Origin of the sequence: Nocardia mangyaensis (assembly GCF_001886715.1) — a bacterium.
GTDB lineage: Bacteria > Actinomycetota > Actinomycetes > Mycobacteriales > Mycobacteriaceae > Nocardia > Nocardia mangyaensis.
This window is the reverse complement of record NZ_CP018082.1, coordinates 2,931,534-2,989,204: the sequence shown is the minus strand read 5'-3', so window position 1 is coordinate 2,989,204 and position 57,671 is coordinate 2,931,534. Positions and strand designations below refer to the sequence as shown.

The window sequence follows — 57,671 nt, the reverse complement described above, 5'->3', positions numbered from 1 at the left end:
GATGCCGCCGAGGGAATCGAAGCCGAGCTCGTCGAAGCCCTGGTCGGCGCGAACGTCGTCGGGCGAGGCATAGCCGAGCACCGCCGCCGCCTGCTCGCGCACGACGTCGAGCACCACCGCTTCCCGACGCGCCTCGGGCGCGGCGGCGAGCCGAGCGCTCAACGTGGCGGTCGCCGACGCGCTCGTCCGCGCTCGGCGGCCCACGAACGCGCGCAATACCGCGGGCGTGGTCGTGCTGTGCGCGGCCAGCCGGAGCTCGTTCACGTCGAAGTTCAGCGGCACCGACACCGCGGTGTTCGCGGCGACCGCCGTGTCGAACATCCGCCAGCCCGCGGTCTGCTCGATCGGGACTAGTCCGAGGCGCGTCAGCCGGGTCAGGTCGGTGGCCGCCAGTCCGCCCGCCATGCCGCCGCCTTCCCACGGACCCCACGCCAGCGCGGTCGCGGGCAGACCGGCGGCGTGTCGACGCTGGGCCAGCGCGTCCAGGAATGCGTTGGCGGCGGCGTAGTTCGCCTGCCCGGCCGTGCCGATGACGCCGGCGATCGAGGAGAACAGCACGAACGCCGACAGTGGCTGATCCGCGGTCAGCTCGTGCAGATGCCAGGCCCCGTCGACCTTCGGAGCCATGACCCGAGCCAGTTGCTCGGGCGTCAAGGTCGCGAACGCGGCGTCGTCGAGCACGCCGGCCGCGTGCACGACCGCGGTGAGCGGCTGATCGGCCGGAATCGATGCGAGTAGCGCGGCTGTGGCGTCGCGGTCGGCGACATCGCAGGCCACGACGCGCACGGCTGCGCCGAGTTCGGCGAGCTCGTTCACCAGTTCCGCGGTGCCCGGCGCCGCAGCACCGCGACGCGAGGTCAGCAAGAGCTTGCGGACGCCGAGCCGACGCACGAGGTGACGTGCCAGGTCGGCACCGAGGCCGCCGACGCCGCCGGTGATCAACACCGTGCCCGCGCCGAATTTCGGCGCCGGGCCCACTCGGTCTGCCACCGTCAACCGCGGCGCCACGAGCCGGTCGCCGCGCACCGCCAGCTGCGGCTCCTCGGCTGCCAGGGCGGCACGCACCGTGTCGGCGTGCGGGGGCGCGCCGGACCAGTCGAGCTGGACGATCCGGTCCGGGTATTCGGTCTGCGCGACGCGAACCAGTCCGCGAATCGCCGCGGCCGCGAGGTCGGGCGTCTCGCCGGGCAGTCCGGCGCCGTCGCGGGTGAGCACTACGAGCGTGCGGTCAGCGAACCGGTCCTCGCGCAGCCACCGTTGCAGGGTCGCCGATGCCGCCGTAGTCCGCGCGGATACCTCGGTGGCGGTCGTGGCCGCTGCCGCGGGCGCCCACGCCACCACGGTCGGCAGGTCGGTGGCAGCCGCGAGTGCGTCGATGTCGGAATACTGTTGTGCGACATCGACCAGCGAGATCTCGCCGAGCGAGGCGAGCCGTTCGGTCCCGGCGGCGATGTCGGTCACCGGCACCCAGTCCAGTTCATAGATCTCGTGCTTGCCCGCGCCGAGCGAACTCCGGAACTGCTCGACGTCGTAGGCACGCATCACGGCCTCGTCGATCGAGACGACGGGGCGTCCGGCCGGATCGATCGCAGCGACCGAGATGGTCTCGGCACCGTCGGCGATGGCGAGCACGCGCAGCGTCGTCGCCTTTCGCACGTCATGGAATCGGGTCCCGCCCCACCGGAACAGCAGTCGGCCCTCGGTCGGGTCGCCGTCGCGTTCAGGCCAGATCAAGCAGGCCAGACCAGCGTGCATGATCATGTCGAACAGCGCCGGATGCAGGTCGAAGCCGCCGGGCTCGCCATCGAGCACGATCTCGGAGAACACCTCGTCGCCGCGCTGCCATGCGGCCCGCACGCCGATGAACGACGGACCGTACTCAAGCCCGGCAGCGCGCGCCACCTGCGCCGGAATCCATTCCGGTGCGACAGGTGTCGCCCCGACGGGCGGCCACGCCTCGGCGCGCAACCGCTCCATGAGCGATTCGGTCGCCGGCCGATCCGGGGTCAGCACGCCGCTGGCGTTGCGCACCCAGTCCCCCTCGCCGACCCGATAGGAGAACACGAAGGGGCGCCTGCCCTGCTCATCCGGTGCCTCGACCAGCACCTGGAGCCGCACCTCGCCGACATCGGGCGGTAGCACGGGCGCCTCGAGCGTGAGCTCCTCGACGCCGGCGCAGCCGACCTCGGCGGCGGCCGCCAGCAGCATTTCCATGAGCGCGGCACTCGGCATGAGCACGACGCCGTAGGTGGCGTGGTCGGCGAGCCACGGATGGGTCTGCTGTGACACTCGCCCGGTGAACAGGTACTCGTCACGGCCCGCGACCGGAACGACCTCGGTGAGCATCGGATGCCCTTGGTCGCTGTCCGCCGGAACGCCATCGGCGTGCGGGCGGGGCGGCAGCCAGAAGCGCTCATGCTGGAACGCGTAGGCGGGCAACGATACTCGCCGCACGTCGCGGCCGGCGAACAGCGGCGCCCAGTCGATGGCCAGGCCGGCACAGTGTGCGTCCGCGAGCGCCATCGTGACCTGCTCGACCTCGTCGACCGTGCGACGGGCCGCCGCGATCACCGCCGAGCGGGCCGCGACCGGCTCGGGCAAGGTCTGCCGCGTCATCGCCGTCAACACCGCATCCGGACCCAGCTCGACAAACCGCCGCACACCCGAATCCACCAACGAACCCACCGCAGGCGCGAAACGAACCGCCGCACGCACCTGCTCCACCCAATACCCCGCAGTCAGCAACTCCTCACCAGCCAATACACCAGACACCGTGGAACACAACCGAATACGCGGCGCTTGGTACACCACCGACCGCGCAACCTGCTCGTATTCGGCCAACATCGGTTCCATCAACACCGAATGGAACGCATGACTCACCGACAACCGGCTCGTCTTCACCCCATCAGCCCTCAGCTGAGCCTCGAGCACCGAAATCGCCGCAACCGCACCGGAGAACACCACCGCATCCGGAGCATTCACCGCCGCCAAAGACACCGAACCCGGCGCCGAAACAGCCTCTGCCTCAACACCTTCAACGACCCAGATCCCGGCCGCCAGCAACTCCAGCGCCCGCTCCTCGGTCACCGCAGCCGCCAACATCGCCCCACCCGAAGGCAGAGCACCCATCAAACGACCACGCGCAGCAACCAAACGACACGCATCCGACAGACTCCACACACCAGCCACATACGCCGCAGCCAACTCGCCGATCGAATGACCAGCCACCACATCCGCAGTGACACCGAACGACTCGATCAACCGGAACAACGCCACCTCGAACGCGAACAACGCAGGCTGCGTGAACTCCGTCCGATCCAACACACCCGCAGCGTCATCGGCGACGACCCGGTCGACCCCAGCCCCACCTTCTCGCGAGCCATCCTCGCCGAACATCACCGCACGCAGCGAAACACCCAACGACGCATCGAACTCCGCACAGACCTCGTCCAAAGCCGCAGCGAACACCGGGAACGCCGCAGACAACCCGGCACCCATCCCGACCCGCTGCGCACCCTGACCCGTGAACAGGAACGCTGTGTCGCCAGCGGCTGCCGTACTGACCGAGACATCGACATCCCCGGCCGCGAGGCGGGCCAGACCGGCCAGCAACTCGCCACGGTCGCGGCCGACGACGGACGCGCGGAATTCCAGCTGCGCCCGCGTCCGCAGCAGCGCGGCGGCCACGTCGACGGCATCGACATCGGCACTGCCGTCGATGGACTCGGTTGACGTACTGCCCGGCTGTGTCCGCAGCCAGGTGTGCAGGCGCTGTGCCTGCGCAGCCAACGCCGCCTCCGACGACGCGGTCACCACCCAGGGAACAAACTCCGAATGCGTCTGCGGTGCTGACGCGTCGACGGTCGGCCACGGTTCCGGTGCCTCTTCGAGAATGGCGTGCACATTGGTGCCGCTGACGCCGAACGACGAGACTCCGGCCCGACGCGGGCGGTCGCCCGCGGGCCACGGCTCGGCCTCGGTGAGAACTCGAACCGCGCCCGTCGACCAGTCGACATACGGCGACGGCGCATCCACGTGCAAGGTCGCGGGCAATGTCTCGTGCCGCAGCGCCTGCACCATCTTGATCACGCCACCGACGCCTGCCGCGGCGACGGTGTGACCCACATTCGATTTGAACGATCCGATGCGCAGCGGCTCCGTTCGACCCTGCCCGTAGGCGTTGATCAACGCCTGCGCCTCGATCGGGTCCCCGAGCGTGGTGCCTGTGCCGTGCGCTTCGACGGCGTCGACGTCGAGCGGCGTCAGTCCGGCGTTCGCGAGGGCCTGCGCGATCACGCGCTCCTGCGACGGACCGTTCGGCGCCGTGAGGCCGTTACTTGCGCCGTCCTGGTTCACCGCGGTGCCACGCACCACCGCGAGCACCCGGTGGCCGAGCCGCTGCGCATCCGACAACCGCATCAGGACGAGCACACCGACGCCCTCGGAAAACGCGACGCCGTCGGCAGCGGCGGAGAACGCCTTGGACCGCCCGTCCGGCGACAGGCCGCGCTGGCGCGCGAAGTCCTGGTACAGGTAGGGGCTGGCGGCCACCGTAACGCCACCGGCCAGCGCCAGCGACGTCTCGCCCTGCCGCAGCGCCTGGCACGCCAAGTGCAGCGTCACCAGCGATGACGAGCAGGCGGTATCCACTGTCACCGCCGGACCCTCGAGTCCGAACACGTAGGACACCCGCCCCGAGATCACGCTGTGCGTGGTGCCGGTGAGTCGGAATCCTTCGAGATCGCCGGTGACTCGCGTGTTGTAGTCCGAGGTGCAGGCGCCGGTGTAGACGCCCGCATCGGTGCCGCGCAACGTCGACGGGTCGATGCCCGCGTCGGCGAGCGCATCCCAGCTGGTCTCGAGCAGCAGCCGCTGCTGCGGGTCCATGGCCAGCGCCTCGCGGGGGCTGATGCCGAAGAAGGCGGGATCGAATTCGCCTGCGTTGTACAGGAATCCGCCGTGCCGGGTGTACACGGTGCCCGGCTGGTCGGGATCCGGGTCGAACAGCCGGTCCAGGTCCCAGCCGCGATCGGTCGGAAACGGTCCGATCGCGTCGGTTTCCGAAGCCACCAGTTCCCAGAGCTGTTCGGGTGTTTCGACCCCGCCCGGGTAACGGCAGCTCATGCCGACGATCGCGATCGGCTCGTCGGCACGGACCCGGCGGGGTGCGGGCCGTGCCTGCAGGGCGGCGGCACCGTCGACTTTCGACAGCAGCATCGCCGCGACCGCCGCGGCGGTCGGATAGTCGAACACCAGAGTGGACGGCAGCGCCACTCCTGTGGCCTTGGCAAGGCGGTTGCGGAATTCGACGCCGCCGAGGGAGTCGAAACCGAGCTCGTCGAAACCCTGGTCGGGACGAATGTCGTTGGCCGAGGCGTGCCCCAGCACCGTCGCCGCCTCCGCGCGCACCAGATCCAGCACCACGGCGGCATGTCGCTCGACCGGGGCCTGCGCAAGCCGGGCGCCGAGCGAGCCGGTGTCGGCGGCCGCAGTCGGGGTCGCGCGGCGAACGAAGCCGTGCAGCACCGCAGGCACCGCGTCGACGTCGGTAGTCCGGCGCAGGGCGCCGGCGTCGAATCGCACCGGCGCCAGGTGCGCGGCCCCACCTGCCACGGCAGCATCGAACAGGCGCATGCCGTCGACGGCATGCAGCTGATGCAGCCCCCACCGCTCCCAACGGGCCAGTCCGGCCCCGTCCAAGCCGGCGGTCATGCCGCTGCTCTGCTCCCACGGGCCCCAGGCCAGCGCGGTCGCGGGCAGCCCCGCCGCGCGTCGATGCTGCGCCAGCGCGTCGAGGTAGGCATTGGCGGCGGCGTAGTTCGCCTGGCCCGCTGAGCCCAGCAGTGCGGCGGCGGAGGAGAACAGGACGAAAGCCGACAGGTCGAGCTCGCGGGTGAGCTGATGCAGCTGCCAAGCCGCCGCGGCCTTCGGTGCGAAGACGCGCTCGAGCTGACGAGGAGTGAGAGTGTGCACGGCGGCGTCGTCGAGCACACCAGCCGTGTGCACGACGCCGGTCAGTTCGCCGCCGACGGCATTCAGCAATGCGGCCAACGCGTCGGGGTCGGCGACGTCGCAGGCTTGCACCCGAACATCGGCGCCCAGTTCGGCGAGCTCGACGGTCAGCGCGTCGGCGCCGGGTGCGGCCGGGCCGCGCCGGGAGACCAGCAACAGACCGCGCACGCCGTGCGCCCGGACCAGGTGACGGGCGACGATCGCGCCGAGTCCGCCGGTGCCGCCGGTGACGAGCACGGTGCCGGTGCCGAAGTCGGGCCGGTCGGTGTTCGTGGGAGCGCCGACGAGGCGCGGCGCCAGTAGCACCGCATTCCGCAGCGCCAGTTGGGGTTCCGCGGTGGCGATGACTGCCGCGGCAGCGGCGCCGTCCAGGGGCTCCGCGCACGCCTTCGGGTCGAGGTCGAGCAGCGTGAAACGTCCGGGATGTTCGGACTGCGCACTGCGCACCACACCCCAGATCGCGGCGGTCGCCGGATCCGGTGAAACCGAGCCCGCCGCCACGGCGCCACGGGTGACCAGCACCAGTCGGGCAGCGGAGTAACGAGGTTCGGCGAGCCACTCGCGCAGCAGCGTGTGCGCCGTCTGTACCAGTTCGAGCGCCGTTTCCGCGTCCGCCGCGTCGATGACGGGGGCGTGCCACACCACGACATCCGGGATGTTCTCCGCTGCGACGAGTTCCGCGGTAGTCGGATACCGCGCGTCGATGTTGGCGACCGCCGCGCCAAGGGCGGCAAGAGTCGGAGCCGGGCCTGCGGTGGCCGGAATCTGTACCCAGTCGAGCTCGAGCAGAGTCGCGACAGCGCCGGGCAGTTCGGCACGGAACGCGTTCACATCGTAGGGCCGCATGACGACTGCGTCGACGGACACCACCGGGTTTCCGGCCGCGTCGACCGCGGCGACCGAGATGGTCTCCGCCCCGGTCGATACGGCGAGCACCCGGAGCGAGGTCGCGGCGGGTGCGGCGGCGTGCATGCGGGCCCCACCCCAGCGGAACAGCAATCGTCCGGCGGACGGGTCGCCGTCGGCGTCGCGCCAGATCAAGCCGGCGAGGCCGGCATGCATCACCAGGTCCAGCAGCGCCGGATGCAGGCCGAAGCGGCGCGTGTCGGGGGCGGCGGCTGTATCGAGGGTGATCTCGGAGTACACGGCACCGCCGCGCTGCCACGCGGCATCGACGCCGAGAAACGCCGGCCCGTACTCCAGTCCGGAGCCGAGTGCGATCTGCTCGGGAACCCAGGCGGGTGCCAGGATTTCGGCGTCGGCGGGTGGCCACGGTTCGGTGCGCAGCTGTTCGAGCAGTGCGTCACTCCCGGACCAGACGGGCGCCAGCATGCCGCTGGCGTTGCGCACCCACTCGCCGTCGCCCGCGCCGTCGACGAGGCGGAACGAGAACACGAAGGACCGACGACCGCTGCCGTCGGGGTCCTGCACCGCGACCTGCAGTTCGATCTCGCTGTCCTCGGTGGGCAGCATCGGGGCATGCAACGTCAGCTCGTCGACGACGCCACAGCCGATCCGGTCGCCTGCCGTCATCAGGAACTGCACCAGGGTGGCGCTCGGGACGACGATGACACCGTAGGTCATGTGGTCGGCTACCCACGGCTGAGCCCGCATCGAGATGCGGCCGGTGAACATCCATTCGTCCGTACCCGCGATCGGAACGACCCCGGTGAGCAGCGGATGCGCGGTGGAGTCGGTGTCCCTCGGCGCCGCGGCCAACCAGTAGCGCCGATGTTGGAAAGCGTAGGCGGGCAGTTCGAGCCGGGTGGCGGGACGGTTCGCGAACAGCGGCGCCCAGTCCACCGCGGTACCGGCGCAGTGCAGTGCCGCGAGCGCCGAGGTGAGCTGTGTCGCCTCGTCGGCGGTCCGGCGCGCGCAGGCGACGGCGAGCACCTCGGCGTCGAGTTCGGCGGGCAGCGTCTGACGGGTCATCGCTGTCAGCACCGCGTCGGGGCCGAGCTCGAGAAAGCGCTTGACACCGGCGTCGAGCAAGGACTGCACGCCGGGCGCGAACCGCACAGTGGCCCGCACCTGCGCCGCCCAGTACTGCGGGGTGAGTAGCTCGTCGCCGGCGGCGACACCGGACACGTTCGAGACCACCGGAATTCGCGGCGGGTGATAGTCGACCTCGGCGGCGATCTGTTCGAATTCGGCGAGCATCGGCTGCATGAGTTCGGAGTGGAACGCATGACTCACCCGCAGCCGACTCGACTTCACGCCCTCGGCCGTCAGCGACTCCCGAAGCGCGGAAACAGCCTCGACCGCACCGGAGAACACCACCGCGTTCGGAGCATTCACCGCCGCCAGAGACACAACACCGACCCACGAGGCAGCCCCGCCTTCGGGACCGGTTCCGGACGCCAGCACCTCCAGCGCCCGCTCCTCGGTCACCGCGGCCGCCAACATCGCCCCACCCTCAGGCAAGCCACCCATCAAACGACCACGCGCTGCAACAAGTCGACACGCATCCGACAGACTCCACACACCAGCCACATACGCAGCCACCAGCTCACCGATCGAATGACCCGCCACGACATCTGGCACCACACCGAACGACTCGACCAGCCGGAACAACGCCACCTCGAACGCGAACAACGCGGGCTGAGTGAACTCCGTCCGATCCAACAAGCCCGGGTGCTCGGCGTCATCGCCGACACCACCGGGACGATCGGAGGCATCACCGGGCACGACCCGCTCGACGTCGGCACCGCTCCCCAAGCCATCGCCGAACATCACCGCCCGCAGCGAAACACCCAGCAACGCATCGAACTCCGCACACACCTCATCCAACGCGGCAGCGAACACCGGGAACCCGGCATATAAGCCAGCACCCATCCCCACTCGCTGCGCACCCTGACCCGTGAACAGGAACGCAGACTTCCCCGTTCCCACCACCCCGTCAACAACACCGGAACCACTCACACCAGAAGCCAACCCCGCAAGCGCGGCCGATAGCTCCTCACGATCACGCCCGAACACCGCCCCCCGATGATCCAACTGCGCACGCGAATTCCACTGCGCCGCCGCGACATCCGACAGCTCCGCGTCGCGGTTCTCCTGTAGCCAGTCGTGCAGCCGCAGCGCCTGCGCCCGCAACGCCGACTCCGACTTCGCCGACACCAACAGCGGGGCAGCAACACTCACCGCACCGCTCTCGTCCGCGCCACCCGATACCGCTGCGGCGCCGCCCGACGAAGCCGGCCGCGAACCACCGAGCGCTGGCACAGGGGGCGGCGCTTCTTCGAGGATCACATGCGCGTTCGTGCCACTGATCCCGAACGACGACACACCCGCCCGACGCACCCGATCACCCTTAGGCCACGACTCCGAGTCCGTCAGCAGGCGTACCGCACCCGCAGACCAATCCACATGCGGCGTCGGCGCATCCACATGCAGGGTCGCGGGCAACGTTTCGTGCCGCAGTGCCTGCACCATCTTGATCACACCGCCGACACCGGCGACCGCGACCGCATGCCCGATATTCGACTTCAACGATCCGATCCGCAACGGCTCCGCGCGATCCTGCCCATAGGCGGCAATCAGCGCCTGCGCCTCGATGGGATCACCGAGGGCGGTGCCCGTGCCGTGCGCTTCGACCGCGTCGACATCGGCTGCGGCCAGCCCCGCATTGGCCAGCGCCTGCGCGATCACCCGCTCCTGCGACGGACCGTTCGGCGCGGTCAACCCGTTACTCGCACCATCCTGATTGACCGCACTCCCGCGCACCACCGCCAGAACGTGATGTCCGAGCCGCTGTGCGTCCGAGAGCCGCATCAACGCGACCACACCGACCCCTTCGGACCACACGACGCCGTCGGCGGCGGCAGCGAAGGCCTTGCTGCGCGCATCCGGCGACAGCCCGCGCTGTCGCGCGAAGTCCACGTAGAGATTCGGGCTCGCGGCCACGGTGACGCCACCGGCCAGCGCCAGCGACGCCTCACCACTGCGCAGCGACTGGCAGGCCAGGTGCAAGGCGACCAGCGACGACGAACACGCCGTGTCGACGGTCACCGCCGGCCCCTCCAGGCCCAGCGTGTAGGCGACTCGACCCGAGACGACGCTGTGCGAGGTTCCGGTGAGCCGGTAGCCCTCCAGGTCACCGACCACGCGCTGTGAGTAGCCGGAGGAGCAAGCACCGACGAAGACGCCTGCGTCCGTACCGTGTAGCGTCTGCGGGTCGACACCCGCGTCCTCCACCGCCTCCCAGGCAGCTTCGAGCATGAGTCGCTGCTGGGGATCCATCGCCGACGCCTCGCGCGGGCTGATGCCGAAGAACTCGGCGTCGAATCCTGCGGCGTCGGCGAGGAATCCGCCCTCGCGGGTGTACACCGTGCCTGGGTTGTCGGGGTCGGGATCGAACAGCCGCTCCAGATCCCAGCCGCGGTCAGTCGGGAATGGGCCGATGGCGTCTCGGCCCTGCGAGACCAGCTCCCACAGCTCCTTCGCCGAGCGAACGCCACCCGGAAAACGGCAGCTCATCCCGACGATCGCGATCGGCTCGGAGGTCTGTGCGCGATGGGTCATCCGCACGGCGGCACCGGCGACGCCGTCGAGCGAACGACGCAGCAGCCCCGCGACAGCGGTGGCGGTGGGATGGTCGAATACCAACGTGCGCGGGAGCCTCGCCCCGGTCGCGCGGACCAGACGGTCGCGCAGTTCGACGCCGCTGACGGAGTCGAACCCGAGCTTGGTGAACGGCAACTGCGGGTCGATCGCGTCGGCGTCGGCATGGCCGAGCACCGCGGCAGCGTGCTCGCGGACCGCGGCGAGCACCACGGCGTCGCGGTCGCGCTCAGGAGTCCGCGCGAGCCGCTGCGCGAACTCGCTGGTCACGGCGGGTCGTGCGGAGGCAGTCGCCTTCGGCGTGGAAATGACAGACGGCGTCACGACACCATCGCCCTGCTGCCAGACGGTGTGGCGGGCGAAGACATAGGAGGGCAAGTCGATGCTGGCGGCGATGGGTGCGAGCACCGTCGGATCGACGGTGACGCCGAGGCAGTGCGCGGCGGCGAGGGCGGTAGCGAACTGCTCCGGCCCGCCCCGTCCTCGCTGTAGCGTTCCGAGTACTGCCGTCTGCTCACCCCGGCCGATCGACTGCACGGTGAGCTCTACGCCCATGGTGAGCACCGGATGCGGGCTCATCTCGAGAAAGGCGTCGATACCGGAATCCGCCAACGTCTGTACGGCGTCGGCGAACCGAACCGGTTCGCGCAGCGACCGATACCAGTAGGCGGCGCCGAGGGTCGTGGTATCCAACGGCGCGGCGGTGACGGTGGAGACGAACTCGGTCGTGGCGGCGCGCGGCTCGATCGGCGCCAATTCGTCGAGTAGCCGCTCCCGCAGGCGCTCAACGGCCCGCGAATGAGACGGGTAGTCCACCGGAATTGCCCTGGCCCACACACTATCTCGGTCACAGTCGGCCAGGAATTCGGCGAGGGCGGCGGTGTCGCCCGCGATCACCGTCTGCGCGGGCCCGTTGACCGCTGCCAGCGACAGCCGTTCACCGTAGGCCGCGAGCCGCGTCCGGGCAGCCTCGGCGCCGAGACCGATCGATGCCATCCCGCCGTGCCCGGCCAGACCTTCGGCGACCGCGCGCGACCGCAGCGCGACGACGCGCGCCGCGTCGTCCAGCGACAGCGCGCCCGCGAGGTACGCGGCCGCGATCTCGCCCTGCGAATGTCCGACCACCGCGGCCGGTTCCACCCCCGCGGCCCGCCAGTGCCGGGCCAGCGACACCATCACCGAGAACAGCGCAGGCTGCACGACGTCCACCCGCTCCAGCGACGGCGCACCGGGTACTGCGCGCAGCACATCGGTGAGCGACCAGTCGACGAACGGCGCGAGCGCCGCCTCGCAATCCGCGATCGCGGCGGCGAATTCGCCGCCGTCGGCGAGCAGTTCGGCGGCCATACCCTCCCATTGACTGCCCTGGCCCGGGAATACGAAGGCGACCCGGCGCGGCACCGCGCGCCCCGGTGGCACCGCCGCGGCGTCCGCGGCGTCGGGGTCGGTCAGGGCGCTGAGCCCGGCGAGCAGGGTGGCGCGGTCGCGGCCGACGACGGCGGCCCGCCATGGCAGCTGGGAGCGGGTGCGCAGCAGGGAGTGCGCGATGTCGGCGGGGTCGGCGTCGGGCCGTGCGGCCACCCAGTCACCGAGCCGGGCGGCCTGATCGGTGATCGCGGTGTCGCTGTGCGCCGATAGCACCCAGGTCACGGCGGATTCCGCGGTGATCCCGTGCTCCGCGGTGGCCGTCGCGGGTGCGGCCTCGAGCAGGGCGTGGACGTTCGTGCCACCCATGCCGAAGGCGGAGACGCCCGCGCGGCGGATCGGCGCATCGGTCCACGACTCGACCTCGGTGACTACCCGAAGACGCAGCTCCGCCAGCGGGATCCGCGGATTCGGCGCCTGAAAGTGCAGGCTGGGAACGAGACTGCCGCGATGCAGACACAGCGCGGTCTTGATCAGCCCGGCGATGCCTGCCGCAGCCTCCAGGTGCCCGATGTTGGACTTCACCGAGCCGACGGCCAGCGCGTCCGTGCGGCCCGCGCCGTACACCGCGCCGAGCGCGGCGGCCTCGACCGGATCACCGGCCGGGGTGCCGGTGCCGTGCAGTTCGATGTACTGCACCGACCCGGCGTCCACCGCGGCACCGGCGAGCGCCGCCCGGATGGCGTCTTCCTGCGCGGCCTGGCTCGGCGCGCTGAGTACGCCGTGCTCGTTGCCGTTGTTGGCGGCCGTGCCGCGGATCACCGCGTACACCCGGTCGCGGTCTGCCAAGGCGCGGTCCAGCGGCTTCAGCACCACGACGCCGCCGCCCTCGCCCCGCACGAAACCATCGGCCGCGGCATCGAATACGCGGCACTTTCCGGTCGCGGACTGCGCGCCGAATTCGGCGATGCGATCGCCACTGCGCGCGGACAGAATCAGGTTCACGCCACCGGCCAGCGCCAGTTCGGTCTCACCGCTGCGCAGGCTCTCGACGGCCAGATGCACCGCGACCAGCGACGACGACTGCCCGCTGTCCACCACGAGGCTGGGACCGGTGAGGCCGAAGAAGTTGGACACGCGGTTGGCGATGATGCCGCGACTCGACCCCCACAGCGAGTGGCGGGTCACCCCCTCGCCACCCCGCAGCGCGGCGAGTTCGGTGAAATCACTACCCGTGCAGCCGAAGAACACCGCGCTGCGCAGCCCGGCGCGACGTTCCAGGGTCGCGCCCGCGTCTTCGAGTGCCGCCCAGCTCAATTCGAGGGCCAGCAGCTGCTGTGGGTCGAGTGCCCGTGCCTCATTCGGTGAAACGCCGAAGAAGTCCGGATCGTATTCGCCGGCCCCGTCCAGGAATCCGGCGCGTTCGGTGAGACCGGACCGGTCGTCGGGCGCTGCCCCGACCGCGTCATGTCCCTCGTGCAGCAACCGCCAGAAACTGTCGAGATCCGCCGCACCCGGCATTCTGCAGGCCATACCGACGATGGCGATGTCGTTCGACGATCCGGACACCGATTGATTCCTTTCACGGGGCAACGCGAACGACCAGCGGTCGCGTCGAAGAGAGCGTTCGGCTTGCAGCCGTGTTGAACTCGGTGGCGGGCGGCGGTTGAATGCCGCCCGCCACGCTCAGGCCGCGAGCGCCGGCACCTGTTCCCGGCGCTGGGTCGCCCGGGCTCGCCGGGCGCCGATCGCAGCGCGCACCAGCAGCTTCGGCGAGAACAGCACGGCCGGGGAGCTGTTGCGGGTCACTACCGACACATAGGACTGCGCGATTTTCGGGTCGTCCACGGCGGCGGCGAGGATCATCCGGATCACCGGCGGCAGCACCGTGCGCTTGCTGAGGTCGGCGATTGTGAAGTGGTGCAGGCCGAGTCGCTTGCGGTGCTGCTTCTGGTAACGGGCCAGCGCCTTGTCGATCGCGGCGCTGTCCTGCGACTTCAGTGCGTCTGTCACCGCGTCGGCGAGCCATTCGGCGGCCTGGAAGGCGAAGCCGCAGCCCACGCCACTGACCGGGTCGGCCACCATCGCGGCGTCCCCGACCAGCGCGAGACCGGGGGCAACGACGCGGCGACGACGGATATTCGGGTAGTCGCGGGTGCCGATCAGGTCCGTTACCCGCTCGACGTTCGACAAGTCGGGCGCGTCGGGCAGATTCTTGAACGACTCGAGCAGGAACTTCTCCCGGTCGAGGTCGAACTCGGGGAGGCTGCGCTTGTCCGGAGCGCAGGAGATCACGGCGGTGCCGTCACCGAATCCGGCCATCAGGAAGATGTCAGGCATCGCGAACCAGGCCCGCAACGTACGGTCGGCGGGCATGTCGACGTTGCGGTAGTGGGCGAAGTAGATGTAGCGGCGATTCTCCGTTTCGATGGCAGGCAGCCCCGCCCGGTCGGCGACGACGGAGCTGCGACCGTCGGCGCCGATCACGAGGCGACCGCTGAACAGGGTCTCCTCGCCCTTGATCTTCGCGACGACACCGTTGACGCGACCATGGGCATCGCGAGACAGGTCGGTGACCTTCGCGCCGAGGATCAGCTCCACGCCCGGAGTCTCGGCGGCGGTGCGGCGCACCAGCGGGTCGAGCAGGCGCCGCTGCAGGTTGTAGCCGTAGTCGCCCCGCTCGACGGCGGTCTCGTCGAGGACCCAGCCGTCGGCCGCGGAGTGGAAGGCGTCGTAGCAGGGCATCGAACCTGCCTCCGCGAGTTTGTCTGCCAAGCCGAGCCGCCGCAGCACCGGCTGCGTTCCGGCGCGGATCGTCGCGGTGCACAGCCGCTTGTAATGGTCCGGATCCTTGTGCGCTTCGAGGACCGCGACGCGCAGTCCGGCGCGACCGAGGAGCGCGGCGGTGGAGCAGCCGGCGAGGCTGCCGCCAACGATGACGACGTCGTACATGAAGACCTTATTTCTCTGAGGAACTACAGCGATTCGATCGGGTCAGACTTTTTCGGCAGCAGGACGGTGTGGGTCCGCCTGCTGCTGTGCGGCGAGCCGGATCCGCTCCTGCGCGGCGAGGCGAGCCAAGCGAGCCGGGTCGCGCCCGTCCCAGGTGCCGGCGGAGGAATGGATACGGAACCGCGCCGAGAAGTTGTCGAACTGCCATTGCGTCAGCGACGGTTTGATCACCTTCTTGTGCGCTTCGGAACTGCGATAGGCGAAGTCGATGAGGTCGTGCTGACTGCGCCAGATCGAGAACGTGCTGGTGGAGGTGAGGTCGTCGGCGACGCCGAGTTGCGCGATCAGTCCGGCGTCGGTGCGCTGCTCGTCGACCACCCGCTTGTTGTTCAGCAGGAATGTCGGCACGTATCGCGAGCGCACATGGCTGTAGGTGAACGAGACGACCGGCTCGTCGTCGGTGTGCGGGACGGGATCGACCTCAGGACGCCAGCCACGCCACTCGCCGCGCCCGATCCGGGTGGGCGCCATCGCGACCTGCCATAGCTCGCGGGAACGGTCGGTGAAGATGTCGACGGCGCATGAATTCTCGAAATCGTCTCGGGCGGAGTCGGATTCGAACATCGTGAACAACGCCCAACGCCGGAAGATCGGCGCACCGCCGATCGGCGGCTGCAGATTCCCGGTACCGAATACCCGGCCCGCGACCAGGCCGGGGGTCGCACACAGTTCCTGGTTGATCCGCGGCAGGTTGGCCAGTAGCCCGGTCCAGCCGCGGGCGGGGTAGCTGGCGAGACGGAACGACACGGTCATCTCAGGCGCCCCGTTCGGTCGACTCGGCGGGCGGAGTGACCGGGGTCGCTTCGGCCAGCTGCTTGAACGTGCGGAATTGCTTGTGCACCATGACCAGTTCGCCCCACGGGAACAAGTACTTACGCAGCGCGTACAGCCCCGTGTAGCGCGCGAAGGCGCCGGTGCGGTCGTGCACCGTCATGATCATCAGCAGTCGGCAGTCGCCGCCCTCCGGGCGTTCCACCACCCGGAACGTGCAACAGGTGTCGCCCCAGAACCAGCGCAGCCACGGGTGGATACGCATCGTGATGTGCTGGTCGCGTTCGAAGCTCGACACCTGGAAGATCATCAGGATCTTCTGTCCCGCGGCCAGTTCATCGGCGCCGGGCGTCCACTGACGGGGGCTGCGTCGGCCGAAATTGTCGATCCAGTCGTAGCTGTACGGCGCAACCCGCATCTGGCACAGCCACCGCCACGTCACTGCCGATGTCGCCCGCACGGTGATGCCGCGATAGTAGGTGTCCCACGGCGGCGCGACATGATTCATGCACTCCTCGAATTCGGGGCGCTCCTGCTCGGTGGTGCCCCAATAGCGCCGTACCGCATGGGCGTTGTCGAGCGCTCGTCGCAGGCGCCCGAACGGACCGCGCGGTCGGTCGAGGCGGTCAAAGGTCGTCATCAGTTCTCGTTCCTCGAATCTGTCGGATCGGATGTCAACGGCCGCTGAGGGAGTCGAGCCAGCGACGGATGGACGTGGCGGTCTCGGTTGCCTGCTCCTCGATGATCGAGAAGTGGTGCGCGTCGATGCGCTCTGTCGGTCCGCGGTGCTGCCAGTCCGGCACCGGATCGGTGTCACCGAAGCTGCTCAGCGTCATGGACGCCCGCAGATTCAACGTCGGCGCGGCGATCGAGCGTGCTTCGCGCTCGGGGTAGAACCGCACATAGCCGCCCATGGCGACCAAACCGTGGTCGTCGACCGGGGTCAGCTCGTTGTCCCGGGACAGGATCTGTGCCAGTGCGTCGGTGAGTACGAGGCGATTGAGCTCCAGATCGTCCGGTGAGTATGTGTCGATCATCGCCACGCCGACGAGCCGTGTGCCGCGATCCTCGAGCCGCCGCGCGACCGCGTGCGCGATCGCGCCACCGACCGAATAGCCGATGAGCGCCACCGGATTTCGCTCGAGCTCCGGCTCGACGGCGGCGGCGAGGGCGTCGATCGCCGCCGACCAGGTCGCGGGCAACAGATCTCCTGGCGTCATGCCGGGCAACCGCAGTCCGAACACCTGCCGCTCGCCGCCCAGATTGCGGGCCAGGCGCGCGAACTGGTGCGGACCGGAACCCGCGAGGAACGACGGAATGCAGATCAGCGTCGGCGATCCGGCACCGCGCGCCAGCAGTTGTGGCGTCGGGGGCGCGATTTCGGCCTGGTCGGCGCCGGCCGCGGCCGCCAAGGCTGAGCTCGCGGTCAGCAGTGGCATCGCTGCCGCGAGGTCGCCGCGGCGATGCGCGGCCGTCACCAACTCGGTGAGCGTGCCGCGCACCCCGGTCGGCGCCGAGGCGATCCGGCCGCCGGCTTCGGTCTCCTCGATCCGGGACCGCACCAGCTTCGCCACCTCGGCGGCGGTCGGATGGTCGAAGATCAGGGTCGACGGCAACGTCAGCCCGGTCTGCTGCACCAGCCGATTCCGCAACTCGACAGCGCCGAGAGAGTCGAAGCCGAGTTCGGTGAACGGCGCGTCCGGGTCGATCGCGTCGCCGGACAGGTGGCCGAGCGCCGCCGCCGCGGCCTCCCGCACCGCCTGCACGATCGCGCTGTCACGCTCCGCGTCCGGCAGGGTGGCCAGCCGCCGCGCCAGGCTGACACCGCTGTTCGCCGTGGCCGTCGGCACCCTGATCATGCCCCGCAGTACCGCAGGCAGCGTGCCGCCGCGGGCCATGGCGGCAAGCGCCGTCTTGTCCAGCAGAGCCGTCGCCAGCGTCGCCCGGCCGGTCGCGAGTGCGCTGTCGAACAGCGTCATCCCGGACTCCGCGTCGATCGGGATCAGTCCGAGACGGGCGCGGATCTGCCGCGTGTACTGCTCGGCGCCGACTGTCCCGAGCATGCCCGCCATCCCGACGGTCCACAGCCCCCAGGCCAGTGAATGCGCAGGCATACCCGCGCTGCGCCGCACCCGAGCCAGCGCGTCGAGCACGCTGTTGGCCGCGGCGTAGTTGCCCTGGCCCTGTCCGCCGAGCAGCGGCGCCGCTGACGAGAACAGGACGAACGCGGACAGACTCAGCTCGCTGGTCAGCTCGTGCAGGTGCAGTGCCCCATCGACTTTCGGCGCCAGCACCCGGGTCGTCTGCTCATCGGTGAGCGTGTCGAGAGTGGCGTCGTCCAGCACGCCCGCCGCATGGATCACAGCGGTCAGCGGAGCATCGGCGTCGACCTCGGCCAGCAGCGAGCGGACCGCATCCCGGTCGGCGATGTCGCACGCAGCGACCCGCACGTGGGCGCCGAGCGCAGTGAGTTCGGCGACCAGTTCGGCGGCGCCGTCCGCGGCGGTGCCGCGACGCGAAGCCAGCAGCAGTCGGCGCACGCCGTGCGCGACGACCAGATGCCGGGCGACGATCGCGCCGATGCCACCGACACCACCGGTGATGAGCACCGTGCCCTCGTCGAAGGAGAGCGGCACGCTCGGTTCGGTGGCGGGCAGTGGCGCCAATCGCGGCGCCAGCAGGCGGCCCTCGCGCACAGCCAGATGCGGTTCGTCCGCGGCGACGGCGTCGGCGAACCACTCGATCGGCAGTGCGTCACCGTCGTGGTCGAGCAGCAGGAACCGGCCGGGATGCTCGGACTGCGCACTGCGCACCAGCCCGGCGACAGCGGCGCCGACCAGATCGGGCCGCTCACCGGGCAATCCGGCAGCGGAGCGCGTGACAATCACGAGCACGCCGGGCCGTTCGGCGGCCAGCCAGTCGCGCAGCAGCGCGAGAGTCGTCAGGACACCGGCGTGGACGTCGGCCGCGCCGCCGCCGGTCTCCCGGGGCGCCGACCACACCACCGGGCCGGGAACATCCAGCAGGGCCAGGTCCGCGAGACCAGCGCACCGCGGAACCGACTCGACCGCGGCATCGGCAATCGGCTCCGACCCGCCGAGTACCACGATCTGCCCGCGGTCGGCGGCGGAGACGACCGGCACGGCGGCCCAGTCGAGGTCGTACAACGCCACGCCGCGCAGCTGGTCGAGCGCCCGCTGCTCGACCGGACGTGCCCGCACGGAATCGATCCCCAGCACCGTGGCGCCGTCGGCGTCCACCGCGTCGACACGCAGAGTGTCGGGCGCGGTACCCCTGATGCGGGCGCGCAGCGCGCTCACACCGGACTTGGCCAGCCGCACGCCGTCGAAGGCGAAGGGCAGCGGCGCCCGGCCATCGGGCGCGCCGTCGGCGAGGTGGTCGATCGCTGCGTGGAACACCGCGTCCAAGAGCGCCGGATGCAGTCCATATTCGGTGGCGCGCCCGGCGGTTTCGGAGTCGAGGGCGAGTTCGGCGAACACGTCGTCGCCGTCGGACCAGGCGGCACGCACGCACTGGAACACCGGGCCGTATCCGAAGCCGAGGTCACCGAGCGTGCGGTACAGCTGCTGTCCGTCGACCGGTTCGCCCGCGACGGGCGGCCAGACGTCGGCCCAGTCCGACGTGGCAGGCGGCAGCGCCGGGGCGAGCACACCGCTGGCATGCAGCACCCAGTCGTCGGTGGTGCGGGCGTGGATCGCGATCGCCCGTCGCCCGGTGGCGTCGGGTTCGTCGACCGAGAGCTGCACATCCACCGCTGCGTCGTCGGTCAGGATCAGCGGCGACGCCAGCACCAGCTCCGCGAGGTGCGGAACGTCGAGGCGCGCACCGGCGGCAAGAGCCAGTTCCACGAAACCCGTGCCGGGCATCAGGACCGATTCGAAGACGGCGTGGTCGGCGAGCCACGGCTGAGCGCGCAGCGAGAGCCGACCGGTGAACAGCCATTCGTCTTTGCCCGCGAGCGGCACCTGAGCGTGCAGCAGCGGATGGTCTGCGGAGTCGGCGCCGAGGAGGGCCGGCGTCGGCTCGTTCGGCAGCAACCAGAACCGCTCGTGCTGGAAGGGATAGGTGGGCAGCGTGATCCGCGGCTGCGGTCGCTCACCGAAGTACGACGCCCACCGCACGGGGAGTTCGGCGCAGTGCGCGTCCGCGAGCAGCTGTGCGAATTGCTCGACGTCGTCGACGGTGCGGCGTCCAGCGGCGGTGACGACGGTCCGCGATTCCAGCTCAGCGGGCAACGACTGGCGCGTCATCGCCGTCAACACCGCATCCGGACCCAGCTCGATAAACCGCCGCACACCCGAATCCACCAACGAACCCACCGCAGGCGCGAAACGAACCGCCGCACGCACCTGCCCGACCCAGTACCCCGCAGTCAGCAACTCCGCACCAGCCAACACACCAGAAACCGTGGAACACAACCGAATACGCGGTGGCTGATACGCCACACCCGCAGCCACTCGCTCGTACTCAGCGAGCATCGGCTCCATCAACACCGAATGGAACGCATGACTCACCGACAGACGGTTCGTCTTCACACCGTCTGCCTTCAACTGAGCCTCGAGCACCGAAATCGCCGCAACCGCACCGGAGAACACCACCGCATTCGGCGCGTTCACCGCCGCCAACGACACAACATCAGCCCACGAATCGGGCCCGACACCACCGCCAGGCCCAGCACTGCCATCAGCGCCGACACCGGCCTCGACACCAGCACCGGCTGCCAGCAACTCCAATGCCCGTTCCTCGGTCACCGCAGCCGCCAACATCGCCCCACCCGAAGGCAGGCCACCCATCAAACGACCACGCGCAGCGACAAGGCGACACGCATCCGACAACGACCACACACCAGCCACATACGCCGCGGCCAACTCACCGATCGAATGACCAACCACCACATCCGGCACCACACCGAACGACTCGACCAGCCGGAACAACGCCACCTCGAACGCGAACAACGCAGGCTGCGTGAACTCCGTCCGATCCAACAAACCCGCAGCGACCTCGGCGTCCTCGCCGAACATCACCGCACGCAACGAAACACCCAACAGGGCATCGAACTCCGCACACACCTCATCCAAAGCCATAGCGAACAAAGGGAACCTGGCATATAAACCAGCACCCATACCGACCCGCTGCGCACCCTGACCCGTGAAAAGGAACGCTGTCTCACCCGCCCCGATCACACCGTCGACGGCGCGCGGTGTCGGCTCCGCGTCGGCCACGCGTGCCAGCGCGGCCATCAGAGTTTCGCGATTCGCGCCGACAACGGCGGTGCGCCGCTCGAGGTGCGCGCGGTGCAGCGCCAGCGTCACTGCGGCGTCGGTCAAGTCGAGGTCCGGACGGTCACGCAGGACGTCGTGCAGGCGACGGGCTTGAGTCCGTAGCGCGGCAGCAGTCCTCGCGGACAGCAGCAGCGGTGTGACCGTCGGTAGCGGCACGTCGACCGGCAGAAGAGCCACAGCCGGCGCTTCTTCGAGGATCACGTGCGCATTGGTGCCACTGATCCCGAACGACGAAACACCCGCCCGACGCACCCGAGAACCCGCCACCCAAGGCTCCGCCTCCGTGACCACCCGCACCGCACCCGAAGCCCAATCCACATGCGGCGAAGGCACATCCGCGTGCAGGCTCGCGGGCAACATCTCGTGCCGCAACGCCTGCACCATCTTGATCACACCACCCACACCAGCCGCAGCCTGGGTATGACCGATATTCGACTTCAACGACCCGATCCGCAACGGCTCATCTCGATCCTGGCCATAGGCATTCAGCAAAGCCTGCGCCTCGATCGGATCACCCAACGTCGTACCGGTCCCGTGCGCCTCGACAGCGTCTACATCCACCGCAGACAGACCCGACGCGGCCAACGCCTGCGCGATCACCCGTTCCTGCGAAGGACCGTTCGGCGCGGTCAACCCGTTACTCGCACCATCCTGATTGACCGCGCTACCACGAACCACCGCCAACACCCGATGACCCAAGCGCTGCGCATCCGAAAGCCGCTCGAGCGCAACCACACCCACGCCCTCGCCCCATGAGACACCGTCGGCGGACGCCGAAAACGCCTTGCACCGCCCGTCCGGCGACAATGCTCGCTGACGCGAGAACTCGACGAACAACAACGGTGTCGACATCACCGTCACACCACCGACCAACACCAGCGAGGACTCCCCCGACCGCAACGCCTGAGCCGCCAGATGCAACGCCACCAACGACGACGAACACGCCGTATCCACCGTCACCGCAGGCCCTTCCAGCCCCAACGCATACGACACCCGACCCGACACGACACTGCCCGCCGAGCCGGTCGCCAGATAGCCCTCCGCTGCTCCGTCCGCAGCGTCACGGGCGGAATAGCCGTAGTCCTGGTACATGACGCCGACGTACACACCGGTATCGCTGCCGCGCAACGACGTCGGATCGATCCCCGCGTCCTCGAGCGCCTCCCACGACGCCTCCAGCATCAAGCGCTGCTGCGGATCCATCGCCGCCGCCTCACGGGGTCCGATCCCGAAGAAACCGGGATCGAACTCGCCTGCGTTGTACAGGAATCCGCCCTCGCGGGTGTAGATCTTGCCTGCCTTGCCAGGGTCGGGGTCGTACAGGTTGTCGAGGTCCCAGCCACGGTCGGTCGGGATGGGGCTGATCGCGTCGACCCGCGCGGTCATCAATTCCCAGAGCTGATCCGGGTTCTCGACTCCGCCCGGGTAGCGGCAGCTCATGCCGACGATCGCGATCGGCTCGTCGACCCGAGTCCGGGTCGTCGTCGTTCGCGGCGGGGCCGCTCCGTCGATCCGGGTGCGCAGGAACCCCGCGACCGCGGTCGTGGTCGGATAGTCGAACACCAAGGTGGACGGCAGTTGCACGCCCGTCGCGGCGGCCAGCCGGTTGCGGAACTCGACACCGCCGAGGGAGTCGAAACCCAGCTCCGAGAACGGAATTTCCGGATCGACGGCGTCCGCCGACTCGTGGCCGAGTACCGCGGCGGCAATCGCCCGGACCTCGTGGCGCACCAGCGCCTCCCACTGCTCAGCGGGGGCGTCGGCGAGCCGCTGCCGCAACGGACTGTCAGCGACACTGCCACGACTCGGCACGCGAATCAGTCCGCGCAGCACCGCGGGCAGTGTGCCGAGGCGCCCCAGTGCGGTGAGCGCGGCGGTATCGAGCAGCGCGGTCAGCAGCATCGGTTCCCTGGTAGCCAGCGCGTCGTCGAAGAGCTGCATGCCGATGTCCGGCTCGATCGGAGCCAGCCCGAGGCGCGTGCGAATCTGGCGCACCAGATGCTCGGCGCCTGCGTCGTTGAGCGCCTCGGCCATGCCGCGGGTCCACAGGCCCCACGCCAACGAGTGCGCGGGCAGCCCGGCGCTGCGTCGCATCCGGGCCAGTGCGTCGAGGGCCGCGTTCGCCGCCGCGTAGTTGCCCTGCCCCTGCCCGCCGAGCAGCGGCGCGGCGGACGAGAACAGCACGAACGCGGACAGATCCAGATCGCGAGTGAGCTCATGCAGGTGCCAGGCGGCGTCGACCTTCGGGGCGAGTACCCGATCGACCTGCTCGGGGGTCAGCGTCGCGACGATGCCGTCGTCGAGCACGCCCGCGGTGTGCACCACGGCCGTGAGCGGGTGCTCCGCCGGAATCGCCGCCAGCAATGCCTCGACCGCGGCGCGGCTGCTGACATCGCAGGCGGAGACACCCACGTCGGCTCCCAGCGCGGTCAGCTCGGCCACCAGTTCGGCGACCCCCGGGGCAGCACTGCCCCGCCGCGACACCAGCAGCAGCCGGCGCGCACCGTGCGCGGTGATCAGGTGGCGGGCGGTGACGGCACCCAATCCGCCGGTGCCACCAGTGATCAGGACCGTGCCGGTGGCGAAGGTCGCGGCAAGCGGCTCGGCAGCGGTGGTGCGAACCAACCGCGGTGCCAGCGCGGCGCCCCCGCGGATCGCGAGCTGTGGTTCGCCTGCGGCCATAGCAGCGGCGACGCGCAGCGCCTCGTCGGCGTCATCGATGGCGGCACGGTCGACGTCGACCAGCACAATCCGCCCCGGATGCTCGGACTGCGCACTGCGCGCCAGACCCCAGACGGCCGCGGCCGCGAGGTCGGGCGTCTCGCCGGGCAGGCCGACGGCATCACGGGTCAGCACAACCAATGTCGACTCGGCGCAACTCGGCTCTGCGAGCCACTCTCGCAGGACGGCGAGAGCGGCGTGGACGGCGGCGCGGACGGCGGACGGCGTGTCGGCGGCGTTGTCCACAGCGGGGGGTGCAGGCGACCAGACGACAGTCACCGCGGCGCGGTCCGCCCGGGCCGCGAATGTCATCGCGTCCGGGTATGTCTCGGCGATTCCCGAGACGGGCTGTCCCAGCGCGACCAGCTCCTGCGCCGACACCGCTTGTGCGGGCAGCGGTGTCCATTCGAGGGCGTACAGGGAGGCCCGGCCGTTGCCGCGGGCGCTGTCGAGGGTGCGCGCGTCGACAGGGCGGGCGAGCACCGCGTCGATGGACAGCACCGGAGAGCCGGTGTCGTCGCAGGCGTCGATGCGCACCTTCTCGGGTCCCGAACGGGTGATCCTGGCGCGCACGGCGGCGGCGCCGCGTCGGAATACCCGAACGCCACCGAAGGAGAACGGCAGCGGCAAACGGCCGTCGGGCAGATCGTCGGCGAGTCCGTCGATGGCGGCGTGGAACGCCGCATCCAGCAGGGCTGGATGCACCCCGAACACAGCGGCCTGGGCGGCGGTCGTCTCGTCGAGGGCTACCTCAGCGAACACCTCGCTGCCGCGAGTCCACGCCGCGCGCACGCCGCGGAAACTCGGACCGTAGCCGAAGCCCAGGTCGGCGAGCCGGTCGTACAGGTGAGCTCCGTCGATCGGCGTGCCGTCGGCGGGTGGCCAGTCGGGGCTGCTCCAGGCGGGTGTCGTCGCGTCGGCAGGCGCCAGTATTCCGGTGGCGTGCAGCGTCCAGTCCTGCTCGCGGGCATCCCCTCGGGCGCCGTCGGCAACGGTGCGCGAGTAGATCGACAAGCGACGGACACCGGCATCGTCCGGCTCGGCTACCGATACCTGCACGTCCACGGCCGCGCCGTCGAAGAGCAACGGCGCCGCCAACACGAGTTCGTCCATGACCGGAAGCGCGAGATGCGCGCCAGCGGTGAGGGCCAGATCCACGAATCCAGTGCCCGGCAGTAGTACGGCGCCGAAGGCAGTGTGATCGGCGATCCACGACTGCTCAGTGGTCGACAGCCGTCCGCTGAAGAGCCATTCGTCGCGGCCGGCCAACTGCGCCGCGACGCGCAGCACGGGGTGCCCCAGCGCTGCGAGGCCGGCGTGACCCATATCGCCGAGTGCGTCGTCGCCGGCCTGCGTCCAGTAGCGACGACGTTGAAAGGCATAGACCGGCAGGTCGATGTGGGAGACCGGTCGACCGACATGCAGTGGTGCCCAGTCCACGGCGACGCCCGCGCAGTGGACCGCGGCCAGCAGCCGTAGGAACTGTTCGGCCTCGTCGATCGTGCGGCGAGCCGCTGCCGCGACGAGCGAACGAGCCGCGGCCTCGTCGGTCAGTGTCTGGCTGGTCATCGAAGCCAGCACTGCATCCGGGCCCACTTCCACGAACCGACGCACGCCGGCATCGTCGAGGGCTCGCACCGCAGGCGCGAAACGCACCGTGTCACGGACCTGTCGCACCCAATACGCCGGTGTCAGCAATTCGTCGTCGGCGACTACCCCAGACACCGTGGAACACACCCTGATTCGCGGCGCCTGGTACGCCACCGACCGCGCGACCTGTTCGTATTCGGCCAGCATCGGCTCCATCAACACCGAATGGAACGCGTGACTTACCGACAGACGGTTCGTCTTCACACCCTCGGCCGAGAGCCGCGCCTCGAGCACCGCGATAGCCGCGCCGTCGCCCGAGAACACCACCGCCACAGGAGCATTGACCGCGGCCAACGACACAGAACCCAGCTGCGACACAGCCCCGGCCCCCATGCCTTCAACGGCCCCGATCCCACCTGCCAGCAACTCTAGTGCCCGCTCCTCCGACACCGCAGCCGCCAACATCGCCCCACCCTCAGGCAAAGCACCCATCAAACGACCACGCGCAGCCACCAAACGACACGCATCCGACAACGACCACACACCAGCCACATACGCAGCCACCAACTCACCGATCGAATGACCAACCACCACATCCGGCACCACACCGAACGACTCGATCAACCGGAACAACGCCACCTCGAACGCGAACAACGCCGGCTGCGTGAACTCCGTCCGATCCAACAAACCCAGGTACTCGACGTCCTCACCGAACATCACCGCCCGCAACGAAACACCCAGCAACGCATCGAACTCCGCACAGACCTCATCCAAAGCTGTCGCGAATACTGGAAACGCCACAGACAATCCGGTACCCATCCCAACTCGCTGCGCCCCCTGGCCTGTGAACAGGAACGCGGTGTCGCCAGCCGCGGCGACGCCTCGCACGACATGCGGTGACGGTGCACCCGCCGCGAGGGCGGTCAGGCCGGTGAGCAGCTCCGCGCGGCCGGCACCGAGCACCGCGCCGCGCCAATCCAGCCGGGCGCGCGACGAAGTCAGCGTCGCGGCGATATCCGCGTCATCGGCGTCGGGATGCACGGCGAGCCAGGTCTGCAACCGACGCGCCTGCGCCTGCAACGCGGCCTCCGACTTCGCCGATAGCAGCCACGGCGCAGTGTTGGCATGTGGTCGGGCAGCGATGTGATCAGACTGCCGCACAACGTTATTCGCTTCAGTACTCACGGTGGGGTCGCTGGGCGCTTCTTCCAGGATCACATGCGCATTGGTGCCACTGATCCCGAACGACGACACACCCGCCCGACGCACCCGAGAACCCGCCACCCAAGGCTCCGCCTCCGTGACCACCCGCACCGCACCCGAAGCCCAATCCACATGCGGCGAAGGCACATCCGCGTGCAGGCTCGCGGGCAACATCTCGTGCCGCAACGCCTGCACCATCTTGATCACACCACCCACACCAGCCGCAGCCTGGGTATGACCGATATTCGACTTCAACGACCCGATCCGCAACAGCTCACTGCGATCCTGGCCATAGGCATTCAACAAGGCCTGCGCCTCGATCGGATCACCCAACGTCGTACCCGTGCCGTGCGCCTCCACCACATCCACATCAGCCGCCGACAGACCCGACACAGCCAACGCCTGCGCGATCACCCGCTCCTGCGACGGACCATTCGGCGCAGTCAACCCATTACTCGCACCATCCTGATTCACCGCACTACCACGCACCACCGCCAACACTTGATGGCCCAACCGCTGCGCATCCGACAATCGCTCGACCACCAGCACGCCGACACCCTCACCCCAGGCGACGCCATCGGCGGACGCCGAGAATGCCTTGCAGCGACCATCTTTCGACAGACCACGCTGCCGTGAGAACTCCACGAACAACAACGGTGTGGACATCACCGTCACACCACCGACCAACACCAGCGAGGACTCCCCCGACCGCAACGCCTGAGCCGCCAGATGCAACGCCACCAACGACGACGAACACGCCGTATCCACCGTCACCGCAGGCCCTTCCAGCCCCAACGCATACGACACCCGACCCGACACGACACTGCCGGACGCGCCGGTCGCGCGATAGCCCTCCGCGGAGTCCCCGGCCGCGGTGGAAGCGCAGTAGTCCTGGTACATGACACCCGCGAACACACCGGTGTCGCTGCCGCGCAACGATGTCGGATCGATCCCGGCGTGCTCGAGCGCCTCCCACGACGCCTCCAGCATCAACCGCTGCTGCGGATCCATCGCCGCCGCCTCACGCGGCCCGATCCCGAAGAACGCGGCGTCGAAATCACCGGCGTCGTAGAGGAATCCAGCCCTCGTCGCGTACACGGTTCCGGGCTTGTCCGGGTCGGAGTCGAACAGTCGATCGAGGTCCCAGCCACGATCGGTCGGAAAGTCCGACATCGCGTCGCCCCCCGCCGCCACGAAGTCCCAGAGTTGATCCGGATTCTCGATGCCTCCCGGATAACGGCAACTCATGCCGACGATCGCGATCGGCTCGTCGGTCCAGAGGCGGGTGGCGCGGGCAGTACGTGGGCGTTGCGCGCCGTCCAATCGGGTGCGCAGGAACCCGGCGACCGCGGCGGCGGTCGGATAGTCGAAGACCAGTGTTGACGCCAGGGTCAGCGTCGTGGCCTTCGCTAGCCGGTTCCGGAATTCGACGGCGCCGAGGGAGTCGAAACCCAGCTCGCTGAACGGTGTGTCGACGCCGATCGCGGTGGCCGACGCATGACCGAGCACGGCCGCGGCCTCGGTCTGCACGAACTCGCGCAACACCGCGTCGAGCCGTTCGGCGGGCACTGTCGCCAGCCGCTGCGCGAGTGCCCCAGCACCGGGTGCCCGGCGTGTCGACGCCGGTGCGAGCCCGCTCAGGACGGGCAGCAGCTGGCCGGCCCGAGCCCGTTCACCGAGTGCGACCTGATCCAGTCCCGCCGCGGTCAGCAGGGATTCGCTGCCTGTGAGAGCGACCACCTGATCGAACAACTGCACTCCGCGGGCGCTTGTCAGCGGCCGTAGCCCGGAGCGGGCCAGGCGGGAGAACTCAGCCTGCGATAGGGCGCCGGTCATGCCGGCCTGCTGATCCCACGGGCCCCACGCCACCGATGTCGTCGGCTGGCCTTGCGTGCTGCGCAGGTGTGCGAGCGCGTCAAGGAACGCATTCGCGGCGGCGTAGGCACCCTGTCCGGCGGCGCCGAGTACACCCGCGACCGAGGAGAACAGAATGAACGCCGAAAGGTCACAGTGACGCGTGAGCTCGTGCAGATTCCATGCCGCGTCCACCTTGGGGGCGAATACGCGATGTAGTGAACCTTCGGTCAGCGTCTGCACAGTGCTGTCGTCGAGGACACCGGCGGCGTGCACGACAGCAGTCAACGGGGTCTGCTCCGGGATCGCCGCGAGCAGTTCCCGCACCGCCTGTGGGTCGGCCACGTCGCAGGCCGCGACACTGGCACGAGCGCCCAGCTCGGTCAGCTCGCGCACTAGATCCGCGGCACCCTCCGCCTTCTCGCCGCTGCGCGATACGAGCAGTAGATCGCGCACCTGGTGCGCATCGGCGAGGTGACGGGCGATCTGCGCGCCCAGTCCACCGGTGCCACCCGTGATCAGCACTGTGCCGGTTCCGAACGGCGCCGCGGTCGGCGCAGACACCTGCACCGTCACCAATCGGGGGGTGTAGAGCGCGCCGGCGCGCACCGCGACCCACGGCTCGCCGACGGCCACCGCCGCCGCGACCGCCGCTGCAGTGAGCTCATCGGCGTAGTCGAGCAGCACGAACCGGCCGGGATGCTCGGCCTGCGCAGCGCGCACGATCCCGCCGACCGCGGCGGCCGCGAGGTCCACGGTCTCGCCGGGCAGCGCAACGCCGCCGCAGGTCGCGATAACCAATGGCGCGTCGAGTGGGTGTTCGATGTAGGCACGCAGTATCCGCAGGGTCGCCTGGACGCGAACCCGGGCAGCATCGGCGAAATCGCTTGTGGTGCCGGTCGTTTCGTCGGCCCACAACACCAGATCAGGCACGTCGGCCCCGTCAGTCGTCGCGCCGGTGAGCGCGTCGATGTCGGCATATCGCAGTTCCACCCCGCTCAGCTGCGTTGAGCCCAGCAACACCAGCTGTGATCGGACGGGCGCCGACACTGTGGCGGGTTCGGCGGCAGTCATCGCAGTCCAGCGCAGTCCCAACACACCGCTTTCGGTGGTGCGCGCGACATCGAGAGCGGCGAGGTCCACTGGGCGGGCCAGCAACGAGTTCACGCTGAACACCGGGACACCAGCGGCATCGACGGCGTCGAGTCGAACGCGGTCGGTACCGACGCGGGTGATCCGGACGCGCGTGGCGACGGCACCCCGGGCATACACGCGCACGCCGGAGAAGGCGAACGGTAGCGGCAGTCGACCGGCGGCCGTGTCCTGGGCCAGCGGTTCGATCACTGTGTGCAGCATGGCATCCGACAACGCCGGGTGAATCAGGCAACGTGCGGCGACCCGCTGTGCCGACGTATCCAAGGCGACGTCGGCGATCACGTGTCCCCCGTCGTTCCAGGCGGCGACGACGGCCTGGAAGGTCGGTCCGTACGCGAAGCCCAGATCGGCCAGCCGGTCGTAAAGAACATCGATGTCGATCGGCTCAGCGTCCGCGCTCGGCGCGATCTCAGCGTCGAGCGGGGACGGTGCCGTCTCCTCAGCGAGAACGCCATCGGCGTTCTGGGTCCACTCCACCGCGTTGTCTCCGGACTGCACCCGGGAATACACAGCGAGCACACGGCGGCCGTGATTATCGGCGGCGCCGACAGTCACCTGCAGTTCCACGGCACGATCGGGTGGCAGCAGCAGCGGTGCGCGCAGCGTGAGCTCCTCGACGACTGTCGAGCCGAGGATGTGACCGCTGCACAGCGCCATCTCAACCAGTGCCGTACCGGGAACGATCACCGTGCCGGACACCAGGTGATCGACCAGCCAGGGGTGGGTGCGGTACGACAGGCGGCCGGTGAGCACCCACTCGTCTTTGTCGGCGAGCTGCACGGCTGCGCCGAGCAGCGGATGGTCGGGAAAGACGAGACCCGCCTGTGTCACGTCGCCGAGCTGTCGGGGGTCCAGCGTCAGGTCGTGCCAGTAGCGCTTGTGTTGGAAGGCGTACGTGGGCAAGCTAATTCGAGTCGACGGTTGCACAGGGACCAACGGCGCCCAGTCCACCGCAACGCCCGCGCTATGCACCGACGCGAGCGACGAAACGAAGTTCTCGGCCTCATCGCCGGTGCGCCGTCCCGCCGCCGCCAACAGCAACCGTGACGACGCCTCGTCTGTCAACGTCTGATGTGTCATGGCGGTCAACACCGCATCCGGACCCAACTCGACAAACCGCCGCACACCCGAATCCACCAAACAACCCACCGCAGGCGCAAAACGCACCGTGTCACGGACCTGTCGCACCCAATACGCCGGTGTCAGCAACTCTTCGTCGGCGACTACCCCAGACACCGTGGAACACACCCTGATTCGCGGCGCCTGGTACGCCACCGACCGCGCGACCTGTTCGTATTCGGCCAGCATCGGCTCCATCAACACCGAATGGAACGCGTGACTTACCGACAGACGGTTCGTCTTCACACCCTCGGCCGAGAACCGCGCCTCGAGCACCGCGATAGCCGCGCCGTCGCCCGAGAACACCACCGCCACAGGAGCATTAATCGCGGCCAACGACACAGAACCCAGCTGCGACACAGCCCCGGCCCCCATGCCTTCAACGGCCCCGATCCCACCTGCCAGCAACTCTAGTGCCCGCTCCTCCGACACCGCAGCCGCCAACATCGCCCCACCCTCAGGCAAAGCACCCATCAAACGACCACGCGCAGCCACCAAACGACACGCATCCGACAGACTCCACACACCAGCCACATACGCCGCCACCAACTCACCGATCGAATGACCAACCACCACATCCGGCACCACACCGAACGACTCGATCAACCGGAACAACGCCACCTCGAACGCGAACAACGCCGGCTGCGTGAACTCCGTCCGATCCAACAAACCCGCAGCGACCTCGGCGTCCTCACCGAACATCACCGCCCGCAACGAAACACCCAGCAACGCATCGAACTCCGCACACACCTCATCCAAAGCCGCAGCGAACACCGGGAACGCCGCATACAACCCAGCACCCATCCCGATCCGCTGCGCGCCTTGGCCGGTGAACAGGAACGCCGTCTTGCCTGAACCGCACACGCCGTAGGCCACACCGGGCTTCGGTGTATCCGCCGCCAGAGCGGTCAGACCCGACAACAACTCCTCGCGATCGCGCCCGACCACCACCCCCCGACAATCCAACTGCGCCCGCGAATACCACAGCGCCGCCGACACATCCGACAGCCGCGCTCCCTCGTTCACCGCCAACCAGTCGTGCAACCGCAACGCCTGAGCCCGCAACGCCGACTCCGACCTCGCCGACACCAACAATGCGGTCGGAACACCACCTGAAACGACACCGTCCTGCGCAGCCGCGGGCACATCCACGCCCACCGCAACAGGCGGCGCTTCTTCGAGGATCACATGCGCGTTCGTGCCACTGATCCCGAACGACGACACACCCGCCCGACGCACCCGATCACCCACCGGCCACGCCTCCGACTCGGTGAGCAGTCGCACCGACCCCGCAGACCAATCCACATGCGGCGAAGGCGCATCCACATGCAAAGTCGCAGGCAACACCTCGTGCCGCAACGCCTGCACCATCTTGATCACACCACCCACACCAGCAGCAGCCTGGGTATGACCGATATTCGACTTCAACGCACCGACCCGCAACGGCACACCACGATCCCGACCATAGGCATTCAACAAAGCCTGCGCCTCGATCGGATCACCCAACGTCGTACCCGTGCCGTGCGCCTCCACCACGTCCACATCCGAACCCTGCAAACCCGCACTCGCCAACGCCTGCGCGATCACCCGCTCCTGCGACGGACCATTCGGCGCAGTCAACCCGTTACTCGCGCCGTCCTGATTGATCGCACTACCACGCACCACCGCCAACACCCGATGACCCAACCGCCGCGCATCCGACAGCCGCTCCAGCGCAAGCACACCAACACCCTCAGACCACGAAACCCCATCCGCAGACGCCGAAAACGCCCTACACCGACCATCCTTCGACAAACCACGCTGACGCGAGAACTCCACGAAAAGGAACGGGGTCGACATCACAGTCACACCGCCGACCAGCATCAGCGACGACTCGCCCTGACGCAGCGCCCGGCACGCCAGATGTAGTGCCACCAGCGACGACGAACACGCCGTGTCCAGCGTCACCGCAGGCCCTTCCAGCCCCAGGGTGTAGGAGACGCGGCCGGAGACCACACTCGTCGCGGTGCCCGTGCCGATGTGGCCCTCCGCCGCCGACGCCTGCGGCACCATGCCGTAATCCTGGTACATGACACCGGCGATGACGCCGGTGTCGCTGCCGCGCAACGATGTCGGGTCGATACCCGCGTCTTCGAGCGCCTCCCACGACGCCTCCAGCATCAATCGCTGCTGCGGATCCATCGCCGCTGCCTCACGGGGGCCGATCCCGAAGAAGCCCGCATCGAAATCCACCGCGTTGTGCAGGAATCCGGCTTCCCGTACGTAGCAGGTACCCGCGATATCCGGATCGTCGTCGAACAGGCGCTCCAGATCCCAGCCGCGGTCGGTCGGGAACGCGCCGATCGCGTCGGTCTCCGAATCCACGAGATCCCAGAGTTGATCCGGATTCTCGACGCCGCCTGGATAGCGGCAGGCCATGCCGACGATCGCGATCGGTTCCTCGGCGCGGGCCTGCAGTTGCTCCAATCCCTCGCGGGTCTCCAGCAGTTCCAGCGTGACCTTCTTCAGGTACTCCAGCAGCCGCTCCGACGACGGGTCATTGACGACGTTCTCACTCACGACTTACCACACCTGCTTCTTGAAGATCCACGCTGGTCCAGCTGGGCCCTGCCGACCGAAACAGGTCAGGCGAGGGCGCTCATATCGACGTCGTACTCTTTGATCCACGCGTTGGCGCGCAGGATGCTTTCCGTCCGAAGACGTTTCCAAGCGCCGGTGCCCGCGGCATCGGTGCCGTTGACGATCGCCTGGGCCGCATCGACGTTTACGAACTCTCGGATCGGCTCGTCGGCGCCGGTCAGCACCTGCTGGAGACCCTTGCGCAGCATGTCGTCGTATCCGGTGTCGAGTGTTGCGGGAAAGGCTGATTTCGGACGCGTCAGGACCGATGCCGGCAACAGATCACCGGCTGCGGCGCGCAGCAGCCACTTGCTCTGGCCCTCGCGCTGCTTCATCGACCACGGCACGTTGAACAGGTACTCGATCAGACGGTGGTCGCAGAACGGAACGCGGACCTCGAGTCCGACCGCCATGCTCATGCGGTCCTTGCGGTCGAGCAGCGTGCGCATGAATCGCGTGACGTCGAGATAGTTGATCTCACGCATCCGCGCGTCCAGCGGCGATTCGCCGTCCAGGCGCGGGGCAGCCGCGATACCCTCCGCGTACATGCCTCCCAGCCGTTCGAACATGCCGGTGCGCGACAGCACGCCGCCGTCGAACAGGCTGAACGGTCCGGGAGTTCCCTGCAGCACCTGGAACGCCATCCACGGATAGATGGGCACGTCGAGCACCTTCTCGTCGTGCACCCATGGGTAGCCGCCGAACACCTCGTCGGCACCTTCGCCTGAGATCGCCACCGTGCAGTGTTCGCGCACCGCCTGGAACAGCAAATACAGCGAGACATCCATATCGCCCAGATGGTTCGGCAGGTCCCAAGCCTGCAGCACCCGCCGCCGCACCTCCGGATCGCACAGCGCCGAGGTCGGGACCTCGATGCCCTCATGCCTGCAGCGGACATACTCGACCACGTCTCGGATGAAGGGCGCGTCCTCGGTGGTGCGCAAGGCGTCCACCCCGGCTTCGAAGAAGTCTCCGTGGCCGACGAAGTCGATGGAGAACGACCGCACGGTGTCGCTGGCGGAGTTCGACCGCGTCGCCAGCGAGGTCAACAGACTCGAGTCGATGCCGCCGGAGAGCAGCATGCCGATCGGCACGTCGGACACCAGCTGGCGCTCCACGATGTCAGCCAGCAGTGCGCGGACCTTCTCCACCGTGGTGTCGAGGTCGTCCTCATGCGGCCGAGCAGTCAACTCGTAGTAGCGCTTGCACTCGATGCCGGCGCGGGTCACGCGCAGGAACTCACCGGGCTGCAGCTCTTTCAGCCCCGCGAACGGTGTATCGCCTGACAAATTCGCCTGCAGCATAAGGAAACTGGTGAATCCGTTCAGGTCAACCTTGCGCTGCGCGGTGGGGTTGGCCAGAATCGCCTTCGGCTCGGAGCCGAACAGGACACCGTGCGGCGTCGGGTAGTAGTACACCGGTTTGACGCCTACCCGGTCGCGAACCAGAAGCAGCTCCTGGCTCCGCCCGTCCCAGATCGCGAACCCGAACATGCCGTTGAAGCGATCGATGCAGGCAGCGCCCCATTCGATATAGGCTCGCAGCACTACCTCGGTGTCGCTCTTCGTCGTGAACCGGTGACCGGCGCCTTCCAGTTCTGTACGCAATTCGCGAAAGTTATATACCTCGCCACTGTAGGTCAATGCGACGTCATCTCGAACCATCGGCTGGATGCCGCCCTCGAGATCGATAACAGACAACCGACGATGCCCGAGTGCGGCATGACGGGAAATCCATACGCCGCCGGCGTCCGGGCCACGCCTGCGCATTGTCTCGGTCATTCGCTCAATAACTGAACGCTGCGACTCTAGATCAGTCGAGAAGTCAACGACTCCCGCAATTCCGCACACTTGAATTAACCTCCGGAGATATAGCTATCGCCCACGGGAAAAGGAATGGGAGTGCATCCACAAAGCGATATCGGCCATCCACGAGAAATTGAACAGCGCAATATGTCGATGCGAACCTGCCTGTCAGACAGGATAATTCGGTGCTCAGACCGCGATCCGTGGTTCCATGGACGCCCCGATCGACCATTCCAATCAGTTCGGCCTTCATCTCAGCGAAACGCACACCTGGCACAACAAGAGTCACCGCTGAGCGACAACGATGTCACCCCGACTCGGTACCACCCGCAGGTTGTCAGAAGAGCTTCGCCACTTCGCGAATGCAACTGGTCACAAACATCAGACTCCCTCCCCCATCAGGACCTGGGACTCAAGCTATCCGCTCGATCCGTACCCGTCAACCGGAATGAACTCGGAGTAGCTACCTCCACATAACCGCCCACTTCAACCATTCGAAATAGCGGCTGCCTATCATCGAATATCAGCGCTCACTGTCGCATCTGCGATCGAGAATTAGCCATGTGTATGCCAGGACAATTCAACCTGGCCAACTGCACAACGAAAGGCCGCGGCGCGCAAGTTCGCGGAGCCGATCACCATCGGGCAAATCACTGAACGCCCTCCCGCCCCGTCGTCCAGCGACTCGATGCACCCGCCTCGCCGAAAGATCTCCCTAGCTGCAGCGACGCTCGAACCCCCCTCCCCGCGAAGGCTTTTCACCACCACACCGCAGCGATGCCTCCTCTCGATCAGCTGTCCAGAAGGTAGCCTGCCCCCAGCATCCACGGCGACGACCGGCATCGCACGCGACGTCCCACGAATTCCGTTGCCGCCCAATATGGTTACGCACGGAACCTGACGGCCACGGTTCGATGTGTCCGATGGCGCGGACGTTGGGCGATCGCTATGTTGGGACGTGCCACGCGAAGGCCGCGGGTGAAACGTAGGAGGAACGTTCATGGTTGTGAAGCTCGTCAACCCCGAATGCCTGTCCAAGCCGGAGGTCTACCGCCAGCTGTCGATCGCGCAGGGCTCGAGGCTGGTTTTTCTGGCGGGTCAGGTCGCTCGGGATGCGGACGGAGCCCCGGTCGGTGCGGGAGATTTCGCCGCGCAGGTCGAGCAGGCATACCTGAATGTGGGCCTCGCGCTGGCTGAGATCGGGGGCTCGTTCGATGACGTCGCCAAGCTGACTATCTACGTGGTGGACTGGAACGAGGCGAAGTACCCATTGCTCGGGGAGGGTGTCGCGCGCGCTGCCGCCCGGCTGGGCGTGGATCCACTGAAGCCGATCACTCTGATCGGCGTCGCCGCACTCGGCGAAGCGGACATCATGGTCGAGGTCGAGGCCACTGCCGTACTGGACTGACGAGACGTTCACTCGGGTTCACAAATGCCCGAGCGACCTAGCGTGATCGGCTGACGCGCGGACTCGCGTCAGCCGATCACGAACGCCACCATTGGCATCGCGGCGATTTCGGTGCGGGCGAGCACCAGTCCACCAGCCCGTCTGGTGCGAATCATTCTGTATGACAGTCTATCTCAGGCACGGTGTGCCCCTTGAAGGCTATCTGCTGACAAGTCAGGACCATCGCAACCAGGAACAGTCCGAGCAGATCGGGCACTGGGTAGCCGAGCAGACTGCTCAATGGAAGGCAGAGGAAGCCGCCGACCCTCAGCTCAAGGAGGCAAGGCGCATCACCGTCCAGACCCTGACGGTGATGGCGTCACAGAAAGCACCCGATCGCGGACTCATCCGATGGCGACTGCGGCTTTACTGCGATCACATCATCGAGGCGACGAGGCACCACACCATCGACAACCCTGTATCGGCAGGCGGCACTGCCACCTGGTGTACCTACTGTGGCCGCGACCCGGTTGTGATCGTGGCCTACGAACCGATCTGCCTTGAAGCGAAGGCTGCTGAACCAGCTGATACTACGGTATCAACACCGCAACTGAGACGGAGATGGCTCGAAGCACAAACCCGGCCGACGTGACCGGTACGGGATGCGGTTCCGAACGACCGGTAGTGTCGGCGCCCTTCCGTCGCTCACAGCCTGTTCCCGCACCTCCAACCAGCGGTGAGTATTTCGCCGCATCCGGCGGCTTCACGGGCGCCGAATTTCCCGACAGCCAGGATCTGGCTGACGAGCCCAACAATCGTCGCGGCGCGGGGCCAGTCCTCGGGAACCGTGACCTGAAGCGCGCCCGGTGCCTCGGCCTCGGAAGTGACCTCGCGAAACGATGCGTCGACACTATGACCGGCTTCCAGAAGTTTCGGAACACCCAGACAGCGCGGCGGCAGCCCGCGACCACGCTGCGGCGCTAGCGCGATATACCGATGACCGGCAGACGCCGGGGTGAGCTTCCACCTGCTCCAGAAGATCGCGGGCCACGCTGACAGCCGGACCACCGAGCGCTACCTCCACCCGGATCAGCGCGAGGTCACCGGGGCGGGCGACAAGCTGTCGAACCACCTACGGTCCCGTTCTGGTCCCGCTCTCCGGGTAGTGGGAGAGTGAGAAAACCCCCTCCGACCAAGGTCAGAGGGGGTTTCCTTCTGTCGGGCTGACAGGATTTGAACCTGCGACCACCTGGCGCGCGTTCCGGTTGCCCAGACCTCGCCCACTAATGCCCAATAGTACTCAGCACCAGGCTTTTTCACGAACCGACACTTCTGAACGATTCTCGTAATTTCGCATTGATTCCGGTCAAAAGTGTGGAGTTTCTGTGGGGCGCTCCCAGCTTGCGCAGGCAGCACGGCCGAAATGCCGCCGATGACCTTCCGTGAGCCAAGCTCATCCCGCTCGCGCGGGAGCACGCCGGGCGCGATCACGTCCGCACGATCCAGCTGGGCTCATCCCCGCTCGCGCGGGGAGCACGACCTGTCGCGTGCGCCGGTGTAGTTTGCTGGAGGGCTCATCCCCGCTCGCGCGGGAGCACTGGACACCGACTGTCCTGCTCGAGGCCGGCCCGGGCTCATCCCCGCTCGCGCGGGGAGCACTGATCGTTGGAGAGCTTCTCGCCGTTGATGTAGGGCTCATCCCCCGCTCGCGCGGGGAGCACAGCACGTTCGGCTTCGACACCAGCTCGCAGACGGGCCCTTCCCGGTCGCGCGGGGAGCACGTCCTTCTCGCACACCGGGCAGCAGCCGCGGAGGGCTCATCCCCGCTCGCGCGGGGAGCACGTTCCCTCCGGTCTTTATCGCCTACTTCAACAGGGCTCATCCCCGCTCGCGCGGGGAGCACAGGGCCCACCAACCTCACTACCCCGTAACAGAGGGCTCATCCCCGCTCGCGCGGGGAGCACCCGGACAACCCGCGCCAGCGGTTCCTGTGGATGGGCTCATCCCCGCTCGCGCGGGGAGCACCAATCTCGCCAACAGCACGTTGGACTTGGAGACGGGCTCATCCCCGCTCGCGCGGGGAGCACTCGGCGACGCCGCGAACCACATCGTGCCCGCCATGGCTCATCCCCGCTCGCGCGGGGAGCACTGCAACGGATGGCCGTTCATCGGCACCGCACAGGGCTCATCCCCGCTCGCGCGGGGAGCACGACCCGTTGGTGAACAGGATCCGCATGTCGTTGGGCTCATCCCCGCTCGCGCGGGGAGCACAACACCTCGTCGAGAACGTCCGGATCGAAGTAGGGCTCATCCCCGCTCGCGCGGGGAGCACTGCTCATCGAGTTTGGTGCGGCGCAACGCGCGGGGCTCATCCCCGCTCGCGCGGGGAGCACCACCTGCGCTCCATGATCGTGTCTCATACACGGGGCTCATCCCCGCTCGCGCGGGGAGCACCACCTGCGCTCCATGATCGTGTCTCATACACGGGGCTCATCCCCGCTCGCGCGGGGAGCACAACCGCGGCGACGTCCCGATCTGGTGGTACGGGGGCTCATCCCCGCTCGCGCGGGGAGCACGGTGCGCCGTCCGACCCGGAACTGATCGACGCGGGCTCATCCCCGCTCGCGCGGGGAGCACGTGACGCCAATCGCGGTCAGGTAGGCGCGATGGGGCTCATCCCCGCTCGCGCGGGGAGCACCCTGGCCGGTATGGGTGTGGGGTTCGCACTCGGGGCTCATCCCCGCTCGCGCGGGGAGCACCTCGACGGCATCCTCGACGACGTCTTCCTGGCGGGCTCATCCCCGCTCGCGCGGGGAGCACTCGGCGAGAACACGCGCCCACGTCGAGACGGCGGGCTCATCCCCGCTCGCGCGGGGAGCACCTCCGGGGCCTCGGGCGTCGCGTCCGGCTTCAGGGCTCATCCCCGCTCGCGCGGGGAGCACATAGGCGATATCGGTACCCGCCACATCATCGGGGGCTCATCCCCGCTCGCGCGGGGAGCACGCCAGATCATCGATCCCCGAAGGGACGTGCGGGGGCTCATCCCCGCTCGCGCGGGGAGCACAGGAAAGCTCTCGCTACCTAGCAGTTTGAGAACGGCTCATCCCCGCTCGCGCGGGGAGCACTTCGTAGACGATTTCATTGCATCGGGTGAAACGGGCTCATCCCCGCTCGCGCGGGGAGCACTGGAATCCAGTCCACACCATCTCCTCTGTGTAGGGCTCATCCCCGCTCGCGCGGGGAGCACCAGACCGCGGTCGATCTCCTTGCCGCACCCGGGGGCTCATCCCCGCTCGCGCGGGGAGCACAGCGGGTCACCGATACGCCACCGGCCCGGACCGGGCTCATCCCCGCTCGCGCGGGGAGCACCTCGCGCAACATCGAGGTCAGCTTGGCGGCGCGGGCTCATCCCCGCTCGCGCGGGGAGCACACTAACTGACCTGCATATTCACAAGAGCAAACCTCCAAATCACATTCACTTTCAAACAAGACCCTCACGACACTCCGATCGCCGACCATGACCAGTTCAATCCGGCTCGTCGCAGGCCTCGCCAAAGCTGCGGAGAAGCCGAAGTGCTCCCTCGCTGACGTAAGGAGCACTTCACGCCTTTTGAGCGTTTGCGACGTTGCTGGCATTATCCCCGCTCGCGCGGGGAGCAGGACATGCTCACGCCCTCGACCGATGATCCAGCAGGGCTCATCCCCGGATGCCGGGGAACGGGACTCGCTGTACGACCCCGCTTCAAAGTACCGCTAGGCATGGGTCGAGCCCATCCCGGCCCGCGGTTCGTCAACACCTTGCGAGTTCGGCGGTGTCGGCGGGTTCGCTCCCGCCCCTGTTCCGAGTCGAACAAGCGACCGTCCTCGCAATTTCGAACCTGGTGACAGCTCACTCATCAACGTCCTGTGGCATAGCAAGTCCATCGAGAACGAGCGAGATGACGAGGCACCGAATCCCGTAGACAGCCTCTCGTCCAGCGACTTGCCCGGCGATGCAACACAGCCACAGTGCGCTGCCAATCACCCACATCGAGAGGGGATTCACCAGCAATTCGTGCCAAGAACCATTAGCTCGCCCAGAGCCGGAAAGCATCCACACACCCGCTGAAACGAGAAGGCACCCAGCTGACGCCGCGAGATTCAGCACAAGTCGGCGCGCATAGATGGGTGGCGAGATCAGGGACCCTCTCAGAACCGAGGGCCCACGCCCGAGTGGTGGGTGCTGCATGTCCATCACTTCTCCTCGCCCGAGAGCGGCAGACATGCCGACCCCCACAATGTTGCAAAGCTGCCTTCACCGAGACGCGCGCTGCCACTGCCAGACCACCGCCGACAAACGGGATCGTGTCGCGAGCAGGTCCAATGATTCAGCACTTACCAAGGTACGCCGGCAAGGCCTGACTACGCAATCGCGATAGATCCAATTCTGCTGCAGTACACCAGGTCTGAGCCGCCCAGAGGACAAAACTCTCAACGGAAGTGCACGCTGGGGCGCAGCGGTCAGCCTTGGCTGCCTGGCTCCGAGCGTTTGCCTTGATGTGCCCGGCGGTATCGGCTCGCCTTGCTCCAGCCTGGCCGCGCACCTCCGGCTTTCGGGTCACCGGTGTGGGGTCGGAGCATGAGGTGGATTCCGTCGATGTCGATCGGTTTCCAGTCGTGGCGGTGGGTTTTGAATGCTAGGCGTTGTTCGCCGCGTGTGGTGTGGATCATGATGGCACGGCCGTCTTTACAGAGTTCGAGTACCCGTTGCCAGGACAGGTCACGTACGCGGGCGCTGACGACACCGACGAACACGCCGGGGCTGACTTCGAGGAACCAGCGGGTCAGGTGCCCGCGTAGTCCGGCCGGACACGCGGTCAGGACCAGAACTACCACGGCGGGTCCTCCTCGACATACGAGATGCCGGCCGCGACGTTGCCTTTGCGGTCCCACAGTTCCACGACATCGCTGTCCCATTCCTCGGCGTCGCCGTGACTGTCGGGTAGCAGCAGCGTGTAGATGTCGGAGCAGCAGCGTGCCAGCAGGTTTCCGGTATGTACCGCGTCGCGGACCGCGCGGCGGGTGACTCCCCCGATGTCGTCGCCGCCTTCGGCTTCGACGGTGGCTGCGGCGTCGAACGCGGCGGGAATGGCGTATTCGGCCTTGTAGAGGTCGGCGAGGTCGAACACGAAGGAACGTTCGTGGCCTACGTGAACGAAGCCCAGACCTGGCGAGCAACCGAGAGCGACGATCACCGCGTGCGCGACTCCGTACAGGCAGGTCGTTGCTGCCGAAAGTGCTTGGTTGACGAGGTCGGAGCTGGCGAAGTCGTTCGGGTTGTAGTCGCGCCGTTGCCATTGGATGCCGGTGCGCGCCGCGTGCTCGCGGTAGATTCGGCGGACACGGGCACCTTCGCGGCCCCGTAGTTGCTGCATGGTCAGCCCGGCGACGTTCTCACCAGGAAAACGCATCTCATACATTCGCCGTGCGATCCGCAGGCGGCTGGCTTGGTTGGACACGGCCGCTGCTTGGGCTTCGAGCAAGCGCGAGCTGCGGGCCAGTGATCGACCGTGCGCGTAGTACCGCACGCCCTGCTCTCCGACCCAGACGACGGTGGATCCGCTCTCGGCGAGCAGCATCATCGCCTGATGGGTCACGCGCGTGCCTGGGCCGAGGAGCAGGGCGCCGATCGTGGCCGCCGGGATGTGGACGACTCCGCGTTCGTCGGTGGAGGTGATCGCGTTGGCGTCGCGGTGCACGGTAGCGCGTTCGATGTAGATGAACGACAGTCGATCTCGTGCCCGTACGAGTTCGCCGATCCGTGGCGGTCTCGTTCCGGGGATGTCTTTCATGCCGGTGCCAGGGTGATCAGCCCGCAGCCGTACCCTTTCGCGCGGCCGATCCCGCCGACCAGCGCGGCGCGCAGGCGCTGCGGGTCGGTGACCTGCAAGGTGCCTTCGAACGTTGCTGTCGACAGTGACACCGTGTGGGAATGGCGTTGGAAGGTCACCGATCTGCGATCGGTGATGATGACGTCGGGTTCCTTGCTGTCTCCGCTGGCGCATTGCCCGAGTTCGAAGCCGTGATCGGTTGCCTTGCGCTGCAGCCACTGCAGTTGGCCGTCAGCGTCCAGGCCCGTGGTGCGGCCACGCTCGGCCGGGTTGTTGATGACACGGTCCATCGCCCGGCGCACCGGGTTGGCGGTGAGCCGGAAATGCCATCGCTGTCCGGCGACGAGGTCATCGAGCAGGCCACGGTAGTCGCGGGTTGCCCATGTACTGGTGGTCGGCCAGCCTGCTTGTTCGATGATGTGGGTGAAGTCCGGCCGGGTCGGTGAGACGGCGTAGAGATTCACGCTGTTCTCTGCGCGGTCGATTCGCCACAGGACCCGGCCTTCATCGGTTGCGGGGTGGTCGCTGGTGTCGTCGGAGGGGGCGAAGGACGACAGCACTGCCGCGTGGGTGGCCTGGGGTGAGGTGAGGAACCGGCGGGTGGCGGCGCGGGCGGGATTGAGCGGAATTCGCGACAGGTACATCAGGCGCCTCCCAGCGCAGCGAACGGGTCGTGGCATGTGGTGCCCTCGGGGTTGGTGATCTCGACCGCGCCGCTGACCACGCAACGCCACCCGTATTCGCGCCGCTGCGGATCAAAATCCACGGGCACATCACGGACCCGTTCCTGCAACGCTTCATCCGGATCACCGGGCAGCAGGTCACGATAGATCGGCAAGTGCATCGTGGTGGGCTGCCTTGTTCGGTACCAGCGCGAGGCCTGCCACGGGGTGGCGGCCAGTGCCTCGGGCAAGGACTGGTCTTCGATGTCGCCGATGATCAGCGGCTCGGTGACCGGGCACGATCGGCGCCCGAGGTAAAGGGGGAAGGTCGGCGCTTGTAGCGCGTCCCGGATGCCGTACAGGAGCTCACGATCGCCGTGGATCGCAGCCACGAACACCGCGTCGGCAAGGTAGTACCGGTAGGACAGCGGGTAGGTTTGACGACCGTCGAGACTGCGCGCGACCTGGAAGTCCCGCACAAGGCTGCCCTGCTGGTCGATACGGACCCCGAACCCGAGCCGGGTCAGTTCGTCTTCGATCGGGTCGGTGCGGCGGCGGCCTTTGGCAGCGCAGATCAAACCCAGCACACCACTTTTGGACGGGTACTGTTGGGTTTCTCGGCGGGTGAACCGGCTGGCCACACCCCAGGACTGCAGGGGTGCCGCGAGTTTGAGCAGCAGGACACTCACGATGCCCCGCCGAGGGCGTCACGCACCTGTGTGGCGACCTGATCGACCACCGAGGTCAACGATGCCGGGGTGGCGAGTTCGGCGAGGACCTCGAGACCGTTCGCGGCGACAACAACATAGTTGGTTGCCTCGCTGCTGCCGTAGGCGGCTTCCAGTGCCCGGTAGCGTTCGAGGAGCTGTTTGGCTGCTCCGGCCGAGCGGGCCGTGCCCAGCGCATCGACCGGTGATTCGAAGGCTGTCACCAAGTTCACCGGCTGATCGGTCCGCACGCTGATCACGACAGCATCAGGCAGCGTGCGGTTGGCGAAGGTGTTCTGCTTTCCGGTGGGCATGCTGCGCACGAACGCGGTCAAAAAGTTCGCGACCGCGACCGTGGTCGCTTCCTTGTCGCCGAGGTTGTTCGCGAGCTGGTCGACGTTGACGGTGGCGTACCGGTAGAGGGTGGAGGAGTTGAATTCGACGACACCGATCATCCCGGCCCCGGCGTTGTCCTCGGGTGCGCGGTCGTCGACCGCGGTGAAGTAGTCGAACTCGTTGTTGACCGAGTGCACGCTCAACGCATGGGCGACCTGGGCGGCGGCGTCGACGTTGAGATCGGTGGAGTCTGCCACCATGCGCCCGAACAGTGCCACGTCGATGCTGTCGGCTCCGTGGGCAGCGGCTTTGGCCGCTGCCTTGTCCGTGGTCCCGGTGTGGGCGGCATCGATCGCCAGCTGGGCGAGGCGATCGATCTGGGTCGCGCTCAGAAACAGCAGATACTTCGACTGTTCGAGCTGATCTGCCGGGTCGGCGGGCTCTTCGTCTTTGCCCTTCTTCTTCGCGGTGGGCTTTTCGAGTTTGATGCCTGCGTCTTTGATCACGGTCGCGGCTGCGGCAGTCGGGTCGTCCACGGCGTCACCGATGCGTTCGGCGACCAGTTCCACGACCCGCTTGGTGCGCACACCCAGCGTCGTGGGGTCGACCAGTTCGCCGAACATCTTGCGGGTGGCGCGTTTCCACGCCTGGCTCGATACCCGCGCCCTGCGTACGCCGCCGTAGACGGCGGTCTTGGGGCTGCCGGTGTCGTCGCGGTTGATGTTGGACGGGGGGACCGTCTGCAGAATGTGGATGTCGACGAACATGCGGGTCACTGGTCTTCTCCGGTTTCTGGGGTAGCAGAGTTGGTGGTCGATGTCGGGTTGCGGTGGTAGTCGCGGCCCCACGAGAGCAAAACCCGGTCGGCGTATCGACTGGTCTCGAGCTTGTACAGATCCACCGCGAGGCGCGCGTAGTCGAGCGGGATCTGGAACGCACGTAGCTGACCAATCAGCCCACGCAGATAGGTCAGGCGTGCGTCATGATCTTGGGCGGTACCGATCACGTGGAAGCGCGACCGCACCGCGTCCTCGGCCCCGGCCGACGCTCCGAGCCGGCGCACCGCCCGGCCCAGGCTGGTGAAGTCGCGTCGATGCATCGGTTGCACACGCGACTGCTGGTGCAGTGCGTGGACCGTCATCGCGTCGTAGGCAGCCATCTCCCAGGCCGTCGGTTCTGCCTCGGCATCGCTCGGACCGCGATCAGAGAACCCGCCGGGCGAGGCGGGCAGACCGTCGAGGGTCAGTGCCCACAGCTCCGGCAGCCGACCGGGCGGCGCACCGATCCCGCGACGCAGCTTGGCCATATCGGCCAGCGCGCTGCTCTCACGACGAAGATAGGCAGCTTGGCGCCGCGAAATACCCCGGTGGATGTACTCTTCCAGTGGCTCGTACCGGGTGGTGGTGGTCGGTTGTGTCGAGGTCATGGAAGGTCTCCGTCGTCATCGGTAGGTGCGAATGCGCCCGGGACGGCCTTGCGAAGCTGGGCCCGGTATTTGATTGAGGCAAGTCCCGCATCGAGCCAGCGGTCCTCGACCTTGCGTCCGACCCATGCTGGCTTACCCGCGGCGCTCATGGCGTCGGCAGCGAGTTGGTCGATGATCGGAAACACGACCTGATGCCAGGCGCGGAGCTGGGTGTCGAAGGTGTCGTTGCGCGGATCCAGCCCGACCAACCATCGCCGAAACGGTGCTTCCAGCGCGAAATAGCCTTCCTCGCGTGCCCTGGCACGAGGCCCGTCCGCGTCGCCACCAGCCGCACGCGTGAGGTTGGCGACCAACCAGCTCAATGCCGATACCGCTTCGTCCGCACAGTCCACGGCCCGCACCGCACACGAGCGCAGAATGCGATTGGACAACAACCCGACACGGAAACCGATGGTGTCGTCAACGACCTCACCGATAACGGATTGCTGGTTGATGTAGTGCATACCGACCGCGTGCAACCGAATCGGATGGGTTGCTTCGAGAACACCGTCTTCAACCAACCGTTGGGCCCAGTGCACGACACCGGCGGTGATGTTGTTGCCCGCGGTCGACTCAGTGGTGGCGAGGTCGTTGAGCATCGAGCTCATGCCGCGCCACAAGGACCGTTCCGGATCGTGGGTGCGGGGATAGTGCCGGGTTTTGCCGGCCTTCTTGGTTTGGATGTCGCTGTAGCGCCACCCGCTCATCGGTTCGAGTCGGTGCTGGTTGAACGGTTCGAGTGGGTCACCGTTACACAACACGACACCGGTGACCTGGTTCTCGTCGGCTACCAACCGGATTCGGCGGCTCTGCCAAGTCGCCAGGTCCGCGGGCCCGGTCGGCACCGGGTTTGTGCGGACCCCGGGTCCGTCCGGTTGTCGTTCCCACGCCGGGACATCGTCGCTGCGATAGCGCTCGCCGTTGGTGTCGAGCAGAACAAGGTTCAATAGCAGCGTTTCACGCAACGTCGCGCCCTCGAGGAACACCCCACCCAATGCGCCGGCGAAGCCGACGCCGATGGGATAGCCCTTGTTGTTCTTCACCCGCGGATCACCGACCGCGCCCGTTTTGATGCCGGACGGGTCGAACCCGTGAGCGTGGACCAACCACCGAGCAGCCTCGGCGAAGTCGATCTGCTGGAGATGACGACCAGCACGGGTGGTGAAGTACTTGACTCCGTTGGGCACATCCGCGATCAGCTTGTCGAGCGGGCCGACAGTGTCGCCCGCGGCCTTGAGTCCGGCGACCTGGAAGAACGGTTGCTGCGCGTCGAACAGCTCGAAACGCCCGCGGTGAGTGTCGAGGTAGCGATCGATCTCAGTAGCCGGCAGGCTGTCGCACTCCCACAACGATGACCACACATCCACCGCCATGCCGGGCCTGTCGGCGATGCTGCGACGCAGGATCGCCGACAGGACGCGCAGAATCGCGAAAGACTGGGTGGGAACCTCACCGACGATGCCGGATAGCTGCGATGCTCGATGTAGCACCTCGCGAATCGCGAGCAGTTCTACCTTCGCCGACCGGTCGACCACCTGGATCCAGGGGTCCTCGATGAGGTTCAATCCCGCCGTTGCCGTCGTCATGTGTCGGTGCTCGTTTCCTTCTTCGGTGTCACTACCAGCCCTAGAATGGGGTCATAGGCCACGAGGTATCCGGCCAGCTCGGTACTCAGATCCTCGTCTAGTTCCAAGACGAGCTCACCTGCCAGCCAATGCGATTGCTGCCACCCCGGATAGAACGTGTCCTCGAGCGTTCGCAGCACGACGTTCATCCTGTTGTATCGGGTCAGAAACGGTGGCAACCGGATAGTGCACTGCGCCAGCGTTTTCGCCAGCCGTGATGGCGGGCAAGCATCGGTGGGAACGACATGGCCGCCCACCTCGGCAACAGTCGGTAGTACGCGGACCTCGTCACCGACGCGCTGGACAACGACCGCTTCGATGCTGTCTTCGGCGTCGCGGACCTGCGCTTGACCGCCGACGCCGTCAGCGTCGTCGCGCACCCCGGCGACCAACCAGTCACGAATGGTCAGGTTCTCGGTGTGTGACGGGCCGAGCAGATAGTCACCTGCTCGCTTACGTTGATCGGACATCTGCAGTGCCCACTCCGACTCCGCATCTGCGAACATCTCTTCCCACCCCTCAGGAGCATTGAAGCGTTCGCGATAGGCGTCCGAGACCAAGCCGGGAATGTCAGCCGGAATGTTCACCCCGGCCGAGCGCACACCGGTCAGCACAGCAACCGCACGCAGCAAACGTGCTCGGCCGTAGACCTTTTCGCATCCCTTGTCCAGCTTCGGGGGCACAGCTCCCCAGTCCGCGCCGCGGACCCAGCAACGCGGACTACTCACCGAATCGGGTCGGCCCGAACGCACGTGGCGGTGCAGTCGACCGATTCGCTGCAAAATCAGATCCACCGGCGCCACATCGGTCACCAGAAGATCGACATCGATATCGAGGGATTGCTCGATCACCTGCGTGCCGATGACGATCAGCCGCTGCGGCCGATCACCGCCACCCGGCGGTCCGAGCAGCCGACGCAACCGCCTCTCATACCGTGCACGATCAACCGACACGAAACGCGAATGCAGCAGCAGCACCTCACCGGCGTCGAACCGCCCTTCTGCGGTCATCACCCCATACAGGTGTTGAGCCCGGGCAACGGTGTTGCACACCACCCCCGCCGTCCCGCCCTGAGAAAGAACCTCCGCTAACCAGCTGGTCAACAACTCATCGTCGTCGTCGATGAAATCGAGCTCGATACCGTCGATCGACCGCCCCGACGGCGCCACCGCACAAGACAACTCAGTATGAGGCCACACCGAGATCGCGGGGTAACCCACAACATCGAGCGCAACAGGCTCGGCCACCTCTGGTCGACCACGCCGATAGGCATCCAGCAGGGCACCACGCTGCGCCGGCGGCAACGTCGCTGACAGCAACAGCACCGGAACCCGGTACGCGCCCAGCCATTCCAGGACACGACACAGGTAGGTCGACATGTAGCTGTCCGCGGCGTGGACCTCATCGATCACCACAACCTTGTTCGCCAACCCCAAGTGCCGCAGCATCACGTGACGTGTCTTGAGCCCACCTCGCAACACCTGATCGATTGTGCCGACAACAAAATTCGCCAGCGGCCCCTTCTTACCGACGAACCAACCATGCGCCAGCACGGCACTGTCTTCGCAATCGGACCCGATATCGACAAAGCTTCGCTGCTTCAGCTCGGTGAAGTCCTCGTTCAACGCCGATTTGCCGTGCGCCAACACCATGCTGCCCGGACTTCCCGACACCGCGTCCACCCACTGCCGCACCCGAGCGAACATCGCATCCGAGGTCGCCATCGTCGGCAACGCCACGAACACCCCTCCAGCACCGAACCTTTCAGCAAGAACTTCGGCGGCAAGCAGAGCAGCTTCGGTCTTGCCCTCCCCCATGGGAGCCTCGATGATCATCAACCCCGGCTCCGGCAACTCACAGGCGACCCGCAGACACTGCTGCTGCAGTGGCCGCATCGGATCATCACGAGCGAACCGAGACCGAAACAACTGCTCGCTCGCAGCCGCAGAATCCGTCGCTGCTCCGACCGGCGACCAGGCGGCAGGTAGACCGAGCAGCTTCCACGCTTTCGCGGCCTCCACACTGGACGCACGCTCACTGTCCAGCGGAAACAAGTCTTGGTTACTGGCGATCCAGTCGGTCACGATCACCGCCGCCGTCATCAGCACCTGCTGCATCGTCGACAGCCGCACCGTCGCCCAGCCTGCAACACGGTCCGCCGCACCCGTCCGATCAGTCACCAACGCTATCAACTCGCAGCGAGCAGCCTCCCACTCCGGCCCACCCCACAACGCGCGTCCACCGTTGGTCGCCGCCTGGATCTGCCCCACCGTCGGCGGAACACCGTGGTGGCTGCCGACGACCACCGCATACGTCGACGCCACACGCTTCGACCACCCCAAAGCGACCAGGTACTTCTCCACGGCTATTTGCCCAGCCAAACTATGCGGCAACAACTTACGATCCACCGGCGCCGCTGCCACCGACAACCCGTGGCTATGCATCCGGTCGAGCAACTCCGGGACCTGACAAGCGAAACTCGGAGTCAACTTGCCAAGGTCGTGTATGCCCGCCAACCAACAGAACAACACTCGCCCATCCGGCAGGCCCCCCGGTAGACCATCGGCCAACAACGACCGGACATGGCCTGGCAACCAGTGATCCCACACCAGACCAGCTACCGCCGCCGAATCAGCAGAATGCCGAAACAGCGACAAACTGCCACCCGCCCGATCACTCTTCGCCCACGCCGACAACACCGCCGACGAAACCATCACGCCCCCTTCGCTAACCGTCCGATCAACGCGAGAGCCGACCCTACCCATACCCACCGACAACTACACTCCCCCTTCAAAACTCGACCGAACTCCTGCTACCACAAACCTGCTCATGAGCAGGCGACCAGGCCTTGCTCTGAACGGCCTTACTCAAACCACCATCACGGCGCGAGCTCACAAGAAGCCCAGTTTGAGCACCTCTCGACTCGGAAGTCACAGCTCTCCGCCAACGCTTCACCGGGTCCAATTTCGCGGCAGCAGTGTGTCCATCCGCACCGAGTTCTGATAGTCAACCCACCTAGACCCAAGGATGCCGAGCATTGGAAGCCGCGCGCCCCGGTGGCGGTTGGTAGGCTCATCCCCGCTCGCGCGCGGTGATGTAGGGGCGCGCGTCGCGGGGAGCACCCGACCGTCGCCGACGTGCAGGCGTGGCCCGAGGGCTCATCCCCGCTCGCGCGGGGAGCACCGGAGTGGTGCAGTGAGCAGGGCGTCGGGCTGGGGCTCATCCCCGCTAGCGCGGGGAGCACTTCCTGCCGATGATGGAGGTTCGCCAGATCCAGGACTCATCCCCGCTCGCGCGGGGAGCACGTGTCGGCGTAGTCGATCAGTTCCTGGCCTGAGGCTCATCTCCGCTCGCGCGGGGAGCACTGGTCGATGTGCCACATCAGCGCCCCGGCGGGGGGCTCATCCCCGCTCGCGCGGGGAGCACAGCGCTGCGTCCCAGCTCTTGGATTGGGCCTCGGGCTCATCCCCGCTCGCGCGGGGAGCACCGGGTCGCCTTCGGTCCGCGCAGCGGGCGCCCGGGCTCATCCCCGCTCGCGCGGGGAGCACACTTCGTCTCGCAGGTGCCCCAGCACGTCCCGGGGCTCATCCCCGCTCGCGCGGGGAACACCCCGAGGGAGCTACGTTCGACGCCATCGCTCCGGGCTCATCCCCGCTCGCGCGGGGAGCACGTCATCCAGTTCGTTTACGACTGGCAGGACGCGGGCTCATCCCCGCTCGCGCGGGGAGCACGTCGCACTGTTCGTTGATCCACAACGCTTGCTGGGCTCATCCCCGCTCGCGCGGGGAGCACCTGTCGCCACGCGAGATCAAGGCGTTCGCGAGGGGCTCATCCCCGCTCGCGCGGGGAGCACGGGCTGCTGATCGAGGAGCTCGGCCTCGTCCGGGGCTCATCCCCGCTCGCGCGGGGAGCACCACGCCGCATCGCACGATCCCGGTCAGCAGGTGGGCTCATCCCCGCTCGCGCGGGGAGCACCGCTACTTCAACACCGAGAGCGATTTCAACGCGGGCTCATCCCCGCTCGCGCGGGGAGCACGAGTCTCCGATGAACACCAGCGAGCTGCTGGCGGGCTCATCCCCGCTCGCGCGGGGAGCACTACCAGCCAGGCTCGCCCTCGGTGGGCTTCTTGGGCTCATCCCCGCTCGCGCGGGGAGCACACAGTCCTCCATGAACGCGGCGAACCAGTCCTGGGCTCATCCCCGCTCGCGCGGGGAGCACAACAGTTTCTACAAGGAGTTCGCGCCCGAAGAAGGCTCATCCCCGCTCGCGCGGGGAGCACCACTTCCGAGCGCGCCTCGGGGTCGTCCAGCAGGGCTCATCCCCGCTCGCGCGGGGAGCACCTCGAAAGCCCATACGGCCGTGGTGGTTCGGGGGGCTCATCCCCGCTCGCGCGGGGAGCACTCGGATGGCTAGATCTGCCGGAGTGCTCGACGGGGCTCATCCCCGCTCGCGCGGGGAGCACAGGGCGCGGTTACCCCTGGACATGCCGCTGACGGGCTCATCCCCGCTCGCGCGGGGAGCACGTAGTGAGTTCGAAACCAGTAGTGCCACAAATGGGCTCATCCCCGCTCGCGCGGGGAGCACCGCCTGTGGGACAAGGTCGAGGGCGGCTACCAGGGCTCATCCCCGCTCGCGCGGGGAGCACACCAATTGACCAGCACCTTTATAGCGCAACCAACCGATTCTCATTCACTTTCGATCCCGTCCTCGCCCTCTCGGCTTCCACCGTCACCCCGACGCCGAGCGCGACGTTCAGGACTCGCCCAGAGGCCAGCCCGAAGCCAGTCGAACCCCTGCACCCCCCACAAGCACGCAGGGTCGCAACCGCGGCAGGCCCGCATCCCGTCATCGTAGGCGACCAACTCGACGACCCGGTTCCCATCCCATGCGATTTCCCGCTTCCTTGGAGATGTGCACCGACCCAGGTTCAATGCCAATGCCGTCAACGTACGGTGTTCGCGCTGGCAAGCGGCTATGACGAGGTATGGATCTGATCTGATGGGGACAGGGCCGCTACATAGGTCTCTTCGTAACGTGGGTGCCGGGCGTTGACGCTTCGATCGGTGACCGTTTCCGCCAGCGGCTTCTCACTCGACGAGGAAACACGAAGTGACACAGGCATACGCCGTGTTCTGCGGCATCGATGTCGGCAAAGGCGAGCACCACGCCGTGGGCCTGGACCCGAACGGCAAACGGCTCTTCGACAAGGCCTTGCCCAACGACGAATCCCGACTGCGGGCAGTGTTCGACCAGCTCGCTACCCGAGGCCGGCTGTTGATCGTGGTCGATCAGCCCAACACCATCGGCGCCCTGCCGGTCACCGTCGCCCGCGCCTGCGGCCACGACATCGCCTATCTGCCCGGACTATCGATGCGCCGCATCGCCGATCTCTACCCGGGCCAGTCCAAGACCGACGCCCGTGACGCCCACATCATCGCCGGCGCCGCTCGCACCATGCCCCACACCCTGCGTCGAGTCGACACCGGCGACGAAACCCTGACCGAGCTCGGTGTCCTCGTCGGGTTCGATGACGACCTTGCCGGAGAAGCGACCCGCACCAGCAACCGAATCCGCGGCCTGCTGACCAGCATCCACCCCGCCCTCGAACGCGTCCTCGGGCCACGCGTTGCGCACCCGGCCGTGCTGGAAATCTTGTCTCGTTGCGGCGGTCCCGAAGGAATCCGGGCGGCCGGCCGCCGCAAACTCACCACCATCGCGACCAAACACGCGCCCCGGATGGGCGCGCGGTTGGTCGAGGAAATCCTGGCCGCGTTGCCCGCACAGACAGTCGTCGTTCCTGGTTCGCGCTCCGCCGAGAGTGTCCTGCCGAAACTCGCCGACTCGTTGAAAACTGTTCTGCTGCAACGGCAACAGGTCGCTGTCGATATCGAAGAGATGTTGGCCGATCACCCTCTTTCCCAGGTCCTGACCTCGATGCCGGGCATCGGAGTCAGGACCGGCGCCCGCATCCTGCTCGAAGTCGGCGACGGCACCGCTTTCGCCTCGGCCGGCCACCTCGCCTCCTACGCCGGCATCGCCCCGATCACCCACCGATCAGGCAGCTCGATCCGCGGCGAGTTCCCGTCCAGATCGGGCAACCACAAGCTCAAACGGGCATTGTTCCTGTCCGCGTTCGCAGCCCTGCACGATCCCACCAGCCGCGCCTACTACGACCGCAAGAGAGCAGAGGGCAAGAAGCACAACGCCGCTCTCATCTGCCTTGCCCGACGACGCTGCGACGTCCTCTACGCGATGCTGAAAACCAAGCAGCCCTACCGAACACCCACACCGATTCCGGCTTGACGCAGACCACAGCGAACCCGATTCGTTCATGCTGGTAGACATGGCAAATCGATGGGTCGGGATCACGATCGACTGCGCGAACCCCAAGCGACTGGCCTCGTTTTGGAGCGCGATCCTGCGAATCCCCGCTACCGCCGAACATGGCGATGATCCGGGATGGGCAACCATCGGCTCGCGCTTTGATAGCAGGCCACGCTTGACCTTCCAACGAGTGGCTGAGCCCAAGACCGGAAAGGTCCGCATCCACCTCGACATCGAGGTTGACGACATCGAAGCCGGTCGCCGTCAGGTCGAGAACTTGGGCGGCCGCTGGTCCGGCGAGCGGCACGACTACGACGAAGGAGTTGTCATGGTCATGCGCGATCCCGAGGAGCACGAGTTCTGCCTGGTCCAATACTTCCGTTGAGGCACCGACTGGTCACTGCACGGTTTGACGAAACCCATAGGGACACCCCCCGCACCCGACCCGCTGACCGGGTGCCGGATCCCGACGCGATCATCGACCAGCTGGCGCGACCGGTCCTCGGGTTGCGAGCGGCGTTCGACGGTACCGGGAGCTCGGGCGACGCGGTCGCATTGCTCGAGGCCGCAGGACCAGGTCGAGCGTGGGGTGGCCGGCAAGACCGCCACGACGCACTGATGTTCGGCCACATGGAGATGACCGGCCGCAACGCAGAAGATGGCTGGCAAACCGAGGTTGTCCAGAACACCCCGATCGGCCAACGCCGCCACGACGCCGGCCAGGTCGATCCGAACGCGCACGTGGTCAAGAACGTCACCGAGTACAAGGCGGGCTGGGTCAACCGCGACGAGGGACTCAAACAGCTCAAGAAGGAGCGAATGCTGCTGGCCACCCATCAGATTCAGGAGGTCAGCGAATACGTCATCCGCGCCAGCGATCCCCCGCATCCCGAGGTTCTCGCCGAGGCGAAACGGCTCTCCCAGAAGTTCCCCGACCGGTTCAAACTGATCGAGCTCTCGGAAAGAGAGTTCGAGAACGCGATTGAGCTCGGCCGCCCCGTCGTGCAGGCCCGAGCCGCCAAGAAGCTCGAAAAGGCCATCGAGCAGGTCCGGGACGCGCCGGAGATCAACGCGGCCACCCCCGCGCTACGCGATTTCCTGCACGAGGTCGACAAGGCCCACGAGCGCGGTCAACCGATCGAGCTCGGCGACCTCCTCGATACCCGCGATACCCTCGCCAACCTGGTCGAGGCCGAGTGCCTGACTCCTCCTGTGCTGCAACGTGCATCAGTGGCAGGATGAAAATGGCTCACTGCTGCTACCTGGCTTCGGCGATGTCCAAGCGGGGCACTACCGGTCGCGGGGTCGGGTAGCGGCCCACTCCTCGGGGTTGCAGCCGGTGGCCATGAAAATCGTTCGGCGGCCGACTTCCACGGTGTGGTCGGCAAACCGCTCGTAGTATCGGCCCAGCAACGTCATGTCGACAACCATCGCCTTGCTGCTGTGTCCGTCGCAGGCGAGCACAGCAGTCAGCAGTTCATGGTGCAACCGGTCCATGGTGTCGTCCTCAGCATCGAACCGAGCGGCATCCTCGGGATCGCCGGAGGCCAGGACCGCAGCGGCAGACGTCGCCATCGCTACCGCCGCCGCACCCATCCGGGCCACGATCGAGCGCATGGATTCTGGGACCGCGTGTTCCGGGTGTCGGCGACGCGCGATGTCGGCGATGTGCTCGGTCAGGGCGCCCATTCTGTGCAGGTTGGCGACCAACTGAATCGCGGTGACTACTTTGCGAAGCTCGCCCGCCACCGGGGACTGCAACGCCAACAGCGCCACGGCAGTGTGTTCGCACTGATCGCGCAGGGTATCGAGTTCCTGACAGATCTCGATAGCCCGTTCGCTCTGTTCCAGATCGGCGTTGAGTAGCCCACCGGTCGCCGCCGCGATCGCCGCGCGATCACGCAGGCACATCGTGTGCAGCTGGTTCGCGAGCTGCTCAAGATCTTCATGGAAGCGCGTCCGCATAGCTCATCATCGCCTATCAGGGTGTCGTAGGGCCCAGATCCTGCCGAGACCCATCGTGTCGCGCTGGTCGTCGTCGTGCCCACCGTCACGAATCGCGCCGGTCCGGCCTTGATTGCCGAGTATGGGAAGGCCAGTCGCTGGAGAAGTTGCGTAGCCGGTGAACTGACCGCTAGGAGTCCGGGGAGGCAGTTCCCGACGCCACTCCCCTCACTCAGCCCGGCTGAATGGCGGGGTCGAGAACAATTTTGACGGCCCCGCCGGTCTTGTGCTGAAACATCTCGTAGGCGTCGGGTGCGGACGCGAGCGGGAGCCGGTGGGTGGCAAAGGTTTCCACGCCGAGCGGGTCGTCATCGCCGAGCAGCACCATGATGTCCTCGGCCCAACGCTTGACGTTGGCCTGACCCATCCGGAGCTGGATCTGCTCGTCGAACAGGACACGCATCGGTAAGGGATCGAGCATGCCTCCATAGACGCCGACCAGAGATATCGTGCCGCCCCGCCGAACAATGTCGATAGCCAGCTGCAGCGCCGCCAAGCGGTCCGCACCCGCGGTGTTCATGAGCTTTTCGGCCACCGCGTCCGGTAGGAGCGAGGCCGACCATTGCGCGGTGGCCGCCACCGGCGAGCCGTGGGCTTCCATACCGACCGCGTCGATCACCGCATCGGTGCCGCGCCCATGGGTGGCCTCGCGGATGATGTCGGCAACCTCACCGTCCGCGGCGTCCAAGTCGATGGTCTCGACTCCGAATCGCACTGCGCGAGCGAGCCGTTCGGGCACTCGGTCGACCCCGAAGGTCTTCAGGCCACGCTGCGCCGCGATCCGACAGGCCATATCGCCGATCGGGCCCAGACCCAGCACGGTGAGTGAGCCTCCCTCGGGCACCGCGGCGTATTCGACGGCCTGCCACGCGGTGGGCAGCACGTCCGACAGGTAGAGGAATCGGGTGTCATCCGGCCCCGAGGGAACTTTGATACGAGTGAAGTCCGCGTGAGGTACCCGCAGGTATTCCGCCTGACCGCCCGGGACCTGACCGTAGAGCTTGGAGTAGCCGAACAATGCCGCGCCGCTGCCTTGTTCACGCACTTGCGTTGTCTCACACTGGGTCATCAGACCGCGGTCGCACATATAGCAGTGCCCACAACTGATCTGAAACGGGACCACGATGCGGTCGCCGACAGCTAGTGCCTCGTCAAGCAACGTTGGGTAGGTAATCGGGGTGTCGGATCTTGGATCCGACGGCGAAGTCGCGGATCGGTCCGGCGTGCTGGTTGCGCCAGCGGATGTAGTTGCCGATCGCGGTGTCTTGCTCGTCGTGGCTGCGGTGGTCGGTGCCGTTGAGCGCGAAATACCGCAGCGCAGCGAACTCGCACTCGATCCGGTTCAACCAGGACGAATAGGCTGATTCTTCACATCCACATGAAGGTGGATCAATCCGTTGACAGACATCCGAGGCAATGAGAGACTTTGAGCATCATTTTCTCAGGCGTGCCGAGAATCGCCAATCTTCGAACGGGGTCAATGATGACCACACCACTTCCCGTACCCGCCGCACCGCAATGCCTGATGCGCGGTTGAGGAAGTCATCGATGCGCCACCGAAGAGGAACCTCGCTGCTTCGCCGGTACGTCGGCGACCGACGATTCCTGCTCGCCTTGCCACGTGCCGTGGGGCTGCAGATTCTGCACCCGGCCATCGCGACGGCTCTCGACGAGCACATGGCGATGCGGCTGTGGTACCACAAAGCGCGGACCGTCTCGCAGACGATCGACATGGCCTACGACGACCGGAACCAGCGGCACCGCATGCTCAACATTCATGGGCACATCGGTGGAACCGACGACCGCGGCGCGCGGTTCCACGCGCTGAATCCGAACCTGTTCCACTTCCAGCACGCGACCTACGTGGAGACGCTGGTAGTCGCGATCAATACCTTCATCTCGCCGATGTCCGATCGCGACCACGAACGCCTGTACACGGAGTGCTGCGAATGGTATCTCCGGTTCGGGGTATCCGCGCGCGCCATGCCACCGGACTGGGCGGGTTTCCGCGACTACTTCGAGCGCACCTGCGCACAGCAGCTACGCCTCACCCCAGCCGGTCACACGCTCGCACCCGAGGTCTTACGGCCTACCAGCTGGGTCCCACGACTCCTGCCATCCGTCGCCGTCCGCGAGTTGCTCCACCCTCGCACCAGGGAACTGCTCGACGTGCGAGCGCGACCAGGAGACCGGGCCGC

General features: G+C 67.3%; 20 protein-coding genes, 3 pseudogenes and 2 CRISPR repeat arrays (2 of these 25 cut by a window edge). Of the genes and pseudogenes, 6 read left to right on the top strand and 17 right to left on the bottom strand.

The window, feature by feature from the left end:
- The 6 genes and pseudogenes from BOX37_RS13500 to asnB all read right to left on the bottom strand — a co-directional run.
- Positions 1-13,482: pseudogene (locus BOX37_RS13500) on the bottom strand (SDR family NAD(P)-dependent oxidoreductase); its annotated part reaches 366 nt to the left of the window's first position; the annotation flags it as partial.
- A 144-nt stretch (positions 13,483-13,626) separates the two neighbouring features.
- A complete protein-coding gene (locus BOX37_RS13495) occupies positions 13,627-14,892 on the bottom strand; it encodes an FAD-dependent oxidoreductase (RefSeq protein WP_071927945.1) in 1,266 nt (421 codons plus the stop codon).
- A gap of 42 nt (positions 14,893-14,934) precedes the next feature.
- Positions 14,935-15,705 carry a hypothetical protein gene (locus tag BOX37_RS13490; RefSeq protein ID WP_071927944.1) on the bottom strand — a complete coding sequence of 257 codons (771 nt, stop codon included), beginning with the start codon at positions 15,703-15,705 and terminating at the stop codon, positions 14,935-14,937.
- Between the two features lies 1 nt (position 15,706).
- Positions 15,707-16,363: a hypothetical protein gene (locus tag BOX37_RS13485; RefSeq protein ID WP_084759620.1), complete on the bottom strand. Its 657-nt coding sequence runs from the start codon at positions 16,361-16,363 to the stop codon at positions 15,707-15,709.
- Positions 16,364-16,433: 70 nt separating this feature from the next.
- Positions 16,434-33,227 (bottom strand): annotated as a pseudogene (locus BOX37_RS13480) (SDR family NAD(P)-dependent oxidoreductase); the annotation flags it as partial.
- Positions 33,228-33,292: 65 nt separating this feature from the next.
- Positions 33,293-35,137 carry an asparagine synthase (glutamine-hydrolyzing) gene (gene asnB / locus BOX37_RS13475; protein ID WP_071927942.1) on the bottom strand — a complete coding sequence of 615 codons (1,845 nt, stop codon included), beginning with the start codon at positions 35,135-35,137 and terminating at the stop codon, positions 33,293-33,295.
- Between the two features lie 955 nt (positions 35,138-36,092).
- Between asnB and BOX37_RS13470 the strand changes: the two genes are divergently transcribed.
- Positions 36,093-36,500, top strand: coding sequence for a RidA family protein (locus BOX37_RS13470; protein WP_071927941.1), 408 nt, complete (start codon positions 36,093-36,095; stop codon positions 36,498-36,500).
- 160 nt (positions 36,501-36,660) lie between these two features.
- A complete protein-coding gene (locus BOX37_RS33960; protein WP_156910389.1) occupies positions 36,661-37,131 on the top strand; it encodes a hypothetical protein in 471 nt (156 codons plus the stop codon).
- 1,161 nt (positions 37,132-38,292) lie between these two features.
- A CRISPR array of direct repeats spans positions 38,293-39,909; the repeat unit is 29 nt; unit sequence GGGCTCATCCCCGCTCGCGCGGGGAGCAC.
- A gap of 1,070 nt (positions 39,910-40,979) precedes the next feature.
- Here BOX37_RS33960 and cas2e read toward each other — a convergent pair.
- From cas2e to BOX37_RS13430, 8 genes are read right to left on the bottom strand one after another with little or no spacing between them, the layout of a single operon-like run.
- Complete coding sequence (gene cas2e, locus BOX37_RS13465; RefSeq protein ID WP_071927940.1) at positions 40,980-41,354, bottom strand: type I-E CRISPR-associated endoribonuclease Cas2e; 375 nt, start codon at positions 41,352-41,354, stop codon at positions 40,980-40,982.
- A complete protein-coding gene (gene cas1e / locus BOX37_RS13460; protein ID WP_071927939.1) occupies positions 41,348-42,310 on the bottom strand; it encodes a type I-E CRISPR-associated endonuclease Cas1e in 963 nt (320 codons plus the stop codon). The genes cas2e and cas1e overlap by 7 nt, the downstream gene beginning before the upstream one ends.
- Positions 42,307-42,993 (bottom strand): type I-E CRISPR-associated protein Cas6/Cse3/CasE, encoded by a 687-nt coding sequence (cas6e, locus tag BOX37_RS13455; RefSeq protein ID WP_071927938.1) that lies wholly within the window; start codon positions 42,991-42,993, stop codon positions 42,307-42,309. Before cas6e ends, cas1e begins: the two co-directional genes overlap by 4 nt.
- Positions 42,993-43,700 (bottom strand): type I-E CRISPR-associated protein Cas5/CasD, encoded by a 708-nt coding sequence (cas5e, locus tag BOX37_RS13450; RefSeq protein WP_071927937.1) that lies wholly within the window; start codon positions 43,698-43,700, stop codon positions 42,993-42,995. Before cas5e ends, cas6e begins: the two co-directional genes overlap by 1 nt.
- On the bottom strand, positions 43,697-44,821 hold the full coding sequence (cas7e, locus tag BOX37_RS13445) for a type I-E CRISPR-associated protein Cas7/Cse4/CasC (RefSeq protein ID WP_071931469.1): 1,125 nt from the start codon (positions 44,819-44,821) through the stop codon (positions 43,697-43,699). The genes cas5e and cas7e overlap by 4 nt, the downstream gene beginning before the upstream one ends.
- Before the next feature lie 5 nt (positions 44,822-44,826).
- Entirely contained in the window at positions 44,827-45,480 is a 654-nt protein-coding gene (gene casB / locus BOX37_RS13440; RefSeq protein WP_084759617.1) for a type I-E CRISPR-associated protein Cse2/CasB, read from the bottom strand.
- Positions 45,477-47,105: a type I-E CRISPR-associated protein Cse1/CasA gene (gene casA, locus BOX37_RS13435; RefSeq protein WP_071927936.1), complete on the bottom strand. Its 1,629-nt coding sequence runs from the start codon at positions 47,103-47,105 to the stop codon at positions 45,477-45,479. The genes casB and casA overlap by 4 nt, the downstream gene beginning before the upstream one ends.
- Positions 47,102-49,858 carry a CRISPR-associated helicase/endonuclease Cas3 gene (locus BOX37_RS13430; RefSeq protein ID WP_071931468.1) on the bottom strand — a complete coding sequence of 919 codons (2,757 nt, stop codon included), beginning with the start codon at positions 49,856-49,858 and terminating at the stop codon, positions 47,102-47,104. The genes casA and BOX37_RS13430 overlap by 4 nt, the downstream gene beginning before the upstream one ends.
- Before the next feature lie 440 nt (positions 49,859-50,298).
- Positions 50,299-51,790: a CRISPR direct-repeat array (repeat unit 29 nt; unit sequence GGGCTCATCCCCGCTCGCGCGGGGAGCAC).
- Between the two features lie 464 nt (positions 51,791-52,254).
- On the opposite strand from BOX37_RS13430, the gene BOX37_RS13425 reads away from it, so the two are divergent.
- The 3 genes from BOX37_RS13425 (at position 52,255) to BOX37_RS13415 (ending at position 54,711) form a co-directional block, all read left to right on the top strand.
- Positions 52,255-53,448: an IS110 family RNA-guided transposase gene (locus BOX37_RS13425; protein WP_071927935.1), complete on the top strand. Its 1,194-nt coding sequence runs from the start codon at positions 52,255-52,257 to the stop codon at positions 53,446-53,448.
- Between the two features lie 28 nt (positions 53,449-53,476).
- Positions 53,477-53,854, top strand: a complete 378-nt coding sequence (locus BOX37_RS13420; RefSeq protein ID WP_338039856.1) for a VOC family protein — start codon at positions 53,477-53,479, stop codon at positions 53,852-53,854.
- A gap of 71 nt (positions 53,855-53,925) precedes the next feature.
- Complete coding sequence (locus tag BOX37_RS13415) at positions 53,926-54,711, top strand: hypothetical protein (RefSeq protein WP_071927933.1); 786 nt, start codon at positions 53,926-53,928, stop codon at positions 54,709-54,711.
- Between the two features lie 48 nt (positions 54,712-54,759).
- Here the strand turns inward: BOX37_RS13415 and phoU are convergent, their stop codons facing one another.
- From phoU to BOX37_RS13400, 3 genes and pseudogenes are all read right to left on the bottom strand, one after another.
- Complete coding sequence (phoU, locus tag BOX37_RS13410; RefSeq protein ID WP_071927932.1) at positions 54,760-55,434, bottom strand: phosphate signaling complex protein PhoU; 675 nt, start codon at positions 55,432-55,434, stop codon at positions 54,760-54,762.
- Between the two features lie 211 nt (positions 55,435-55,645).
- Positions 55,646-56,617: pseudogene (locus tag BOX37_RS13405) on the bottom strand (zinc-binding dehydrogenase); the annotation flags it as partial.
- A gap of 7 nt (positions 56,618-56,624) precedes the next feature.
- Positions 56,625-56,819, bottom strand: coding sequence for a hypothetical protein (locus tag BOX37_RS13400; protein ID WP_240505334.1), 195 nt, complete (start codon positions 56,817-56,819; stop codon positions 56,625-56,627).
- 202 nt (positions 56,820-57,021) lie between these two features.
- Here BOX37_RS13400 and BOX37_RS13395 point away from each other — a divergent pair, with 202 nt between their 5' ends.
- Positions 57,022-57,671: the 5' portion of an oxygenase MpaB family protein gene (locus BOX37_RS13395; RefSeq protein WP_071927930.1), read on the top strand. The gene runs 106 nt beyond the window's last position; the window shows 650 of its 756 coding nt (coding positions 1-650); it begins with the start codon at positions 57,022-57,024; its stop codon lies off the right edge, out of view.

Bases quoted from the DNA above. Each gene is read 5' to 3' on its own strand.
- BOX37_RS13490 (WP_071927944.1), bottom strand. From the start codon at position 15,705: ATGACCGTGTCGTTCCGTCTCGCCAGCTACCCCGCCCGCGGCTGGACC.
- cas1e (WP_071927939.1), bottom strand. From the start codon at position 42,310: ATGAAAGACATCCCCGGAACGAGACCGCCACGGATCGGCGAACTCGTA.
- BOX37_RS13470 (WP_071927941.1), top strand. From the start codon at position 36,093: ATGGTTGTGAAGCTCGTCAACCCCGAATGCCTGTCCAAGCCGGAGGTC.
- phoU (WP_071927932.1), bottom strand. From the start codon at position 55,434: ATGCGGACGCGCTTCCATGAAGATCTTGAGCAGCTCGCGAACCAGCTG.
- BOX37_RS13420 (WP_338039856.1), top strand. From the start codon at position 53,477: ATGCTGGTAGACATGGCAAATCGATGGGTCGGGATCACGATCGACTGC.
- casB (WP_084759617.1), bottom strand. From the start codon at position 45,480: ATGACCTCGACACAACCGACCACCACCACCCGGTACGAGCCACTGGAA.
- cas6e (WP_071927938.1), bottom strand. From the start codon at position 42,993: ATGTACCTGTCGCGAATTCCGCTCAATCCCGCCCGCGCCGCCACCCGC.
- cas7e (WP_071931469.1), bottom strand. From the start codon at position 44,821: ATGTTCGTCGACATCCACATTCTGCAGACGGTCCCCCCGTCCAACATC.
- BOX37_RS33960 (WP_156910389.1), top strand. From the start codon at position 36,661: ATGACAGTCTATCTCAGGCACGGTGTGCCCCTTGAAGGCTATCTGCTG.
- casA (WP_071927936.1), bottom strand. From the start codon at position 47,105: ATGACGACGGCAACGGCGGGATTGAACCTCATCGAGGACCCCTGGATC.
- BOX37_RS13495 (WP_071927945.1), bottom strand. From the start codon at position 14,892: ATGTACGACGTCGTCATCGTTGGCGGCAGCCTCGCCGGCTGCTCCACC.
- BOX37_RS13485 (WP_084759620.1), bottom strand. From the start codon at position 16,363: ATGACGACCTTTGACCGCCTCGACCGACCGCGCGGTCCGTTCGGGCGC.
- BOX37_RS13430 (WP_071931468.1), bottom strand. From the start codon at position 49,858: ATGGTTTCGTCGGCGGTGTTGTCGGCGTGGGCGAAGAGTGATCGGGCG.